The organism is Vibrio sp. RW, assembly GCF_027587105.1.
Taxonomy (GTDB): domain Bacteria; phylum Pseudomonadota; class Gammaproteobacteria; order Enterobacterales; family Vibrionaceae; genus Vibrio; species Vibrio toranzoniae.
Genome location: NZ_JAPPTM010000007.1, coordinates 115,343 through 173,013, shown reverse-complemented (window position 1 = coordinate 173,013; position 57,671 = coordinate 115,343). Strand labels below are relative to the sequence as shown.

The window sequence follows — 57,671 nt, the reverse complement described above, 5'->3', positions numbered from 1 at the left end:
GTCGGACATTAAGATCTTATATTGATTGCCAGCCACGCGCTGAATGGCATTTACGTTATCGACTTCTTGGAAAGCAACCACATCGGCATTTAAAGACTGGAAGTACTGTTCGAGTTTATCGAAATCGGCTTGATCACGTTGGTCAGAAAACTTATTCACAGCCCCGTTGGTTGATAACCATTCGATATTCCAACTGGTGATGGTAAAAGGTTCAGCAAACGCGTGGTTACTGAGTAAGCAACCTAACATTATCCAGTTTTGAAGTCGTTTCATGCCAAATATCCCTAATTTTGTCAGCCAATATAGATGAGCCTTTATCCTACAACACTTACCAAAAATTCAACTCTTTTTAGCAGTTTTTTTATTGTTACATTGTTTCTTTTCGACTTGAGAACTTGCGTAATAATATTGAATTGATCTTAGTCAGCGTTCTCTTTTTATTGATCCAAATCAATACTCAAAGTTGGTGGTTCTCGTTAAATACACCACAATATCTAGTGTTAGTTAAACGACAAATCGCTCTATATAGTGTGTTTGTGGATAAGTCTGTGAATACCTCAAGAGTAAGGAGAAGTGGTGAAATCAATCGTAATCAAGCGTGATGGCTCAAGAGCTCCATTCAGTAGAGATCGCATCCAAGCTGCAGTGGAAGCAGCATCAGACAAAGCCGATAAGGAAATTGCTATTTATGCACTGAATGTGGCATTAGCAGTTGAGTTGAAGCTCGAAGACTACGATGAAGTTCATATCTCTGAAATTCAAACCATGGTCGAGAACGAGCTAATGCAGGGACCTTATAAGTCTCTGGCTCGTGCTTACATTGAATATCGGCATGACCGCGACATCGCACGTGAAAAGCAAAGCGCTTTAACGCGTGAAATCGAAGGTTTGATCGAAGAAAGCAATGTTGATCTGATCAATGAGAATGCCAATAAAGATGGCAAAGTTATCCCAACTCAGCGTGACCTGCTGGCGGGTATCGTGGCTAAACACTATGCGAAAACCCATATTTTGCCGCGTGACATCGTACAAGCTCACGAGTGTGGTGATATTCACTACCACGACCTAGACTACGCTCCGTTCTTCCCAATGTTTAACTGTATGCTTATCGACCTGAAAGGCATGTTAACGCATGGCTTCAAGATGGGTAACGCAGAAATCGACACACCTAAGTCGATTTCTACGGCGACAGCGGTTACAGCGCAGATCATCGCGCAAGTGGCGAGCCACATCTACGGCGGCACTACGATTAACCGTATCGATGAGGTTCTAGAACCTTACGTAATGGCGAGCTACGAGAAGCATTTATCACTAGCGAAAGAGTGGGACATTCATAGCCCAGAAGCTTTTGCTATCTCTCGTACTGAAAAAGAGTGTTACGACGCGTTCCAATCTTTGGAATACGAAGTAAACACACTGCACACCGCTAACGGGCAAACCCCGTTTGTGACGTTTGGCTTTGGGCTAGGCGAAAGCTGGGGTTCAAAACTGATTCAGCAATCTATCTTGAAAAACCGCATCGTAGGTTTGGGTAAGAACCGAAAAACAGCCGTGTTCCCTAAACTGGTGTTTGCAATCAAAGATGGTTTGAACCACCAGAAGCAAGATCCAAATTACGATATTAAACAATTAGCTCTGGAATGTGCGTCTAAGCGTATGTATCCAGACATTCTTAACTACGACAAAGTAGTAGAAGTGACAGGGTCATTTAAAACGCCGATGGGGTGCCGCAGCTTCTTGAATACTTACGAAGAAAATGGTGAGTTGATTCATGAAGGTCGTAACAACTTAGGTGTTGTTAGCTTGAACTTGCCGCGTATTGCGATTAACGCAAAACAAGATATGGCTAAGTTCTACGAACTGCTTGATGAAAAACTGAAACTGGCTCGTCGTGCTCTAGAAACTCGCATCTCTCGTTTAGAAAATGTGAAAGCACGTGTTGCTCCGATCCTATATATGGAAGGTGCATGTGGCGTTCGTTTGAAAGCAGACGACTCTATCGCTGATATCTTCAAGAACGGCCGTGCGTCTGTTTCTCTTGGTTACATTGGTATCCATGAAGCGATGACGGCACTTTACGGCACAGACGTTCACTTGTACGACGACTGCCAAATGCGTGCTAAAGCGCTTGAGCTAGTGGAGTACATGAAACGTGAAGTGGAATCTTGGACAAAAGAGACAGGTTACGCGTTCAGCCTATACGGCACACCAAGTGAAAACCTATGTAGCCGTTTCTGTAGCATCGATACCAAAGAGTTCGGGGTGATCGATGGCGTAACAGACCGTGGCTACTACACAAACAGCTTCCACTTAGATGTACAAAAGAAAGTGAACCCATACGACAAGATCGATTTCGAGATGCCTTATCCTGAAATCTCTAGCGGCGGTTTCATCTGTTACGGTGAATTCCCGAATATGCAGAAGAACATCGAAGCATTAGAAAACGTATGGGATTACAGCTACACACGTGTTCCTTACTACGGCACCAACACGCCGATTGATGAGTGTTACGAATGTGGTTATAACGGTGAGTTCGACTGTACAAGTAAAGGCTTTACGTGTCCTAAGTGTGGCAACCACGACTCAACGAAAGTATCGGTAACACGCCGTGTTTGTGGTTACCTTGGTAGCCCAGATGCACGACCATTTAACTTCGGTAAGCAAGAAGAAGTTAAACGTCGCGTGAAACACCTTTGATCTAACGAAGGATCTTAGCTAGGGTCTGCGATTTTTAGCTAGCTCACTTAGAAGAGCTACGTTTCAAGAAATAAGATTGGTATCGGTACTATGTCGATACCAATTCTTTCTTTTCATCTGTTACAACACTTCACTTCAAACCATTAAGTAATCACGAGTTTTCAATACTGCCTTATGAATTATCATCAATATCACCCAATCGACGTTGTAAACGGCCCAGGAACACGCTGCACCTTGTTTGTGTCGGGTTGTGTGCATCAGTGTCGCGGGTGTTATAACCAATCGACGCAACGATTGGACTCTGGGCATTTGTTCACTCAAGAATTGCAAGACCACATCATTGCTGATCTCAATGATCCGCGAATCAAACGCCGCGGTTTATCGCTTTCTGGTGGTGATCCTTTGCATCCTGCGAATGTGTCTGAAGTGCTTAAGCTAGTTCAGCGTGTGAAAGCCGAATGCGAAGGCAAAGATATCTGGATGTGGACGGGTTACGAACTTGATGAGCTTGATGAAAAGCAGAAGCAAGTATTGGAATACGTTGATACTTTGATTGACGGTCGCTTCGAGCAAGATAAAGCGGATCCAATGCTAGATTGGCGTGGCAGTTCAAACCAAATCATCCATCGATTTACGCTTTAATGAGTTGACGTATTTTTTACACTCGCATCACTGGTACAAATTGCTAACCTCTGGCATTCCACTGAGGTTTTTCATTTTATGTCGCTTCATCTTTATAAGTTGGTGGAATATTGAACTATATAAAGTACGAGATATTAGGATGTATTGGACTCAACTAGGGTTATCTACTAAAAATCAAAACTTTGATGAATTTCTATTTCTTAAATTGTAAATAAAATGATAAGTTGGAGGTCATTACTTGAATTTCAAAGGGTTGTGACTTTCATGTTTTCACATCTACCAAAACCAACTTTAGATCCAATTCTATCTCTTTCTGTTGCTTACCGCGGCGATACTCGTACTGATAAAGTCGACTTAGGCATTGGCGTTTATAAAAACGACCAAGGTGAAACTCCGATCATGAAAGCCGTTTCTATGGCTCAAGATATCGTTGTTGAAACGCAGAAAACCAAAGCTTACGTTGGCCTAGCAGGCTGTGAAGAGTTTAACCAGAGCATGGTTGATCTGCTGCTTAAAGGGACTTCAGCAATGGATCGCGTTGCTGCGATTCAAACACCGGGTGCAAGTGGTGCACTTCGTATGTTGGGTGACTTAATGAAAGTTTCTCAACCAGACACCACAGTTTGGATTTCAAACCCAAGCTACGTTAACCACAAACCGGTGATGGAAGCTGCTGGTTTAAAAGTTCGATACTACAATTATTTCAGTCCTGAAACGAAGCAAGTAGACACTGCAAAAATGTTGGAAGACCTTGCAAAAGCAGGTCCATTAGATGTGGTATTACTGCACGGTTGTTGTCATAACCCAACGGGGGCTGATATCAATTTTGAAGCATGGCAAGAAATTACTAAGTTATCGCAAAAGAATGGCTTCTTACCGTTCGTTGACATTGCCTACCAAGGCTTTGGAGACGGCTTAGAAGAAGATGCGAAAGGTCTTCAACACATGGCTAACAACGTTGAAGAAATGCTGATCACAACATCTTGCTCGAAAAACTTCGGTTTATACCGTGAAAGAACAGGTGCAGCAATCGTTATTGGTAAGAACAGCGAACACGTTGGCAATGCCAAAGGTAAGCTGCTGACACTTGCACGCTCTACTTACACTATGCCACCGGATCACGGTGCGGCTTTGGTGAAAACAATTCTTCAGAATCAAGAGTTAACGAAGGTTTGGAAGCAAGAGTTGAGTGAAATGCAGCAGCGTTTGTTAAATTTGCGCCAAAGTTTATGTGATGAATTGCGAAATACTTATAACACGTCACAATTTGATTTCATTGAAAGCCATAAAGGTATGTTTACTGTACTAGGCTTTAAAGAAACTCAAATGAATCAGTTACGTGAAGAGTATGGCATCTATGGTGTTGGTGATGGGCGCATCAATATTGCAGGTCTTTCTGAATCGCATATTCCTTACGTAGCAAAAGCGATAGCCAACGTATCAAAATAGAAGGTGACTGAATGTATAATTGGAAAGCGATTATAGTCCTAATGTTAAGTGGCGGTCTTTTTGCTTGCTCGACAACTCAAGTACCTGTCGAGCCAGAGCAAAAGCCTCAAGTCGAACAACCTATTGTGGATGATTCTTCAGACGCTGACGCAGCAGAAGGCGAAAAAGTCACAGAACCTACAGAGAAGCCTGAAGAAGTAAAACCAACTGAACCTGAGGTAAAACCTGTGCCTGTTGAAAAGCCGGTAGAAAAGGTTAGAAAAACGAACGATGGTAAACTGATTCTTGGTGCAGAAGAGTGGGTGTTTGTTCCTGGTTTAAAAGAAGCGTTTAAAGCACGTGTCGATACAGGTGCCACAACATCATCAATCAGTGCGGTTGATATTGTCGATTTTGAACGTGACGGCAAAGACTGGGTTAAGTTCAAAATTGAACATGACAACATCACAACCGAAGAAATCAGCTTACCTGTAGAGCGTTGGGTTAAGATCAAGCAGTCAAGCGCTGAGGGTACACAACGACGCGCTGTTGTCGTTGCCGCGATTCAAATTGGTGATCTAAAAGATAAGACGGAATTTACGCTAGCAGATCGAACGCATCTTTCTTTCCCACTTCTGTTGGGTAGAAGCTTCTTTAGAGATATTGCGGTTGTTGATGTAAGCCAAAAATACGTCCAGAAGAAAATAACTAAATAGAATTAAGAGCATGAGTTCGTCCTCAATAGGACGCTTCTGTTGTTTTTAATTAATCGAATCCCTGTTAATGAAATTAATGGGGATTTTTTCTATTTATGGCCTAATAACAGAGGAATTGTATTTAATTTTGCACTGTTCGCCATCCTTTCACCGTTTAACCTCGACAATGTGATCCTGATCTCTATATAATCCGCGCTTCGTTTTATGTTTAACCCATACTTTCGTATTTCTTATATAGGCACGTCTTTCTGCTTAATAATTATGTGTCAGTACACGCTTAGGAATTAGTTCTTTGATATCTACCGCGAACATCACAATGCAATTTGGCGCAGAGCCGCTGTTTGAAAACATCTCTGCTAAATTTGGTAACGGCAACCGCTATGGTTTGATCGGCGCTAATGGCTGCGGCAAATCAACGTTCATGAAAATCCTAAGTGGTGCACTAACGCCAAGTTCGGGCAACGTTTCTATCACTCCAGGAGAAAAGCTGGGGGTTTTGAGCCAAGATCAGTTCGCATTCGAACAATTCAGCGTTATCGACGTTGTAATCATGGGCGACAGAAAGCTGTGGGAAGTAAAACAAGAACGTGACCGTATATACTCTTTACCAGAAATGAGTGAAGACGATGGTATGAAAGTCGCTGAGCTTGAAAGCGAATTTGCAGAAATGGATGGCTACACAGCAGAAAGCCGTGCAGGTGACATCCTGATCCAAGCGGGTATCGAAGAAGAGTTCCATTTCGGCCTGATGCAGCAAGTAGCTCCGGGTTGGAAACTGCGTGTGCTATTGGCACAAGCGCTGTTTGCAAACCCAGATATCTTGCTACTTGATGAACCAACCAACAACTTGGACATTCACACGATCAACTGGCTGGCTGAAGAGCTAAACCAACGTAAATGTACAATGATCATCATCTCGCACGATAGACACTTCCTGAACTCTGTGTGTACGCACATGGCGGACATCGATTACGGTGAACTGCGTATTTACCCAGGTAACTACGAGTACTTCCTAGAAGCATCTGGCTTGATTCGCGAACAACTTCTAGCAAGCAATGCTAAGAAAGCCGCTGAAATCAGCGAGCTTCAAGACTTCGTAAACCGTTTTGGTGCTAACGCATCGAAAGCGAAGCAAGCAAGTTCACGCGCTAAGAAAATGGACAAAATCACGCTTGATGAAGTGAAATCATCGAGCCGTATGAGCCCATCAATTGATTTCGGTGAAGGTAAAAAACTGCACCGTCAAGCGCTTGAACTTCAAGAACTTGGTCACGGCTTCGATGGCGAAACACTGTTTTCTGGTGGTAATTTACTGCTTGAAGCGGGTACGCGCCTTGCGGTTATCGGTGAGAACGGTGTGGGTAAAACCACGCTGCTACGTTGTCTAGTTCAAGAGCTAGAGCAGAACAAAGGTATCGTTAAATGGTCTGAAAATGCTTCTGTAGGTTACTGCCCACAAGACAGCACTAAGGATTTTGATAACGATCTGAGCATCTTCGATTGGATCTCACAATGGCGTACAGTGAAGCACGATGACCTAATGGTACGTGGCATTCTTGGTCGTCTGTTGTTTACGGCTGACGATGCAAATAAGAAAGCTCGTAACTGTTCTGGTGGTGAGAAGAACCGTCTGCTGTTCGGCAAGCTAATGATGCAAGACATCAACGTGCTTGTAATGGATGAACCAACCAACCACATGGACATGGAAGCAATCCAAGCCCTGAACGACGCGTTGAAGGTTTACACTGGCACGCTTATCTTCGTAAGCCATGACCGTGAGTTTGTTTCGTCGCTGGCGACACACATTATCGACGTGAAAGACCAACAATTGGTCAGCTTCCAAGGCACTTATGAAGAGTACCTAGATCATCAAAAAAAGATGTTGATGGTTAATTTATAGAGTAAGTTGCTGGCTGGCTTAGGGTTTTTAATGACTAAAAGCTAGCGAAACTAACAAAAAAAAGCCCCGAACATTAATTTGTTCGGGGCTTTTTGTATTTAATTCGTCCAGCTACTTATTATACCAATCGTAGTAAATAACTGATCACTTACTTACTGTGATTGGTATTACTTAGTGACGAAACCTAGCTTATTCATAAAACCTAGATACGAAATCTAGCTTAGAAACCGAATCGAGCTGACATTAGAATTTGGTGACCGTAAGTGCCGTTGTTTCGCATATCAAGACCAACAGAAAGTTGATCTGTCGAGTGAAAGCGAGCACCAACCCCTACAATTGAACGCGTATCGTCGTTGTCGATCAATTGGCCAAGACGTGCGTTAACCTCAACATTTGCCATTAACCATGCTTTTATACCGATGTTTATTTCAGTTTTAATGTCATTGTTGTCATTACGTTCAATGTTGTGCAACAGCATTTGGCCTGTCACATCAGCAAATTGATTAATCGGACCGTTAAACCCCATACCTACAGCGGCATCCCAATCGCTCTCAAATTCAGAATCGATACGTGCAATGATGTGTGAGTTCTGAGTAAACATTGTTGTGACTTCACCACCGAAAGTACTCGGGCTTGTACCCATGCGTAGCTCGAATGTGTTGTAGTTAAAGTTGTTTGCAGACGCAGAGAATGAACACAGTGCAGCTAACCCCAGAAGGACAGTCTTGTTTGTGCGACCTAGCATGGTGACTCCATATAAATTGTATTTTTCGGCAGTATATACAAAAAAGCCTGCAACATGCAGGCCAATTTATTGAAGCGCGTAATTTAAAGCTAAATAGTTGAGTCTTGAAGCTTACAAAACTTGAATATGATCAACTTCGATCTCTGGTGTTTTGCCACCTTCGTACTCACCAAAGATACGTACTTTGGTATCAGCAGCTAGAGGTTGTGATAGACGGATATCGTCATCCAGCTCTATTTGAATTTCACTCTGTCCGTCAGAGAAGATAAACGTGTTATTTTTTATCTGACGAACAATCCTGCCGTCTACGATCGCGTCCTGCTCTGTGAACATGCTTGTGTCTGCAAGCAGTGTAGCAACAGAAACGGTTTCGATTGGTCCTGTGTAAGCAATAGGGCCTTTGTGTTTATTATTACTGTGGTCACCAGCCATTGCGAAGGCAGGGGCTAAGGTGATGATTGATACAATTGCTAGTACAGTTTTTTTCATGATGAATTCCTTAGTATTGTTTTTGAGTTGAAACGTCTTCTTTAGCTAAGACAATTTCTTGGGAAGAGACGTTTAGCTTCGATAATGCTAGTAAACAACATTAAGGTTGAATCCAGAGTGAGTAAGGTATTCATTTTCCATTCATTTTACTGGGCATCAACTCGACAATGACGCTAATATAGGGGCAGATAAATATTGCCAAACGGCAAGAAATTAAGGATTTAAGTACAAATGCGATCACCATTAAGCGCCCTTATGGTTCAAGGGACAACGTCAGATGCTGGGAAAAGTGTTTTGGTGGCAGGTTTATGCCGTGTATTGGCTAGGAAAGGCATTAAAGTGGCCCCTTTTAAGCCACAAAACATGGCGTTAAACAGTGCCGTGACAAAAGACGGTGGCGAAATTGGTCGCGCGCAAGCAGTTCAGGCGCAAGCTTGTAATATTGAAGCGTCTGTTCACATGAATCCTGTATTGCTGAAACCGAACTCAGACACAGGAGCACAAGTGATTTTGCAAGGCCGTGCGTTAAGCAATATGGAAGCGACCGGTTATCACGATTATAAGAAGGTCGCGATGAATACGGTTATCGATTCATTCGACCGACTTTCTGCAGAATATGAAAGTGTCATGATCGAAGGTGCAGGTAGCCCAGCTGAAATCAATTTGCGTGAAAATGATATCGCCAACATGGGATTTGCTGAGAAAGCAGATATCCCAGTCATTATCGTAGCGGATATCGACCGTGGCGGTGTTTTCGCTCACCTTTACGGCACATTGGCTCTATTATCTGAATCTGAGCAGGCACGAGTGAAAGGTTTCGTGATTAACCGTTTTAGAGGCGACATTGCGCTGCTGCAATCTGGCCTAGATTGGTTAGAAGAGAAAACTGGCAAGCCTGTGATTGGTGTATTGCCGTACTTGCATGGTTTTAACCTTGAAGCAGAAGATGCCATTACCTCCGCTCAAGAGTCTGATGGAGAAGCTAAGCTCAAGGTCGTGGTGCCTGTACTAACTCGAATAAGTAACCATACAGACTTTGACGCGCTGCGACTTAACCCGTCGATTGATTTACGTTACGTAGGCAAAGGCGAACGTCTGAACAACGCGGATTTGATTATCTTACCGGGTACAAAGTCAGTCAGAGCAGATTTGGGCTACCTAAAAGAGCAGGGGTGGGATAGAGATATTCAACGCCACCTCCGTTTAGGTGGCAAGGTTATGGGTATTTGTGGCGGTTACCAGATGCTAGGAAACATTATCCACGACCCAGATGGAGTTGAGGGTAACCCCGGCAGCAGTGAAGGGCTAGGTTACCTTGATATGGACACTACCTTAACGCAGCAGAAAACCTTAACTAACGTGATCGGTACTATGACGCTGGATGGAAAATCAGCACAAGTAAAAGGTTACGAAATTCACGTAGGTAACACTGATGTCAAAGAAACCGTATTACCGGTTCAGTTAGAATCAGGTAGCCTTGATGGTGCTATAAATCAAGACAACTCGATATTTGGTACTTATCTGCACGGCATATTCGATAACAGTGATGCGTTATCGCTTATCTGCGAATGGGCAGGAGCCAATGATGTAACAGCGATTGACCACGAACAGCTTAAAGAGTTGGGTATTAATCGAATCGCTGACGCCATCGAAGAGCACTTAAATCTTGAATTGCTTTGGCCTGAGTTTAAAGCTCGGGTTTGAATGGGAATATCGGTTAATAACTAAAACAAATAATAGATAAGTGAGAATAATGAAAAAGCTAGCTACCCTCATCACCTTAGCGTTAACGACTTCGTTGAGTTCGACTCATCTTTTAGCGGCCGAAAAGCTAAGAGTTTATGCTGCATCGTCTATGACAAACGCGGTTAACCTATTGGTTGATGTGTTTGAGAAAGATCATTCTGTCGATGTTATTCCTGTGTACGCTAGTACTTCTTCATTGGTACGTCAGATTGAAAGAGGGGCGTCTGCAGACATTTTTATCTCGGCAAATGAAAAATGGATGACGTATTTAGTTGACCGAAAATACGCATCTAGTGACAATGTCACTAATCTGTGTGAGAACGAACTTGTGCTGATTTCACCGAAAGGTATGCCGGTATCGTTGGATATCTCACAGGGTGACCAATGGACTAAACTGCTGACGAATGAAAGACTTGCAGTTGGAAATACGATGTCGGTGCCAGCAGGTATCTACGCTAAGGAAGCGTTAGAAGCTCTGGGTGTTTGGGGTAATGTGAGCACTCGATTGGCACCAAGTAACAATGTACGTATGGCATTGGCTTTGGTAGAACGTAATGAAGCTAAACTTGGAATTGTCTATAAAACTGATGCTCTACTTTCTAAAGAAGTGAGTTTAGTCGAGACGTTCCCTGCAGATTTGCATACCCCAATACGTTACCCTGTAGCGAAGTTGAGCGATAAAGTCGTTGCAGAACAGTTCTATACTTTCTTAAAGAGCGAAAAAGCGAAAGATACCTTGAACAGTTTTGGGTTTGAAGTGCGTTAAATGATGTATTTGTCAGAATACGAATACCAAGCCTTAATGCTGAGCTTGAAAGTTGCTGGTTTTGCCATCTTATGGCTGATTCCTATCGGCATTGGTTTAGCGTGGCTGCTTGCTAAGAAACAATTTTTTGGCAAAAGCATAGTCGAGAGCATTGTGCACCTGCCATTGGTGCTGCCGCCTGTGGTCATCGGTTATTTGTTGCTGGTGATGATGGGTAGACAAGGCATTATTGGCTCATGGCTCAATGAGGTGTTTGGTATTGTATTCAGCTTTAGCTGGAAGGGGGCGGCATTGGCGTGCGTTGTTGTCGCGTTGCCATTAATGGTTCGCTCTATCCGACTCAGCCTAGAGACGGTCGATAGTAAACTTGAAGAAGCGGCTGCCACATTGGGCGCGTCGCCGATTCGTGTGTTTTTCACAATCACATTACCTCTGATGCTCCCTGGGATCATTACCGGTACCATGCTCTCTTTTGCGAGAAGCCTTGGTGAGTTTGGCGCGACGATTAGTTTCGTTTCAAATATTCCCGGTGAAACCCAAACTATTCCTTTGGCTATGTACACCTTTATCGAAACGCCTGGTGCGGAGATGGAAGCCGCACGTTTATGTGCCATTTCTATCGTGATAGCGCTTGGTTCATTGATGTTATCTGAGTGGTTAAATAAAAAGTCTGCACAACGATTAGGAGGTAATGCATGAGTGCCTTAATACTCCAATACCAACAACAGCTTGGTGAAACTTTTTTTGATATCAACTTAATGTTACCTAGCCACGGTATCACTGCGATTTTTGGCCGTTCAGGTGCGGGTAAAACCTCGTTAATTAATGCAATTAGTGGTCTTAAACAGCCAGATAGGGGGTTGATCAGCGTATCGGGAACCACCTTATTTGATAGTGACAAGGGCATTAACTTGCCGACACACAAACGCAACGTCGGTTATGTTTTCCAAGAGTCGAGATTGTTTCCACATCTAAAGGTGTCAGCGAACCTCAAATACGGAATGAAGGGCGTTGATAAAGCGCATTTTGAGCAAATCGTTTCACTGTTGTCTTTGGACTCATTGCTTGATCGCTATCCGGCACGTTTGTCTGGTGGTGAGAAGCAACGTGTGGCGATTGGCCGTGCTTTGTTGTCTAAGCCGAGCATTTTGTTGATGGATGAGCCTTTAGCCTCTCTCGACTTGCCTCGTAAGCGTGAAGTGATGCCGTTTTTGGAGAACTTATCCGAAACCGTTCAAATCCCGGTTATCTATGTCACACACAGTCTTAATGAAATATTACGCTTGGCGAACTACTTAGTGATTATCGATCAAGGTAAAGTCATTTCATCGGGCGTAACCGAAGAAGTATGGGCATCTAGAGCTATGCAGCCTTGGCAATCTTTCTCAGAGCAAAGCTCGCTATTTGAAGCAACATTAACGGAACACAATAACGATTATACTCTGTCTCGTCTGACGCTTGGTAAATCGACGTCGTTATGGGTTCAGAAGGTGTCCAGTGAGATTGGTGCCGCGGTGAGATTACAAGTTAGAGCAAATGATGTTTCTATCGCACTACATAAGCCGAAAGGTACTTCGATACGTAATATCCTCCCTGTAACCATTAAAAGCGTAGAGACGCAGCAACAGGGCAATAATAGGCAGAGTGTAGGGGTTAAGTTGGAGTTAGAGTTAGGGTGTTACCTTTGGGCAACAATCACGTTATGGGCTTTAGATGAACTCAATCTAGAAATTGGTCAGCGTGTTTATGCTCAGATCAAGGGTGTTAGTGTCACACAGAGAGATATTGCTGTTACACACTAAATCGTCAATTGAAAGTTTAGATCGTGAACTAGACTTTAGGAGCGTCAGTTAAGCACAGGTTTCTATAGACTAACAACGACAAGAAAAAGTCGCGGGCACAAAAAAGCCGCTCCTTTTAAGCAGTAAGCGGCTTAATCATAAGTAGTACTGTTAGCGATTTACTTAGTAAAAACTTCTTTAAAATCACGCTTCAAGATAGCATCACGACGAGCTTTCTTGATTTGCTTAACCATGTCTTTTACACAGTTGTGTAGGACTTGGTCTAGCAGTTGAGCACGGTACTCTTCTTTTTCTTCGTCAGTCATGTCTTCTGGAAGTTTAAGAGTCGGGAACTCTTCCATCACGTTGACGCCAGCGAACGCTTGGCTTACAGAAATTAGAGCGTGAAACTGCTCAAAGTTGTCTAAAACATTTTGTGCGCTCGCTGGAAGGCTATCCCAAGCTTCACGTACCGCTTCTTCAGACACTTCGTGAATAGAAGTAACCATGAAGTGCATCTCTTTTGGCACTTCATCAAATTCGATAACTTGACGAAGCTCTGGTGAGATAGTGGTTAAATCGATTTCTGGTTGTTCGTTGCTTTTAGCGTCTGACATAATATTTCTCTTTAAAAAGAAAACAATGCTAAAAAGATCTGTAAAAAAGTCAATATAATATAGAGATTAGTGCATGATTTAAGCCCAAAATTGAGCTACTTTGAATATTCAGCACAATATAAAGGTGATGTGATGATAGAAAAGGGAGCTTCGATGCGCATATTACTGGTTGATGACGTTCAACTAGACAGAATGCAGCTTGCTATTCGACTCAAGCAACTGGGCCATATTGTTGAAGCTGTTGGAAGTGGTAAGGAAGCCCTAAATATTTACTCTAATTTTGATCCTGAACTCGTGTTGCTTGATATCACTATGCCTGATATGGACGGTTTTGAGGTTGCAAACGAGGTGCGTCATCAATTCCCCGAGTGGGTTCCCATCATCTTTTTGAGTGGTCACGAAGAGCCTGAAATGATTGCAAAAGCGATTGATGCTGGTGGCGATGATTATCTGATCAAGCCAGTGAACAAAGTTGTTTTGAATTCTAAGTTGATAGCGATGCAGCGTATTGCGCACATGAGGCGTGAGTTAAAGCAGAGCACAGCCAAATTAGAAGAACTGAACATCCTTCTTCAACAGCAAGCCAACGAAGACGGTTTAACCAAATTGTACAACCGTCGATATATGGATACTAAGCTTGAAGAGAGCATCGCGTGGCACGGAAGACGTAATATGCCCATGACCGTGATACTCCTAGATGTAGATTTCTTTAAGTCTTATAACGACAATTACGGCCATATTCAAGGAGATAAGTGTTTGCAAGAACTTGCTAGTACATTAAAGCGTCTCTTTGTTCGAGCTGGAGAATTTGTAGGTCGTTATGGCGGTGAAGAGTTTGTGTTGATTTTGAGTGATACGGATATCAAAGCAGCTAAATTACATGCGGATCGGGTAGAAGAAGCACTTCATGAAATGAATTATACACACAATTACTCAACCGTTTCCGATAGAGTTACAGTGTCACAAGGGGTGCTGTCATTTATTCCCTGTGGTGATGAATCTATTGACTTTGTTTACGAAAAAGTTGATCAAGTGCTTTATCAAGCCAAACAAAGTGGTAGAAATACCTACATACAACGAAACATTTTGGATCTTGTAGTTTAGTTTACCTGCTCGTTAGATATTTGAAATGACACTTCTACTAGTGTTGAAGCTAGAAAGGGATTTAAGGGATAAAAATGCCGCACTCAAAGTCATTTTCTATGATTAATAGATGTTGGACACCGGTCGTACCTGTACTTTGTTTTGTTGTTCCTACCGTTGTTAATGCTGCCACGTCGTTATCTGACCTTTTTCGTAAAGATATCGAGCAGAGCTTTGCGACGAGTGTACTGCTTAACGATACTGATGTTTTCACTTTTGGTATCAATAGCTTTGATCCAAATAAAGTATTTAGTTTAGACAATGATGCTATTGGTTCGAACGATTCCGTAAGTCGCCGAAAAAGTATTACGTCCCTCAGCCTACCATACACATTTGAATTACCAGCTTACATTGAAGATAACCATCAAGAGGTGACTCTTAGTTTGTCTGCATTGCGTGTTGAGAGAGACGTTCGATATGAGTCAACGACAGTAACTGATTTTCAAAAAGAGACCATAGTATCGGGGTATGTTGAGTTCGCTAACGTTTCTCAATTAAATGATTATTGGAGTTTCCATTCAGGGATTGGTAATCATGTTTCTTACTATCGTAACGACTTCGATTATCGTGCTAATCTGCTTAAGCCGCTTGCTGGCCAACTTGACGGGACTTATCTCAATACTGATGCTTGGGCCTATATCATTGAGCCTAAAATCAAGTTGATCTTTGAAGACAAGAACGATTGGGGAAAATACAAACTCAGTACCAGTTGGCGTTACTTTAATGGTGTCGGTTGGGGTGAAGCAAATAACGGTAATATTGGCCACCCAGAAGGTTGGTATATAGCCAATGAAGCGAAGATCTTTTACGACCTAGTACGTTGGGATAAAAACATTACATCTATGTACTCCAGTATCAGGAGAATTGATATCGGAGGTGATACTGTTGCTCCTATGGGAACGACGTCGTATTACGAAGGCAGTGTGGGCTGGCTGCTTAACCCCAACTTATTTAATGAATGGGTCGATAATGTAGGCATTGGCTTTACGATCAATTACGGAAGCAGCTTGAAAGGAGGGAGCTTGATTATCTTCTTCAATCAAGATTAGTCTCCAAACTTATTTTCTCCTGTTCGGTTCTCAATTTATTGATGTTTATTGTTGAAGGCTTTAGCTAACTGTAGATGCGCTTACTTGCCTCCCAGAACTAGCTTTTAACACACAGTTTGTTTCGGCCAGTTTCTTTAGCTTTGTACAGTGCATTATCCGCAAGCTTCAAAACTTCTTCGGGCTGTCTTGTGGTCGTACTATCAGCCAACCCAATACTTACCGTTACATTCACAACATCTGCAGGTTTACTATTCTTACCACGCTTTTTCATACCAACTTCATGGTCATCAGGGCGCTCGTGAGCGTTACGAATAGTGATGTCGTAATTCTGGACCTCAGAAATCAGAGCTTGAAGGTGCTCTTTCACTTGTTCTGTGTACTTGCCTTTAAAAATGATCGTGAACTCTTCACCACCATAGCGATAAGCTTTCGCACCTCCGGTTGTTTCTTTCAATACACGAGCCACTAGTTTCAGCACATCGTCGCCAATATCATGCCCGTAGGTATCATTAAATTTCTTGAAGTGATCGATATCCACCATCGCCATCGAGTACTTACGCCCTAAGTGCTTCATATCCACTTCTAAGGCGTGTCGACCAGGAATGTTAGTCAGTTGGTCATTAAAGGCCATATCGTGGCTTGCTGACATCACATAGATAATGATCAAGGTACCCGATAGTGAAAACATAGTGCTTGAGATGTATTGAACGTCAAAAAAGATAAAGGTACATGACGCGAGCAAAATTGCACTGTAGACCACAACATCAATCGCTCGGTTGTACACCAGAACCAAAATAGATGTCAGGCCGAGTAGACAAAGGCTATATAGCACCAAAACTAAAGGCAGTTTGGAAAAGTCCCTCACGACAAACAAAATGCCTTCGCTCCATGATTCAAAACCTCCGGCATGGAAGTGAGAAACAATCAATTGTGTCCACACCATAAACAACACGAGTACCAAGCCATATAACAGCATGGATTTTGAGTTAACGCCATTATCGGGGAAGGCATAAACGAGTAAGCAAGTCACAGGCAGTAGAGCGGCCAGCAGAGATAGCTCTAACAAAGTGGTCCCGGTATTGAGTGGCGATTGCAAGCGAACTTGGATGATTAAATAAGCGACAAGCATGGTTACAGAAACCATGGCCATTCGACCTTGCTTAAATGTGTGGCACAGCATGACCGCAACGCTCAGTAAAATATATGGGAGGTTGCTAGCAAACCCTATGTTTGAACCCGTCACGAGAATGACGTTGTTCATACCTGCAAGTAATATTGCTAAGAGAAGTAAGGGGAAGCAAAATCGAAACATGCTCGACGTTACGAAAGAAGATGTCATTTATGTGGTGAGCCTAACTATAATGATGATCTTATAATTTAATGTTATACGTAGGATACGGTTAAACAAGCGATTGCCAAGCTTTTTGCCTAAATTAAAGCAAAATATTGCCATAGGGCGCTAATGGCGCCACCATTTTTATATGTATTCGAGTTGCTATTAACCATAGAACGAACTAAATAGTATATATGATAAATTAATTAGTCGTTATAAGTACTTAACAAAATTCAAGTGCTTTTGCCTCAATTGTCATATTAGCTCCGATAACTGATAGAAGCATAGACTGTAATCAAATTCGAGCAAGCTCTATAACAGAGTTAAAGTAAGTTTTGCGATTAGGTTGTTCACTATTTGAAACTAGGTCATAAACAACCGCTACAAATGGAGGTGTAGTATGCAAATTAGTGTTGATGTACATAACTATATGGAAACTTTGGTGGGACACGTTTTGTCTACCGAGGAATATGTGTCTAGCTATACTAACGAACAGTTGGCCGATCTTGCGTGTCTGGCTTTAGGGCAACTTAAGCCGATCTACATTCGCTTCGATATCGATTTTCTTTCAGCACTGCCAGAAGATAAATTAGTGCTCTATAAACGAAACAGTGAGGTCGCGGTAAAAAATGCAGAAAGTATGGTTATTGACGATAGAAGACGTGAGCGTAACGACAATGTGCCCGTTATATTTAGCCAACATAACTTTGATGATGACGTAGAGTTGCAATGGTATGAAAAGCCATTGTTGAATCGTAAACAGTCATGATAGTTTAGTGTGAGTGCGGTCATTTAAGGAGTAAAAATACATGGGTTTCTTCTCTAGATTATTTAGTGGCAAAGAAAAAACCGAACAAAAAGTAGAGATTGAGCCAGTCGAATATAAGGGTTTCAATATCTATCAAGATGCCATTGCTGAATCTGGTCAATACCGTGTTGCTGGGCGAATCGAGAAAGAGATCGAAGGTGAAATTAAAACTCATCGGTTTATTCGCTCTGACGTTGTTTCAAACAAACAAGACGCCAACGAATTAATGCTCAAGAAATCACAGATGTTCATCGACCAAATGGGTAACAATATATTTAGCTAACCAATTAGGGTTAGAATTGATGTTAGTCATCATTTTGAGAGCTTTCAGTGTATATGCTGAAAGCTCTTTTTTGTTTTTGAGAATAAGATCTGCTAACAGGTAGTTGTCACACAGATTACTGATTGAGTGGTTGATCTGCTTTGAGGAAGGGTTTCACTTCTTAAAATAAAGTGCTTAAAACTCCACCAAACTGTTATAAGTAATAACTTTTCTTATTCTTTGAACAAAACGCTTGAAGTATTAGTTGTCGTTAGATACAAACGAATAAGTCATTGTGCCAATAGTCAAGGAATAGCTATGCAAATTGGTGTACCAAGAGAAACACTCGCAGGTGAAACGCGAGTCGCTGCATCGCCGAAATCGGTAGAGCAGCTACTAAAATTAGGGTTTGAAGTTTGTGTTGAATCACAAGCAGGTGCGTTAGCAAGTTTTGAAGATGCAGCTTATGAACAAGCTGGAGCAAAAGTTGTTACTGCAGATGAAGCTTGGAAATCCGATATTATCTTTAAAGTTAACGCTCCGATCGTTGACGAGTCTAAAAACGAAATCGATCTACTTAAAGATGGCGCAACATTGGTCAGCTTTATTTGGCCTGCTCAAAACCCAGAATTAATGGAACAATTGTCCAGTCGTAACATCAACGTGATGGCGATGGATTCTGTTCCACGAATTTCGAGAGCTCAGGCGCTAGATGCGTTGAGTTCTATGGCAAACATCGCCGGTTATCGTGCGGTTGTTGAAGCGGCGCATGAATTCGGCCGATTCTTCACCGGTCAAATTACAGCGGCTGGTAAAGTTCCACCAGCAAAAGTACTGGTTGCTGGTGCGGGTGTTGCTGGCCTTGCCGCTATTGGTGCTGCAGGTAGTTTGGGTGCGATTGTTCGTTCGTTCGATGTTCGTCCAGAAGTAAAAGAGCAAGTAGAGTCTATGGGCGCTGAGTTCTTGGAAGTCGATTTCAAGGAAGATACAAGCGCTGGTGATGGCTACGCAAAAGAGATGTCTGACGCGTTCAATAAGAAAGCTGAAGAACTTTATGCGGCTCAAGCGAAAGACGTCGACATCATTATTACCACCGCTCTTATCCCAGGACGTCCGGCACCTAAACTGATTACCAAAGAGATGGTAGACAGCATGAGTGCAGGTAGCGTGATTGTCGATCTTGCAGCAGCGAATGGCGGTAACTGTGAGTACACGGTTGCGGATCAAGTCATTACAACAGCGAATGGCGTTAAGATTGTTGGTTACACAGACATGGTTGGTCGTCTACCGACTCAGTCTTCTCAACTCTACGCGACTAACCTCGTTAACTTGCTAAAACTGCTTTGCAAAGAGAAAGACGGCAATATCAATATAGACTTTGAAGATGTTGTGCTGCGTGGAGTCACAGTAGTAAAAGAAGGCGAAGTCACTTGGCCAGCGCCACCAATTCAAGTTTCTGCTCAACCACAACAAGCTAAACCAAAAGCAGCGAAACCCGAGCCTAAAGTTGAAGAACCTGTTTCTCCAATTAAGAAAGCGGCGGGTATGGCGGTTGCTGTTGGTGCATTCGCTTGGGTTGCTTCGGTTGCTCCTGCTGCATTTTTATCTCACTTTACCGTTTTTGTTCTCGCTTGCGTGGTGGGTTATTACGTAGTTTGGAATGTAAGCCATTCTCTGCACACACCGTTGATGTCCGTGACTAACGCGATTTCAGGGATCATTGTGGTAGGGGCACTGTTACAAATAGGACAAGGAAGTGGCGTCGTCACGTTCTTATCATTTATTGCCGTATTAATTGCAAGTATCAATATCTTTGGTGGCTTTACCGTGACCAAACGTATGCTTGAAATGTTCCGTAAAGACTAAGGAGTAACAGATGTCTGAAGGATTAGTACAAGCAGCTTATATTGTTGCTGCTGTATTCTTTATCATGAGCTTGGCTGGATTATCGAAACAGGAATCTGCACGTGCAGGTAACTATTACGGTATTACGGGGATGGCAATTGCATTGATCGCGACGATCTTTGGCCCTCACTCTACAGGTATTGTGTGGATAATCATCGCAATGGTGATCGGTGGTGGTATTGGTATCCACTACGCTAAGAAAGTTGAAATGACGGAAATGCCTGAGCTAGTGGCTATTCTGCACAGCTTTGTGGGTATGGCAGCGGTACTTGTGGGTTACAACAGTTACATTGATGCTCCTGAAGCGGCAACACACGCAGAGCATGTGATTCACCTAGTGGAAGTGTTCCTTGGCGTGTTTATCGGTGCGGTTACGTTCACTGGTTCGATTGTTGCGTTTGGTAAGCTTCGTGGCGTTATCTCTTCGTCGGCACTGAATATCCCTCATAAGCATAAGTGGAACCTAGCGGCTATTGTGGTTTCTACATTGTTAATGATCATGTTCGTGAAAGCAGACGGCAGCATGTTCGCACTTATGGTGATGACATTGATCGCGTTTGCATTCGGTTACCACCTAGTGGCATCGATTGGCGGTGCAGATATGCCTGTAGTGGTTTCTATGCTTAACTCGTACTCTGGTTGGGCAGCGGCGGCAGCAGGTTTCATGCTTGCGAACGACTTGCTTATCGTAACCGGTGCACTCGTTGGTTCGTCAGGTGCCATTTTGTCGTACATTATGTGTAAAGCAATGAACCGTTCGTTCATTAGTGTTATCGCTGGTGGCTTTGGCCAAGAAGTCACAGTTTCTGGTGGCGATGAAGAGCAGGGCGAACACCGTGAAACCTCAGCTGAAGATGTGGCTGACATGCTTAAGAACTCTAAGTCAGTCATCATCACTCCGGGATATGGCATGGCAGTAGCCCAAGCTCAATACCCAGTGCATGAAATCACTGAGAAGCTAAGAGCACAAGGTATTAACGTTCGCTTTGGTATCCACCCTGTTGCTGGTAGGTTACCGGGTCACATGAACGTGCTGCTTGCTGAAGCAAAAGTACCTTACGATATCGTTCTTGAAATGGACGAAATCAATGATGACTTTGACGAGACAGATACGGTATTGGTTATTGGTGCGAATGACACTGTAAACCCAGCAGCGCTGGAAGATCCAAACAGCCCAATTGCTGGCATGCCAGTACTTGAAGTTTGGAATGCTCAAAACGTTATCGTGTTCAAGCGTTCGATGAACACAGGTTACGCAGGTGTGCAAAACCCACTGTTCTTTAAAGAGAATACACAGATGCTGTTTGGTGATGCGAAACAGAGCTGTCTAGGAATTCTAGAACACTTATAAAGACCTGTCTGACAAACACTTTTAAAATAAAGGAGCTCATTTGAGCTCCTTTTTTTGATCGGTAAAAGTCATCGTTGACCATTATTCATAAACGATTGGAAAGAAATTACGTAATCGCACACCCGCTTGGATTGCTGGATTATTAAATCAACGCTCTGGTACACCCGTACAATGTATCTATATTATGATGGAATTAATCATTGATATTCGCTGCTTTCACTGCTTTTCATGCGCTTAAAAATTTATCTTTGATAGCGAATGGTATATATTTGTCTGATCTATATGAATTTGCGCTGGTTTGTGATCATCAAAAGAAAATTTACGCTTCTTATTGCTACGTTGTCAGTTTCAGTAAACGCATTTGCTGATTCTTTGCCTGAGCGTATCGATAACTTCACCAAACTTTTTGATCATGAAACGGCAGTTGAATCTTATGACATTCGACTGCTTCAGGCTGATTATCCAACTCGCTTGATCATGCCATCTTCAATGCTGCCGCAAACAGCAGAGTATCCATTAAAAGATATCCAACGCTTATATCAGTTATCAAAAACATGTAGCGGAAAGCTTCCGTTAAGCCCTTTGATCACAGAGCCGTTGGTTTTTACCCGGGCGATGTGTAAAGGCACCAAACTTTCAGACCGCTGGTTTAGCCGTAGTGGCTTGATTCACCCTGGTGGTGGCTCTTATGCGGCACGTTATGTTGAGAAGTACCCGGAAAAGTTCGACTCTTTGAAGCGTTTTATGCATATTCAAGAGCGGCCAAATACTGAAGATGATGAGTTGTTATCTCGTTTACAAAAAATGGACAATGAAGCCATAGCGGCGCTGTTAGCTGGCGCAAGCATGTTTGTTGAGCTTGATGAAATGTGGGTGAAGCGCGGCGACAGATATTATCTGTATGACGAATCTGTGTGGAACGAAAATGCAACGGCTGCTGGATTATCGTTCAGTTTATCTTCAGAAGACAATAGCTGTTTTGTCCAACGCGGTAACGTCTGTTGGGAAATAGAAGATCATTCAGAGCTGCTGCAAATCGCGATGTTTATCTTGGTGATCGCCAACATCATGCTTGTACTCGGTTGGGCCGTATATCGTTGGAATAGCAAGAAGCAAGAGATGAAGAGCCGCATGCTCGTTCTTCAAATTTTAACGCACGAATTAAGAACACCGATTGCGAGTTTATCATTGACAGTTGAAGGGTTCAGACGCGAATTCGAACACTTACCAGAATCGGTTTATGATGAGTTTCGTAGGTTGTGTGAAGATACTCGTCGTTTAAGACAGTTAGCTGAAGCAAGTAAAGACTATTTGCAGTCAGATAATCAACCGCTCGCAACTGAATGGGTACCAAGTGTCGAAGAGTGGCTTCAATACAAAGTTGAAGAAGAATTCGCTCCGGGAATTGAACTCCGTGTGAATAAAGATATTGCCGCAAAAGTGAACGTATATTGGTTAGGGACGTGCATCGATAACCTGATCAGGAATGCTGTTAAATACGGTGTCGCACCAGTGATACTAGAACTGAATACTTCTGACAAGAAGCTGACATTCAAAGTTATAGATAATGGAGACTTGTCCCGCAAAGATTGGGGGCAACTAAGAAAGCCATTCGTTAGTAAGAGTGGACTCGGTTTAGGTCTGACGATAGTGGAATCTATGGTCGGAAAAATGGGCGGTCACATGACGCTTATCGGCCCCCCAACAACATTTATTTTGGAGATACCTTGTGAAACAGACATTGCTTCTCGTTGAAGATGATAAAAATTTAGCTGACGGTCTATTAGTTAGCCTTGAGCAAGCTGGGTATGAATGTTTGCATGCAGAACTGGTCTCTGAAGTTGATGCCTATTGGGAGCAAGCGGATCTAGTGATTCTAGATCGTCAGCTTCCTGATGGTGACTCAGTAGATGCTCTTCCCGGTTGGAAGAAAAAGAAAGATATCCCCGTAATTTTGCTGACAGCACTCGTTACAGTAAAAGACAAAGTAGCGGGTCTCGATTCAGGTGCGAACGACTACTTAACAAAGCCATTTGCAGAAGCAGAGCTGTTTGCTCGTATTCGTGCTCAACTTCGCCTACCAGACGCTGAAGAGCAGGATGAATCAAAAGTAATCGCTCAAAATCTTGTTATCGATAAAGCGACTCGTGAAGTGTTTTTTAACGAGCAAGAAGTCACGTTAACGCGCACAGAGTTTGACCTGTTATTGTTCTTGGCAAGTAACCTTGGCCGCGTATTCACCCGTGACGAGTTGCTTGACCACGTTTGGGGTTACAACCACTTTCCAACAACACGTACAGTCGATACCCATGTTTTGCAACTTAGACAGAAACTGCCGGGTCTAGAAATAGAAACGCTACGTGGCGTTGGTTACAAGATGAAAGCGTAATGAAAAAAGCCTTACTCCCACTATTAATGTTGTCTTGCGTGGTGAATACCGCGCAAGCAACAGATTGGTTTAAAAATAGCGATGCTCTAACTCAAGTGCACAAACATCTATTGGATAATGACTTATCCCTTATGTTTGATTCATTAGTGGAAGTTTGGCAAATCAATGCTTCTCAGTCTCGAGAAGATCACCTAAATGAGCTGTTCGACCAAGCGTTGAATAAAGATTGTGGTAAAACCCTCACAAAAAAGACACTACCCGATTGGGTCAGTTCGGTGGTCGTAAAAAGGCACATTATCCAAAGCCCAGGGCGAGATACATTTCGTGTTGCGATTGAGGTTGAATCTGATAACAACATTCAAGATATCACCTTCGAGAAGTGGGTCGATAAAGTTGTTTCGTCTGATAGTGAATTCACTAAAGAAAGCGAAGTCGTTAACAATGCTTCAGTCAATTTATATCTCAAGCGTTATAACTTAGCGTCTCAACTCGACTCTGGTTTATATCGTTTAAGCGTAAAAGGCGATGGCGGTAATTCTTGGAGCACTTGGGTTATTCTTGGTGAGGTCGCCATGCGTCAGCAAGTTCGCTGGGCATCTAAAGACACGTGGCGCATCGATAAAAAAGAGCTCCTTAACCCTTATTGTCCACTGCCTAAGCTTGAAGTCGGTTTGTACGATTATATCGACGAGCACTATGAACAGGTGTGGGGTAAGAGCTACGAATCTGATTATCCGATGAACCTCACAGGTGAAGAGCTACCCAATGATCGCTATGTTTTGGCCATTTCAATGGTGCATTATCGCTGGCAGGGCGACATAGCGATAGAACAAGCACAAACTATCAGTAAAACTTATGATATTTCTAGCGAAGAAGAGTTAAAGTAATTTAAAATTGAGCCGTTAACTATGTAAGGGATCTAACAAAGATAAACGGCATGAAAAAAACTACTAAACTACTCGCAGCGTCAATTGTATTCGCCAGTCTTCCTCTTTCAGCAGCCAACTACGCCATTGAAGCGCGTGGTGATGCGATGGGTGGTGTTGGTGTTGTTTCTGCAAACTTCCTAACCGCTCCATTTTATAACCCAGCACTGGTTGCAATCTATCGTCGTAACGATGACATGGGCATGATCACGCCAAGCTTTGGTGGTAATTATAATGATCCTAACGATATGAAATCGAATATCGATAGTGTTATTGACGCTTCAAATACTGCTGACTTAGATGCGGCGCTTAATAGACTTGATGGCAACCAAGCTAATGTAGAGCTTGGTGGTGTTGTAGCATTTGCACTTCCTAACCAGTTTGTTGCTGCAAACCTATTTGCTAAAGCTTACACTGAATCTTTTGCGACGCCTGATGTTTACACAACCGGTTCCGATACGGACAAAGTGGAGTTGTCGACCGTTGAAGCGGTTTCAATCGGCGTAGCCGAAGTCGGCCTTTCTCTTGCTAAATACCAAACCTTCATGGGCCAACACATTTCATTTGGTATTACACCTAAAATCCAACGTATATATACATACAACTATGTTGCTTCAGTTAATGATTACGACCTGTCTGACGTAAGAGAAAACAGTGACGGTGAAACAGCTTTCAACATGGATGCTGGTGCACTTTGGTTCTTCGGTCCATTCCGAGTCGGTGTTGCGGCAACCAACTTGATCTCTAGAGATATCGAAACTAAAGATACAACTAGAACGTTAACCAGTAGCACAAGCGGCGCGGCTCACCAAGTCGGTGGTAAATACACTTACCAACTTGAGCCAGTTTATACCGTTGGTGCTGGTATCGTGTCGGACTACTTTACATTAAGCGTTGATTACGATTTGAATGAGACAGAAAAGTTCACCTCATTTGATGATAACGAGCAGATGATTCGTGTGGGTACTGAAGTCGACCTGCTACGTCAGCTTAAGCTAAGGGGAGGGTACTACAAGAACTTGGCTTACTCTGATTCAGAAGGAACAGTCACAGCCGGTATTGGTATCTCGCCACTCAACTTGTTCCAGTTAGATCTAAGTGCTAACTACACGAATGAAAATGCTATGGGTGCTTCAATCAATTTCCTTGCTAGTTACTAACAGTCCTTATATAGTTCTGCTCCTAAACAAAGGAGCAGAGCATGCTAAACGACTTACCAACCCTTTCTCACGAAGAACAACAGAAAGCTGTTGAACGTATCCAAGAAATGATGACTCAAGGCATCAGTACAGCACAAGCTATCAAAATCGTCGCTGAGCAAATTCGTGAAGAAATGAGTAATAAAGAAGAGTAGGGCATAAGCCCTTCTTTTTTACTCACTTAATGCACTATAACTAAATACATTGCCTTCTAATATATTATCTCGTTCATACCAATACTTTATTCATCCTAAATCCTGACCTGTCCAAAACTGTTAAATTCAGCTTATTCAGTTAGTTACATCAGAGCAATCCACTGTAGTGGCTTTTCTTCCTTTCTATTTGTAATTAAACTACATAGAAGTCTGAAAGTAAAACATCTGTCACTTTAGGTGTCAGTATTTATGTCACTATATCTAAGTGGTTAAATCTATGGTGTTTTTTAAGGCTAGTGACGTTGTGACTTCTGTTTTTAGCGGATACGAGTGCATGAATGTTCAGAAGCAGACAAATGAGGATTTCATCTAAGAACAGCGCGAGATAAGTAACGACGGTAATGTTCAAAACCGATACCTCGAGTGACTTACCACTGCTTAGAGCAAGCTTTACTCCCAAATATGTGACTTTAAGAACAAGTGCTTAGGAGAAGCATAGAGACGTAAGAAAGAGCTGTTTATAGAGCGATTCAGTAACGATACGTATCAACCGGAGAATGCCATTGATGACGTTATTACAGATGATGAGAGCGCGCTTAGGGGGGCGAATCGATTAGAACTCTGATGAGACAATAAAGCTTATTTAGTCAGCGGTTAAAAATCTAACGGCTGCTTAAGTGGAGAGTAGATATCGACAGGGTATTGATTGCGTATTAGCAGAGAGTTGAATATGTAACTGCAGTCCAATCTAGCGAACTTTAATCAAACGTAACGACTTGGTTTCGTCTGTTGTCTTTAGCTTGGTAAAGCGCTTTGTCTGCACGTTTGATGGCAGTACGTATCGATTCATGCTGTTTAAGCTGCGTTACTCCGGTCGAAGCCGTTACTTGAAGCGCTTTAGGCCAAGGGCTTTGGTCCATTGTTAGGTAAAAATCATCGATAGATTCGTTACACTGTAGCGCAGTTTGTTCCAGGCAAACGAGTAGAAACTCCTCACCACCCCAGCGATAAAGCAAGTACTACTCACCAAGGCTCTCGTTCGTCGTTGCGACAAACTGAATAAGTACTTTGTCACCGGCTTCATGGCCATGTTGATCATTGATCTGCTTAAAATGGTCTAAATCAAACAACGCAATGTGAATCGTTTTTCCTTGTTGCGCCAGCCATTCGAAATCATAGAAGGTATCTAACGCTTCGGTTCGGTTTCTACATCCGGTCAACGGATCGGTTGTGGCCTTTACCTTTAGCTCTTCAATTTCTTGGGTTAAATAGCGTTGTTGCTCTGCTGCACGCGTTTTGCTTCGCTGTGCGATGTGTAATGCGCAATGCCTTAGACTTGGCGCAATCGGAGATTAGAGCATTAGCATTGATAAAATTGCTAGACCCAGAACTGACGGTTATACAGGAAAGCGCACCATTAGACCAAATTCAAGTTTAAATATTGAACGCAGACCCTTGATTCTGAATGTTATTTGCTCAATAAGTGCGGTTTTTTCGGGGGTGATAATTTAACTGTATATTTATACAGTTAAACTTAAAGTGGCTCGGTTTGTTGTAATAAGAGTAGTGTGTGCGAGTTTTATGGCTTGCTGTGATAACGAGTCACGAGGCCACTTTACTGTTCATCAATTAAAGTGGAGGGTACTTATGTTGCAGTGTCACTTCTTAAGCTCAATTTTATCGAAACACTTTGTTGTCTATGAGAGCGTTCGTACCACTCATTTTGTCTTTCATTCCCAATTACGCGCCATAGTGCGATACCTACTTGAATACTACGCATCTCGATGGATAACGAAGTAATTGCGTTCCTCAATCCGTTAATCATTGCGCTTATTACAGGTGGAGTCTCAAGCCTTGGCGCGATTGCAGCTTTGAAAACGGACATCAACTGGATAAAACGAGTGCAACAGGACCAAGAGCAACGGATACGAAAACTGGAGATACCGAATGAAAGGACACAAGTGCAAAGGCCGCCGACCAAACGACCAACTTAAGAAAGGATACACACTCAAAAATGGGCGAGTGGTGAGGGCGAACACTACACGAAAACGCTACAAAAACGCCGATAAACCACACTAATCAAAAGAGCCATTTTCTTATAAAAGTGGCTCTTTTTGTATCCCCTGTGTAAGAGACTGTACTATCAGCACCTAGTTTTACAGCTAATGATTTAAATCACTGTTATAAATGAGGTTAATGGTTATAATTCATTCCACTAATCAGGCTAGCCAGAAAATCGTCAATTTGAACACGGCGTTTTCCTGTTAGCTTGACTTGTTTTTATTTATCAGTGTATGTGAAGGTTCATATGCTGATCTACCATACTTTTATTATTTATCTGGATCAGAATGGACGCGACAGAACTCGGTATTGTACTAGCGTTAGCTAGTTTGTTTTTAGGATTTATCTTTTGGGTTGTTCCGCGAGAGGTTGTAACCAATCGCTTCAAAAAGTTTAGTGTTCAATCTCATGTTGAAAAGCTACATCTTCGAACTGACTTTAGAATCGCAATTGTCGATGATGAAATAGGCAATTATCCAATACAATACATCAAAGACTTAGGCTTTAACGTTCATGAGTATGAATCAGTTTCATTTACTGATGCGCAAAATTTGATAAATCACGACTTGTTACTTCTCGATGTAAAAGGTGTCGTCAGGGAAGATCTAGATGAAGGTGGTGCTAAGTTAATAAAAATAATAAAAGAGGCTCGCCCTTTAATTCCTGTTGTAGCAGTGTCTTCAGGTTACTTCCATACGGAGTTGAATGACTACTTCCGAATTTCAGATGCTACTGTAAATAAGCCAATTGATGAATTTAAAATTCGAGAGCTATGAACGACTTTTAGCCAAAAGTACGACCTCAAAGGTTTCTGCTTTTGAAAATGCGTCAGATGATTTAAAAAGCTTGTATAAAACAAGCGTAATGTTACTCGATTCTCTTGATACAACTGCTTTGTATTTTAATCCAGAAAGTGCCAAGTTTGGTCGAAAGAAATATGCTGATCTATACAGCATGGTGCATAAAATAAAGTTAGTGTTGAGCCATTCTGTTGCGAATAAAAGTCGTGCCAATGTGGTAATCCGAGGGAGAGTCGAAAATAAGCACAAAGTTTACGAGTCTTTTAAAATTATACCTCTTTCATTGATACAGAATGCTATGAAGTACAAGCGTTCTGGTGATGTTGAGATTCTATTTGATGAAATTGGTGATAGCTTAAAGATGAAAGTGAACTCGGTAGGGCATGAAATTCCTCAGTCCGAAATTGATAGCTTGTTTATTCGTGGATTTAGAACTAAGAAAGCCCGTGAAATGGCCGTTGAAGGCAGTGGTCTGGGATTGTATGTACTTAAAATAGTATCTGATGCTCATGATTTTGAGGTGATTGTTACCAGCACACCAATACAACCTCGTAATAAGGGGCTTTTCTTAAATTCTTTTGAAGTTAAAATCCACTAATGTTTTAAATACACCAAGTGTTTGAGAGTGGTTTTAAGGTCAAGTAACTGCGAGCGTAAATGTTTTTAGCCCATGTGAACATATCTGTTCATGACATTGCTTAGATCTGAGGAACACAAAGAGCAATCCAATAATCTAACCAACAAACACAAATTTAGAGCAAGCTGTAAGTTTGGTTTAAAAAACTCAGTATGAAAACTTACAGACGAACTCGTGTGAGAGAACTTAACTGGTTTAGTGGATAACACAAAACAGAATTCAACGTGTGTAGCCAACAAGAAACATGGTGGCGTGTGTGAAATCTGAAAAAGAAACGACAGCAATGCCCACAAGGTTTACACACAGCGCGGTGAATCATTAGTGCAAGAAGCTGTAATTTAGACAGACGGAGCAAATGTTCTCGTTGATCGGCTTTGTGTAAGCGAATCATGTAGATGTTGGCCACACGTATAATAATTGAGTTAAAAGAGTGTTTAGAGAATGCTGGTGAACTCAATATGCTTGAGGCGCCAGTTGTATTAAGGGGTTAAGAGGAAACGATGATAAGAATAACTTTGGAACATAGTGACATTACAACTTTGCGCTCACGCCTTATGTGCGTATTATGTATATTATGTTAAATTAAGGTTAGCCTTTATAAAGCAGGACTCTTTGTGTGATGCCCTGCTTTTGTATTGTGTATTTAACCATACTGGATATTTACCATAAAATACCTAATATCCAGTGATAATAATCTTCGATTTTAGCCCTGATATTAGTATAGATTAACCGCCAGAGAACTTAACTTTGTAGCCTTTCTTTTCAAGGTGCGCTTTGATCTTGTCACGAGCATCACCTTGAATTTCGATGTTGCCATCTTTTACCGAGCCGCCACAGCCACAAACTTTTTTAAGTTCTGCAGCCATTAGTTTCAATGGAGCATCATCTAGGTCTAAGCCAGTTACGACAGAAACACCTTTGCCTTTACGGCCTTTGGTTTCTTTTTGGATTCGAACAATACCATCGCCTTTAGGACGTTGGACTTTCTCTTCTTCAGGCTTAATACGACCTGTTTCTGTTGAATATACTAGGCTCATAATTTACTTCTTTTGTTGCTCTGCTTTTTGTTTTGCGAGTAAGTAAGCTTCTATATGACGCTGAATTGCAATTTTTCCGCCCTTAATTAGGCGTCCGTTAAACATGCAATACCACGCATTAGGCTCACCGGTGTCATTCTTGATTTGGTAGCCGTTGAAGTTTTCAGTCGAGCCACCAGTTCCTCTCGACTTATTTAACGCTGTGAATTCTTTTGGATCAATAATAGAAGCGGTTTCAATCCACCAATCAATACTCTTCTTAACAGCAGCTAGGTTACCTTGAATAACATTGTTTTTTAACTTCGCACGCCAAACCGTGTGATTAGCATCTATCGATTGAAGATGGACGCTTCGGTAAATTGAATTAGCCATATCTATTGATCATCTTTTTGTTTTCACTATATTAATCATAAGTATACTTTTAATGATATCAAGCATAATATGGTAAAAACACCTGTTAAGGTACGGTAATTTGAGAAAAAAAGTCCCTATTTTATCTGATTCTGTGACAGTTAATTTGTTTGTTGAAAAGTTGAACAGCAATGCGTCAATTGAAATTATAGATGAATTAACAGGATACCAATACTCGCGCAATTCACTTTTAGGCATCTACAGTGACTGGAATCGCTACCACGCGTTTTGTACTAAAAACCGTATCAATACACTTCCAGCTTCTGTTACGGCTATTCGTCGCTTTTTAGAGACTGAATCCAATGACAGAAAATACGCCTCTCTAAAACGTTACACTGCAACGCTTAGTTTGTTGCACATTGTGCTTGGCTTCGCTAACCCTATCAAACACCGACAAGTTCGCTTTACTCTACTCCACTTGCAAGCAAGAATGGCCGGTGATGCTAAACAAACCAACGCCATGACATCTGCACACCTGACTGAATTAAACATATTGCTTTCGCATGACAAGGCCAACTTAAAAGAGGTTCGTGACATTGCCATTTATAATGTGATGTTCGAGTGTGCTTTAAAGCGTTCAGAACTTAAGCTGTTATCAACCACCGATGTTGAGAGAACCGATAGTGATTATCAGATCACGATTAAACATTCTGTATACCAGCTTTCACAAGTCGCGAGTGTCGCACTTGAGCGTTGGCTTTCGTTTGCTGGGTCACAAGAGGACTTGCCTGTGTTCCGTGCAATAGATAAGCATGAAAACATTGGACGTCAACCTTTGGATGATTCGTCTATTTATCGAATCTTGCGCAGAGCAAGCGATTTACTACAACTGGCGGAAAGCCACCATTTCTCAGGCAACTCGATTCGTGTTGGTGCTGCACAAGAGCTTTCTAAACAAGGTCTTAAGGTAAAAGAGATTCAGGATTTTGGTCGTTGGCTCAGCCCTGCCATGCCTGCGCAATATGTGGGGTATACGGGCACAGCGGAGAAGGAGAAAATGAAATTCAAAGCCTTAATACCGTGGCAATAGACTTTTGTCGTCAAGCCAGTAAATTAGTAGCATCGTCGGCGTTAAAAAAATCGGCTTCTAAAAACAATAATGCCTTGGCAGAAAAGCTCAAGGCATTATGTTGTCAGATTCAAATACAGGAAGAACGATTACTAAACTAAGCAAGGCTCGTTCTAACGCAGTTCTCTAAGAACTGACTAAATTTGTGTCCATTATGCTCCACCATTTTAGGGAACATAGAAATTGGAGTCATACCTGGAAAAGTATTTACTTCGTTCAGGTAGATTTCGTTATCTTGGGTTAAGAAGAAATCAATTCGAGATAAGTGACGCAGCTTCATTTGAGTGAAAACTTTGCGCGCACTGTCTGCGATTAATTCACATTGTTCATCAGTCAGGTTACTTGCTTCAACTTCAGTGATTGAGTGGCTGTCTGCACTGTACTTTTCTTCATAAGAGTAAAATGCGCCGTTTGGTGCTATCACCTCGCCCGGCTTACTAATATGCAGCTCACCGTCGATTTGATAGGCAGCGACTTCTAGTTCTCGTGGTACGACTGATTTCTCAACAAGTACTTGATCTGAGAACGTAAATGCTTTGTTGATCGCTTCGCTTAAATCTTCGATTTTGTTGACTTGGTAACAACCAACAGAAGAACCTTGACGCGCAGCCTTCACGAACACTTTTCCCCACTTTTCAAAAGCTTGAGTCGCTTGTGAATGAGCTTGTTCCGTGTTGTCAGATAAGAATAAGTATGGTGTATTTGGAATACCAAGTGCGTCATACCAAAGTTTTGATGTGATTTTGTTGAAGCTGTTGTTGCTTGCTTCAGAGCCACAACCTAGGTATGGAAGTTTAGCCATTTCAAACAGTGACTGAATATCACCCGTTTCACCTGGGAAACCATGAATACACGGCACAATAAAGTCGACTTTTGATTCTATATTGTCGCCACGTAGAGTTTGCTCATTAATATCAAGGTAAACTAATTCACCGGAATCAATACACCAGCCTTCACTCTTAATTTCAACTCTTACAACGTTAAAATCTGCAACGCTATTGAGTTGTTCAAAAAGGTAATTAGCTGAAACTAAAGACACTTCATGCTCTGAAGATCCACCGCCGCAAAGTAGAAGAATGTTTGTGGTGCTCATGGGTAAAATCGATCCTTGAAACTAGGAGTACTGACTTCAATGATAAACAAAAGTCGAGATAGGTACAGTGTTTTGATTGTTAAAATTGCGTTCGAAAGATCGAGCGATTAACTATTAAACAAAATCGATAGTCTTAAAACAAAAGAAGGAGCATTTGCTCCCTCTTTTATGAATCAAAACTCAGTTTAACTTGTTAAGCGTTGGGTATTCAGAGTTCTTGATGTCGTCAATGCTTTTAACGAACGGCTTTAAGTTTTGAAAAGTGGTTGGCAGTTTTGAAATCGCCTTTTTAGCTTCTAAGCGTGTTGCGTAGTCACCGTAAAGTACGGTAAACCACTTAGTACCGTTAACCATTTTGTAGTTTTCCCAAACGGGTTGAGAAGTCGGTGGTAGCATTTTCACGAAAGAGTCGACTTTACTTTGGCTGCCAACAGCAACAACTTGAACCGTATAACCAAAGCGTTGATTCATGTCTTGTTGTTTTTTCGTTGGACCCGTCACGTTTGTAACTGGCTTAACCTTAGCTGGTTGGGTGACAGGTTCTGTTCTGATAACGTTAACAACGTTCTCTTCTACAACGACTGCTTGCTCAGATTGAGATACAACTGGAGCTTCAACTTTGGCAGTTTTGTACTCTTCTTGATAGCTATCTGAAGTCACATCCGTAATGTAGTTTTCAGATACACATGCAGCCAAGAGCAGAGGCAAAGTCGCAATTGCAATTTTTTTCATGGAAAGCTCTATGTCCTTAATAATAATTACTATAAATCATGCCGATACGTCGGTTTAGAATCAAGTTAACTTTGAGATTATACACCATTAGTGGGTGACCTATTTCACAAACTTTATGCAGTGTTTGCTTATTCATCTGAATTCGGTGGATTTGCCATCAACCTATCAGTGAAAAGTAAGTTACGATGAACTTACGTGCATTGCTAGGATATGTCTATGAATCATCTTGATCCCCTACTTAAACCCCGCTCTATCGCTGTTGTCGGCGCTTCGCAACGAGAAATGCGTGCGGGCTATATTGTTATGAATAATTTGTTGCACGGGGATTTTAAAGGTGCGGTGATGCCAGTTACACCGAAATACGATTCAGTGGCTGGCGTACTCTCTTATAAGAAAATTCTATCCCTACCTATCGTTCCAGACCTTGCGATTTTGTGTACGAATGCGAAACGCAACGTCGCCATTTTTGAAGAACTGGCCGAGAAAGGCATCGCGTCAGTAATTGTACTTTCCTCCGATATGCAACAGCTAAGCGATAATGGTGAGACATTTGATGAAAGATGCCTAGCGATTGCCAAAAAACACAATATTCGCGTGCTCGGTTCAAACAGCTTAGGGATTATTGTTCCATGGCTAAACTTAAATGCCTCTTTCTCTCCTGTTACTGCGCTTCCCGGTAAAATCGCGTTTGTTTCCCAGTCCGCAGCAGTCTGTACCACTATTCTTGATTGGGCGAACGACAAACAGATTGGTTTCTCTGCGTTTATCTCAATTGGTAATGGCAGTGATATTGAATTCTCAGAGCTTTTAGATTATCTGAGTACCGATTCTCACACCGAAGCGATCTTGCTTTACATTGACAGCATTACGGATGCAAGACGCTTTATCTCTGCAGCACGTGCAGCGTCGCGTAACCGACGAATCCTAGTATTAAAAGGCGGTCGAACAGCGAAAGGAAGAGCGGCTGCTATGGCACATACTGGTGGTGCAGACACTCTAGACATTATTTACGATTCGGCAATCCGACGCAGTGGCATGCTGAGAGTTAAGAACTTACATGAGTTGTTTGCCGCGGTAGAGACACTGACTCATTCGGTGCCACTGCGTGGTGAGCGTCTCGCTATTGTCACTAATGGTGGAGGCCCTGCGATTATGGCTGTAGACACGCTTTTTGATCGTGGCGGTAAGTTAGCAGAATTATCCGATGAAACACTTGATAGATTAAGCAGAGTTTTGCCAGCGAGTTGGTCCCATAGCAATCCTATAGATATTGTTGGTGATGCCGGCGATCAGCGTTATATCGATACTATCAACATACTGCTTGATGGTGACGAAGCTGATGCCATTCTTATCATGCACAGCCCTTCTGCTGTCGCGCATTCCGCTCAAACAGCGGAACGAATTATTGAAGTGATCAAGAAGCACCCTCGCCACAAACGATTCAATATCTTAACTAATTGGTCTGGCGAATTAACAGCCCGGCCCGCGAGAAAGCTGTTTACTGAAGCGGGAATTCCTACCTATCGAACGCCAGAGAGTTCTGTGGTTGCCTTCATGCACTTGGTCGAGTACCGACGCAACCAGCGTCAGTTAATGGAAACCCCAACGACTGCAGAAAAAGTACACATTGAAGACTTGGCAGATGCGAAGAATTGGATCAAACGCCAACTACTGGATAAAGATACAGTTAGTCTTGATACCCATCAAAACAGCCAATTTTTTAGACACTTCAATTTGGATGTTCTTCCGACTTGGATCGCTTCTGACCCAAGCGAGGCGGTACATATTGCAGAAACGATTGGTTATCCCGTTGCAGTAAAACTCCGTTCACCAGACATCGCACATAAGTCAGATGTACAAGGTGTGATGCTCAATCTGCGAAACAGCAGTGAGGTAGCAAATGCGGCTCAAGCGATTCTCGATCGATCGCAATTGTCGTTCCCTACCGCTCATATTCATGGTTTGTTGATTCAAGGAATGGCCAAGCTCGCCGGTGGTCAAGAGCTGCGCGTGAAAGTAACAACCGATGAAACCTTTGGACCAATTATTCTGCTTGGTCAAGGTGGATCTGAATGGGATGAATCCATTGATGCGGCAGCTGCATTCCCACCGCTTAACATGACACTGGCTCGATACTTGATTATTCGAGCGATAAAGAGTGGCAAGATTCGCCTGCAAAAGTTGCCTAATCCGATCGATATTGAGGGGCTTTCTGAACTATTAGTTCGTATATCTCAAATGGTGGTTAATTGTCCTGAGATACATGATTTGGATATTCATCCAGTGCTTGCCAATGGAGACAAGTTCACTATATTGGACGCCGATATTATTTTGAAAGCGTATGAGGGAGATCCACAAGAAAGACTCGCGATTCGCCCATATCCAGTTGAACTTGAAGAGACAATACAGTTGAGAGACGGTACTGAGGTGCTGCTACGCCCTATCCTTCCGGAAGATGAGCCGCTTCACGCAGACTTTATTAACCGGGTCTCCAAAGAAGATCTTTATAAACGCTTCTTTAGTGATGTCGGTGAATTCAATCACGAGGCATTGGCGAATTTTACTCAGATCGATTTTGATAGAGAAATTGCATTTGTTGTTGTGCGTAAGGAGCAAGGCCTTCCTGCGATCATTGGTGTTTCCAGAGCCTTGATAAACCCAGAGAACACAGACGCTGAGTTTGCAATATTGATACGCTCTGATTTGAAAGGCGCCGGCTTAGGTCGGATTTTGATGACTAAGGTAATCGATTACTGCCGAGCAAAACAGACTAAACAAATGTCTGGCATGACAATGCCAACCAATAGAGGAATGCTGACACTAGCTCGAAAACTCGGTTTTAAGCTAGATATCAGTTTTGAAGATGGTACTGCAGATATGGTGTTACCGCTATTTGAGTGACCATGTCTTTTTAAGATGCTGAATACACCAAGATTTGGCGTCGCCCATTTTATTGCGTCGCCAAGCCATCACGATATCGATAGGTTGTGGCTCAGTCCCTGAAATTTTCTGTAGTACGCCAGACTCGATCAAAGGGTCAGCAACACTACTTGGCAAAGTACCAATACCTAAACCAGTGGTTAACGCTTCTACTTTTGAAGAAAAGCTTGTCACGGTGAGTCGTGGTTGTTTTTCTAAAATATTGATACTTAATGCTGGTTGATCACGGGCTGTATCCGCAATTGCAATTACCCTGTAACTTTCTCTTGCCTTCTGGTCAAATTCACCTGAACGTTTGTGAACGTAGTGTTTTGATGACGCTACCCAAACCATTTCCATTTTACCAATTACGTCACTTTTCATGTCATTTGGAATAGTGTCGATTTTTGGGCAAACCAGTAAATCTGCGCGGCCATCGGTCAGTGATTCCCAACAACCGGCAAGGATTTCTTCTTGTAATCGAACGCGTGTCTTACTGATTTTTCCTAGCTCATCCACGAGTGGGAAGAAATTAGCAACCGGAATAATACCATCAAAGGCTATTGTTAAGTCGAGCTCCCAACCATTTGCAAGAATACTGGCTTCGTTTACTAATTTTTCCGTCGCCCCAAGAATCACTCTGCCTTGTTCTAATATCAATTGCCCCGCTTCCGTGAAGTTTGCACGGTGGCCGGATCGATCAAAAATCATGATGTCTAAGTCTTGCTCTAGCTTTTGAATTTGATAGCTGAGTGATGAAGGGGCTCTATCCATTTCATTTGCCGCAGCGGCGAAACTTCCACGTCGCTCTATGGCATCTAATATGTGTAATGCTTCAAGTGTTATTGGGCTATGCATAGCTTTCCTACTTTACAAATGAGACTTTAGTCACAAAAACAGAAGCATTCGCCACGTGAATGGAACTGTAAAAGTCTTTTTAATACAGATATTTAAGAATATTAATCATGAATCAGTTGATAAAAATAAAAATTAATTAAATGCAAATAATAGTAATTATCATTTAGATCCAATATTATCTTTCGCAAATCAAGATAATACTATGGAATTAAGGTAACTATCAGATGTATAAGCAATCCCTACTCTCTGCTTCAATCGTTTTAGCGCTTTCATCAACCTCAGCCTTTGCTGAAGATTATGCCCTATTTGACGAGGTTGTTGTATCGGCAACTCGTACTGAACAAAGCAAAGCAGATGTTTCAAGCTCTATTGAATCAGTATCTTCGGAAGATATTGATAATCAAATGTCTAACGACATAAAGCAAGCACTTCAGTACACTCCGGGTGTAGAAGCTCAAGGTAGTGGCCGTTTTGGTATTTCGGGCTTCAACATTCGTGGTGTTGAAGGTGACCGCGTTAAATTGATGGTCGATGGTGTTCAACAACCTACTCCATATAATCCAGGTGCATCTGAACAACGTAAATATTCGAATGCGATTGAAGTAGACACATTGAGTGTGATCGAGGTGAATAAAGGTCCTGCTTCTACGCTTTATGGTTCTGACGCTATTGGCGGTGCTGTACTGTTAAGAACAAAGAACCCAGAGGATATGCTTAGAACAGACGGCGATGAAAACCGTTTTGGCATCAAATCTAGTTACACTTCTGCTGATGAACAGTTTAAGAACACCCTTTCTTGGGCTATGCGTAAAGACAAGCTAGAAACTATCGTAATGGCGACATACGCTCAAGGTCATGAAACTGAAACGCATTCGTCAGGAAGTGATATCGAAGGCCCTGACCGTGGTGCCGCTAACCCTGCCGATACCGAACTGAGCAACTTCTTAGCCAAAGCATTTTATAACGTATCGGATTCAAACAAGATCGGCTTAACCGTAGAGCATTATCAGCGTCAATATGATGAAGACGAGTTGAACTACAATGGTTATACGCTGATGCCGGGCTTTGTATACACGGATAACTACAATGAAGACAACAATAAACGCTTCCGTGCAACACTGGATCAGCAGCTTAAACTGAACTCTTCTATTGCAGATTCTTTGGACTGGTCTTTAAGCTACCAAGATTCAAGTACTCTGAATAAAAACTACGATACAACAGGCTTTAACGGCCGTCGACTTCGTGAGCGTGATGCATCAGATGTGAACATGCAAGTCGATACACAGCTTTCTAAGTTGGTGAATATTAGTGGTGCTGACCACGAGTTTACGTATGGTTTCACTTACCTGCAAAATGATTTTGAGTTAGATAACACCGATTATAAGTTTGACCAGGGCACCGTTACTCCAGGTAGTACGGGTATCCCAGATGCGAAAATTACTCAATGGGGTGTGTTTGTTCAGGATCAAGCGTTCTTCATGGAAGATAAGTTGATTGTAACTGGTGGTCTTCGTTACGACTCATTTGTTGCTGACCCATCAACAGATGATGGCTACACGACTGAATATGACAAGAATGAAGATGATGCATTTACTGCCAAATTAGGTTCGGTTTACCACATCAACGATAGCTTGTCTGTATTTGGTCAGATTGGTCAAGGCTTCAAAGCTCCTTCTGTTTATGACCTTTACTACTTCTATAATCAAGGTGCTATCGTAGAGGCAAACCCTAACCTGAAAGCAGAAAGAAGCCTTTCTTATGAGCTAGGTCTGCGTGGTAGCAACCAATATGCTCGCTTCGAATTAAGCACGTTCTACACTGACTACACTGATTTCATCAACGAAACGAAAACAGGTGAGCAAGGTGGTAAAGACGTATTTACGAAAGAAAACTTAGATGAAGTAACTATCTATGGTGCTGAATTCTCGTCAACCATTAATCTTGATACTCTGTTTGATGCACCTTACGGAACTTACACTCGCTTAGCTGTTGCTTATGCAGATGGCGAAGACAAGTCGACGGGTAAATCAATTGATTCAGTTGCACCTCTAACAAGTACAATTGGATTAGGTATTGAACGTGATAACTTCGGTTCAGCTTTGAATGTAAAAATGGTTGCTTCGAAGGATGATTGGAACTCTGACGACAATGTAGATATATCTGGATACACAGTTGTTGATTTGACGGCTTATTACCGCCCGATGACAGATTTAACTCTGCGAGCTGGTCTATTTAACGCTCTAGATAAGAAGTACTGGTTGTACAGCGACATGTCTGGTAGCGCGCACGATTCTCAATTCAATACAGACATTAAGTCTCAACCTGGTCGTAACTGGGGCTTATCTGCAAACTACGAATTCTAATTTGTTACAAACCTAAATTGCAGAAACTAAAAAGCCAGCTTAATGCTGGCTTTTATCTATTTCACTAAAAATTGTATCAAAAAGGAATAAGTGAAATTATGTCTTACTTTTCTGCCATTTCTTTCTTAACCATTACTGTAGCAGCAATGATGAAAGTGATAATTAGGCCTAGTTCCATGATTAACTCCAAGGAAAATTAACATTAAACATATAATTCGCGCGTATACTAACATAACAAATAAAGAATGATACATTTTAACCGAAAAGTTTGTTTTTTATTCTTGTTAGATCAAAAAAGATGCCCTAAAGCATCTTTTTGTATGTTAACTGACCATGAAACTACTCGTTTAGCCCGGGAAACCATCAGGGTTTGTTGACTGCCAGCGCCATGTATCTTCGGTCATTTCATTCAGTGTACGTGTCGCATTCCAACCTAGTTCTTTCTGAGCTTTAGCCGGATCTGCCCAGCATTCTGCGATATCGCCAGGGCGGCGCTCAACCAATTTGTATGGGATTTCTTTACCGCTCGCTTTTTCAAACGCTTTAACCATATCTAGTACGCTTGAACCGTTGCCTGTACCAAGATTGTAGATATGAAGACCATCTTTGCGCCCTACTTTTTCAAGAGCTGCGATGTGTCCATCAGATAGATCCATAACGTGGATATAATCACGAACGCCAGTACCGTCTTTTGTTGGGTAATCGTTACCAAATACCGATAGGAACTCACGTCGGCCTACTGCAACTTGAGAGACAAATGGCATTAGGTTGTTTGGGATACCTTGCGGGTCTTCCCCTAACTCGCCACTTGGATGTGAACCTACTGGGTTAAAGTAACGCAGCAGTGTAATGCTCCAATCTGGGTTTGCTTTTTGAAAGTCAGTTAAGCACTCTTCAACCATTAGCTTACTGCGGCCGTATGGGTTAGTCGCGCTTGTTGGGAAGTCTTCTGTAATTGGCACACTAGCAGGATCGCCGTAGACCGTTGCTGATGAACTGAATACTAAGGTTTTTACATTAGCTTCGCGCATAGCATCAACAAGAACTAAAGTGCCGTTCACATTGTTGTCGTAGTATTCAAGAGGCTTAGCAACCGATTCGCCTACTGCTTTTAGGCCTGCAAAATGGATAACCGCTTCGATATTGTTCTGCTTTATCGCTTCAGTCAAAAGTGCTTTATCGCGAATATCGCCTTCAATGAAATTAGGGCGAACGCCAGATACTTTCTCGATGCGATCAAGAACGCTTGGCTTGCTATTGTACAAGTTATCGAAAAGTACAGGCGTCATTCCTGCGTTAATCATCTGGATACTTGTATGGCTGCCAATGTAGCCCATGCCACCTGTGACTAAAACATTCATGCTTAGTAGACCTTTTTATTAGAAATATTCAACTTATAGCCTATGATACCGCAATTTAGAGCGGAGCCACAAACCTCGATCTCTTTGATGTTCATAAGAGAACACAAACTGACCGTTCTTATGTGTTTTGTTCGATAGCTTACTCCCCGTAGATCACGGTTACTTCCCCCTCGCCGCGATTAAAACGCTTTTATCTCGAACAAAATTTAACCACGAAAGGTCAACACGCCTTAGTGACCAGACATTTTTTATTGAAGTTTTAACATTGTATTAATGAGGTGTTAATGGGTTGGGAGTGTTAAAATTTTGAGTTAGATCACTGTTTAATTGTGCTATTTATACGAACGTCTTTAAGGTCGACAGCTCCTAACTACCACAACTTAAAGGATTACATAAGTGCCAACGAAGATTTTGCTTAATTGTGACATGGGAGAAAGTTTCGGCAATTGGAAAATGGGTGATGATGAATCGGTTATGGAATGGGTCGATATGGCAAATATCGCTTGTGGCTTTCATGCATCGGATCCACACGTAATGTCCAAAACCATCAAACTTGCTCAGCACTACCATACTCAAATCGGTGCTCACCCAGGATACCAAGATTTAGTTGGATTTGGACGTCGTTCCATTCCACATACTATGGATGAGATCAGTGAGTTAGTGTGTTACCAAGTTGGAGCCTTACAAGCCCTTTGCCGCTACCATCATACCTCGGTTGGGTATGTGAAACCTCATGGTGCCCTTTATAACGATATGATGGCAAACACTGATGTTTTTAATGCAGTCGCTCAAGCGGTGGCTGAATTTAATATCCCTCTCATGATTCTTTCTTCGTCTGACAACCAACAATATTTAGACATCGCTGATGATCATGACTTACCACTTTTGTTCGAGGCATTTGCAGACCGAGCTTACTTGAACAACGGGCAGTTAGCACCTCGCACACAAAAAGGCTCGGTGTACGTGAATCAAGACGATATCTATAACCAAGTCATGCAAATCATTAACTATGGATCCGTCACAACTATTGAGGGGGAACGACTGCCTATTGAAGCTGATACCATCTGTGTACACGGAGATAACCCTCAATCTATCGCATTAATCAGAAGAATCCGACAAGACCTCAACGCTTTTAATTAATATCAATGCTTTCAATTTATACCAGTGTGACTTGAACGAATTTCTACTCGTTGGCTAAGAACAACTTACAAGCTGATACTGCTCTAAACATGGAAGTTGGAATAAATGTATGGAAAGGAAATGACGAAAAATCAGATTGAATTCAATATAGACCCCGTTGCTGAATGCAGTGTTCTCGTTACGCTAATACCTTTAAACCCTCACTCTAGTGCTATCGATGCGCAGTATATAGCGCACTTTTCTGATGTTATTCGCCAGAATCTAACGCCCGTGTTGATGAATGTGACACCGGCCTACCACACCATATTAGTTGATTATCTACCTTATCGAATTTCAGAACAGCAGTTGATAACACAGCTAAGCTCACTATTAACTCAGGCCTTATCCTCATTTTCAAATACCACCGATACGGCGACGAATATTATTGAGCTTCCCGCTTATTATTCACCTGAAACAGCACTCGATTTAGGTAGATATCAAGAGAAAGGCTTATCTCTGGACGATATCATCCAATATCATACCTCAGAGACATACAATGTCAGTGCGATAGGATTCATTCCCGGTTTTGCTTTTATGTCGGATGTGGTTAGTGAACTGGCTTTACCTCGTCACTCAACACCACGTTTAAGCGTTCCTAAAGGCAGCATCGCGATTGCAGACTCCAAAACCGCGGTTTACCCATCGGATTCACCAGGCGGTTGGAATATTATTGGCAACTGTCCATTATCGCTGTTTGAACACAGCCAGTTAAAACATGCAGAGGTTACACAACGACCGCTTTCTCTGCTTGATGTTGGTGATATTGTCCGCTTCAAAGCGATCTCTAAACAAGAATTTGTTGAACTTAGTGGGGGTAACACATTTGGCTAAATCACTAGATAAACCAACCCTTACAGTCATCAAGCCAGGCCCATTAAGTTTGATTCAAGATTTCGGACGGTTTGGTGTTGCTCATCTAGGGTTAACGCAAGGTGGCCCTGTTGACGATTACTCTTATAGTTGGGCCAATTACCTGCTAGGAAATACCGTTAACCAAGCTGCGTTAGAAATAACCCTTGGGCAATGTGTTTTAAAAGTTGACTTCGATTGCGAGATGGCAATTTGCGGGGGGGATTTACAAGCAACACTTGACGGTAGCCCGCTGGATAATTGGAGCTCTTTTCAAGCTTTTAAAGGACAAGTTCTTTCATTTGGATTGCCTAAGAATGGGTTGCGAGCGTATTTGGCGATTAAAGGTGGCTTCAACGTTCCCAATACTCTTAATAGCAGCTCAACTGTGACGCGAGAAAAAATTGGAGGTCTCACGCAAGACGGACAACCTTGCCAAAAAGGCCAAAAGATAAGTTTTACTCAACATGACCTCTCTACCCCTTTTAAGGCTCTGAGCGTCACCTTTCGTTACAAACCCGATTACAATTTGCCAGTCAATTTACGCGTGATTGAAGGCTATCAAAACGAGCTATTCACAGAGTCAGCAAAAGAGACCTTCTACAACACTCAATACATCGTTGACCAAAACTCGAATCGAATGGGTTATCGACTTAATGGCGACGTGGTTACTTCTCCAGATATTTCTTTACTGTCGGAAGGCATTGCACTTGGGGCGATTCAAATCCCACAAGACGGGCAACCTATCGTGTTACTCAATGACAGACAAACTATTGGTGGTTATCCGAAGATTGGCTGCGTTGCAAGAATCGACTTACCGCGTTTAGCACAAGCTAAACCTGGCCATGAGATATCTTTTAGTAAAGGCGAACGATTGGGATTACAAGATTTGTGGTGTCAGTGGGCGAAGTTTTTTGGTTATTGATACACATCTTTGGATGGATACTCCTCTATTAAGATAACCAAATAGGACGTTAAATTGAAAAATCCAGCTTACTGTAAATAGTAAGCTGGATTGTGTTTTTTGAGATCTTGTATTAGGAAAGGTATTAAGCGAATTAGAGCGTTGTTTAACAGTGTTCTTGTCCTGATACCTTAGCAAGTGCGTCTGGATAACCTCGCTCCTTGGTCAAGCCTATCGCCCTGTTCTCAATATCATTCACATTGAGTGACATTGTCACGGAGTGGGTATCTTCAATCGATACGGCTTCAGTAATATCAAACCATTGCTCAGCAACTTTTTGCGCGGCCTCTAATGTTGAAGAGGCTTTAACCACTTCAAGTCGAGCATAACGATCACCACAAAATGAAACATCTGACGCCCTAAGGCTAGGGTCGGTTCCTGGTATTTGTTGTGCACCGAACAAAGGTTTACCGCCAACCTGCGCAGAGCTGAAACTTGGAATGAATTGAGACATATGGTTAATTGCCGCGCGAGTTCTCAATTCAAGTTGCTCTTCACTCCAACCTGATACGATTTTCTTTAACAGCTTAGACGGCAACAGCGGTTGTGATGAGTCTGTAGAAGAGGAAACCAACCCTCCCTCAAACAGAGTAATCCCTTCTGTCATACCGTGGAGTTGAAACACGCCGTCAGCATACGGCGTTAATTGAGCCATGCCTTGCGGTGTGCCTCTCGGGCCATGGAAGATAACCTCGGGCCACTCTTCTTTACATTCTTGTGAGTAAGGCCACTCTGTGACGTAGGCGGCTTTAAATTCAACAAGCCTTTGCTGCTTAGAACCGACAAAGTCATCAACAATACCGGTCTCGAAACCACTCGCATTAATCAAATAGTCGGTTGTTAAAATATGGCTTTGATTTTCATGGTCTGTATAAGTCAAAGACCAACCTTGCTCTATCGCTTCAACGGATTCTAAGCGACTGTTGGTTAATACTGTGCAATTAGGCTGCTGGCCTAAAGATAGTTGAGCGGTCGCAGAGAGTCGAAATACACTCCATCCATACTCTTGAACCATGGCGACAGGATATTTGAGCGTGTCTAAATCAGTATGTTTAGCAAAAGGAATACACCAATCATCGAGTGACATTGGTTTTAGTGGCTGAGTTCTTTCAGCTATCTCTAACAGGTCTTCTTTGTTGTAGAGCTTGTAGTACTCTTCAGGGTCACCAAGTACTTGGTTGCTTTTATCTTGTTTAACAAGCTCAGCATAAGCATCCTTAATTACCTTGAGGCGAGGAAGAAGATCCATTGGTTCCCCTCCATCACTATGCGGAACAGCAATGACTGTCGGTCGAATATTGATCGTGTGAGGAAATAGGCGGACGGTATCAATTGACTGTATGAGCAATTGAAGACATTGCTCTACAGAAATATCTCGATACAAATTGCCACCAGCGTGTAAATGGCAAATTGGCGGGCCATTAACCAAACTCGGCCCTTTTTCCAAAATAGTGACGTTAAAGCCCAACTCACTAAAGTGAATAGCGCTTGTTGTCCCCGCAATACCACCACCAACAATGGTAATAGAAGCTTGATTTTTATCCGTTTTGTTGTGGTTCATCGTGTTCTGTAGAATAAGATTAACTGACGCTATTCTACTTTTGTTCTGCGATGAATTAAAACACATTTTTATCAAGGTCTTAGCTTTGTGTTAATTAATATCTATGTAAAAAATATAAATAACCTCTTGACTCAATAACCCCAGATAGAGTTGGAAAGGTTATTCTAACAGCCAGATTTGCCCTAAGTGACGCCACATAAAGGCTGTCTCAGCACTCTTAAAACACAGGCACTAACTTATCCCTAAAGTTATCCACCGTTTTTGTGGATAACTGTTGATAACGTTCTTGCTAAGTTGCGCAAACCCTTTGTTTACAGGGACTAACCGTTGTTCATTAAATCGGCATAATTGCACAATTAGTTTTAAAAAATGCTGAAAACCAATGATTTTAAAGTGTGTAATTTCTTTATCATGGTACTCGTCAGTTAAATAAAAAAACCAAATGATGGTTTCTATAACTCGCTTGCGACTAAAGTATAAACATTCATAATTAGTCCATTTAACGCGTTGTGTCAGTGGCAAGCTGTATATCTAGCTGAAGTCCTTACTTGCCGGAGATAATAAACGTTTAATCAAACTGTTAACTACAGCGGCTAGCATTATAAAGGTCAGCACAGGTAAAGCAGCCCACAACGTGGGGTGAAACGAGGGGGTCAGTTCGAAGCCAAAGCTCATCACTCCCGCTACGCTGAGCTCTGAACCGAACGCCGCGATAGAACCCGCCACTAATGCCATTAATCCATACTCACACCAAATCGTATTCAGAATCCGTTTCTTACTCGCGCCTAACGTGCGATACAAACGAATTTCTTGCTGCCTTTGAGATAAGCTCAATCGTAACAGTGTGAAGATGAGTAACAGCCCAGCAACCACGCCAAGCGCAGCAAGCACAGTGATTGACCAAACAATCTGTTTAAGCAGTTCTTGGATTTTGCTGCCCATCTTACGAATATCCATCAAACTCACTGTTGGGTGATTTCGAGATAATTCATTGAGCATTTGATTGTGTTTATCTTCGAGTCTAAAGCTCACCAACCAAGTTGACGGAATCGAGCTCAATACATCTGGAGTAAATATGAAATAAAAGTTTGGCTTCATTTCACGCCACTCAACTTTTCGTATGCTATTAACCTGGGCTGCAACATTTTGGCTGTTTATCGTAAATGTGAGTTCATCACCAATTTGTAAGCCAAGCTCTTTTGCAACATCAGATTCAACAGACACGCCCTGCTCTTGTGTCCAGCTTCCTTCGAGTACTTCATTGTACTCAGGCAAGCTATCGCCCCAAGTGAAGTTGATTTCACGTCGAAGAGCATCGGTCTTGTCTGACGTATTACTGTATTCAGCCGCTTCTACCTTGTTGATCGTGGTGAGCCGACCTCGAATAATTGGAAACGCTTGGGTTCGTTCTACTTGATTCGAATCAATGGTCGCTAGATAGTTCTCTTTCTCATAATCAGCAATGTTAAGCGCGAAAGCATTGGGCGCATTTTCTGGTAACGTTTGTTGCCAATCTGACAGCAAATCACTTCTTACCAACCATATAATGGACAACAGCATCAACGAAAGAGCTAACGAGCCAAACTGAATACCTGTTGCTAGCGGAGTTCGATTGATTCGGCTTAACGCTAAGCGCATTGATGTTGAAGTTGGTAGCTTGCCAAACAGGCGTAGAACAGCCGTGCTTACAATAGCTAACACTATGAACAGACACGCAATACCGGCTAAGACAATCCATACCAACAGATTGTCGCCATACATCAACATCATAGGAATAATAGGTACAAGCAACAATGCGAACTTTTTGTAGCTGTCGTGTGCCTTGTGGCTTGATTGGATAACACTAATAGCCGATGTGTTGACCAAGCCGATTAATGGTATACCCAATGCAGGCACCCCTATCAGAATGCTTGATAGAATAGCTAACACCGCGGGCTCGATGCCATAGCTCGGAAGTGGCGATGGCAATAAGTCACCCAGTGGGATTCGAAGCAAAAACTCTAAACCGATACCAATCGCAATACCTAACACGGCGCCAATCACGACTAATAGAGATACCTGAACCGAAAGCCATTTAATGATCCACGGCTTGCTCGCCCCCAAACTTTTTAGCATCGCGATGGTTTTACGACGACTCGCCACATAGTGCTGGCAAGTGAGTACTAAAGTTGTTGCTGCCATGATCACGACGATGGCCACGGTGAGTGACAGGTATTGCGTTGTACTTTCAAACATCTCGTTGGTACGGCTTGCTGAATCTTGCGTGCGCCAGCGATCACTTGGTGTTAGCTCGATACTGTCTTGTGCAGCTTTTAGTTTGTCATCATCACCGTTCAAAAACAGTCTGAAACTCACACGGCTTCCCGGTTGAATGGCACCCGTCGCATCGATATCACTTCTGTGTATCAATACCGCAGGCATTTGCTGAAATGGGTTAAAGCTCAAGCCCGGTTCTTGAGTGATGCGACCTGTTATTGTTAAATCCGCATCACCAATCGTGACATTGTCACCAATTTCAATTTCTAACTGAGCAAATATACGTTCATCCAGCCAAAGCTCACCCGGTTCAACATGATGACGAGACGCATTATTAGCGCCCTCCAGTATCATTTCACCGCGCAATGGATAGTTACTCTCAACCGCTTTCACCGTCACCAACTGCATTGAGTTATCACTGAATGCCATGGTGGAAAAACGGGTTAGTTCAGAACTTTCCAACTGCTCAACCTGAGTGAGATCGAGTAAAGGTTGTGGGATTGGATTTGCTGAGATAAACACACTGTCCGCTGTTAGAGCATCTTTACCTTGTTTAACAATGACTTGCTCCATACGCTCTGCCAACGCTGACAACGCGAATACACAAGCAATAATTAACGTCAAAGCGATCGATACTGGCCAAAGTTGACCATGTCGAATTTCTTCGATGCTCCATGAAAATAATCGCTTGTTCAGTCCATTTGGTGAATTCAATTTAGACTTCCTCTATCTGACCGACATGCATTTTGAGAGTTCGCTGGCAACGTTGTGCAAGCTTAGGGTCGTGTGTTACTAAGATCAGTGTTGTGCCGTGTGATGAGTTTAGTTCAAACAACAATTCAATAATTTTGGCTGCTGTTTGTTGGTCTAGGTTGCCCGTTGGTTCATCTGCAAATAGGATCTTAGGCTTAATCATGAACGCGCGGGCCAAAGCGACCCTCTGTTGCTCACCACCAGATAGCTGAGACGGTAAATGATCAAGCCTGTCTTTCAAGCCTACTGATTCAAGCAGAGCAGTCGCACGTTCGATGTCTTCGTCTTCTCCCTTTAGCAAACACGGAAGCGTGACATTTTGCAGTGCAGAAAGGCTTGGAATTAATAAGAAGCTTTGAAAGACAAACCCTACGGATTCACTGCGGATCTTAGCCCTTGCTTCATCATCAAGTCGCGAGAGTGGCTGCCCCAATAAACTGATCTCACCTTCCGTTGGTACATCAAGACCTGCGAGTAACGTCATTAAGGTTGATTTACCTGCACCAGACGTTCCAACAATAGCGACAGTTTCGCCTTCACGAATATCGATATCAACATGCTCTAAGATTGTTAAATGTTCTTGTTTAGTAGACACTGTCTTAGAAACAGCTTCTGCTTTTATGATGGATGTATGCATGACTCGACTAATTTCCTTTTTATTCTTTATTTTTCTTTCAACCGCGTGTCTAGCCCAAAATAGTGAGCTAGTAAGAAATCCTACGTTAACTCCAAAAGCGACTCTATTGATCCTCGGCGATAGCTTGAGTGCTGGTTACAACATGGACATCAAACAGAGTTGGCCAAGTTTGTTACCAGAGGCGCTAGCGAAGCACAATAAAGAGGTTACCGTGGTTAACGGAAGTATTTCTGGTGACACAACTGGCAACGGCTTAGCTCGTCTACCACAACTTCTTGAAGAGCATGCTCCTGACAGTGTTCTCATTGAACTAGGAGCGAATGATGGGCTTCGCGGTTTTCCACCTAAGTTGATGTCTGCAAATTTAGACCAAATCATTGAACAAATAAAAGCCGCAGGTGCCAAACCTATTATTATGCAAATTAGAATCCCGCCTAATTACGGTAAGCGTTACAACCAGCAATTTGAATACGTGTTTGCGTCTATTGCCGATCAAAAAAAGGTACCACTTCTTCCGTTTTTTCTGGAACATATCATTCTTAAACCAGAGTGGATGATGAACGATGGACTCCATCCAAAACCAGAGGCTCAACCTTGGATTGCGGAATTCGTCGCCGGAGAATTATATCAGTATCTTTAGGTTTTAATGGTCTAGCTCAATAAATTTTACACAGTTTTACGTTAACCTGAGTGCATATCATTGTAAACTGCAAGGTTATTTATGCTGATCGAACCTATTATCAAGGGTGTGGTAGCCAAAAACGCGCACCCATTAGGCTGCCAAGAAGCCGTAAAGCAACAAATTAAGTTTGTTAAGAGTGCTGCTCAAATTAAAGACGGTCCTAAACGAGTACTGATCATCGGTGCTTCCTCTGGCTTCGGCCTTGCCGCTCGTATCGCCCTTACCTTTGGCGGTGCAAAAGCTGACACCATCGGCGTTTCATTCGAGCGTGGCCCTAATGAAAAATCGCTAGGGACTGCCGGTTGGTACAATAACATCTACTTCAAGAAAGAGGCTGAACGAGAGCAACATACCGCTATCAACATCGTTGGCGACGCCTTTTCCCAAGAGACACGCTCGCAAGTTGTCGAAGCCATCGAAACCTACTTCGAAGGTGAAGTTGACCTGATTATCTACAGCTTAGCAACTGCCGTCAGACCTAAACCGGATTCCGAGGAGTTTTGGCGATCTGCTATTAAACCAATCGGAGAAAGCGTCACCGGAGCAACGATCTCACTTGAACACGATAGCTGGGTAACCAACACTCTTGAAGCGGCGACGGAAGAAGAAGCACAAAGTACACTCAAAGTCATGGGCGGAGAAGATTGGGAAAGCTGGATAGACGAGCTAATCAACGCGGAATCTATCGCTCCAGGGTGTAAAACGATTGCGTTTTCTTATGTTGGTCCAGAAGTAACTCACCCTATTTACTTAGATGGCACTTTAGGCCGCGCCAAGATAGACCTTCATCAAACAAGCCATGCGCTCAACCTTGAATTAGCGAACTTTGGTGGTAATGCTTATGCTACGGTCTGTAAAGCTCTGGTCACTAAGGCCAGCGTATTTATTCCTGGGTTAAGCCCTTACCTGCTCGCTTTGTATAAAGTAATGAAAGACAAAGGGACACATGAAGGATGTATTCAACAAATGCAACGCTTGTTTAGCTCTAAACTGTATGGCCAAGAAAAGATACCGCTTGATGGTGAGCGCTTAATTCGAATGGATGACTTGGAACTTGATGCAGAGACTCAATCTCATGTAACAGAAATTCTTAAAAGCATGGATGAAAACAACTTTCAAACGTTGGGCGACTATCAAGGATTCAAACAAGAGTTTTTGCAGTTAAATGGTTTTGCCCAACAATCGGTAGACTATAGTCAGCAACTTAACACCTCTGATTTCATAAAATTAGTGCCTTAAGATAAAATCATCTTAATACTGAGACACGTATTCACATTCGAGAACCTCTGCTTAATTGCAGAGGTTTTTTTCTATAACTTTTCTTATACTTATTAAATGATATATTTATAGGTTTTTTGGTTTCATTGTGGTTAACACAGGATGTGTTGATGCATTTAGCATAATTGACTCGGAGTCATATGAAGAAAATACAAACTCTCGATCTAGATATTCCAGACGACATGAAGTCTGGCTGGCAGAACATCGTTGACCTTTTGGCAGAACTGACTCAAACGCCAGCAGCACTGATCATGCGCGTTCATGCCAATTCTATAGAAGTATTTTCAACCAGTAACAGCCAAAACAATCCCTACACTAAAGGGGATTCAGAAACCTTAGGGAGTGGGCTTTATTGCGAAAGCGTGATGGAGTCTCAGCAACAGTTGATTGTGCCCAATGCTTTAAGTGACCCTCAATGGGAAAATAACCCAGATATAGAGCTTGGTTTAGTCTCATACTGCGGCATCCCATTACTTTGGCCTAATGGTGAACTCTTTGGCACCATTTGTATTTTGGACTCTAAAGAGAATCACTATACTCCTACCTATATCAAGCTATTAGAAAGCTTTCGCACTTCGATAGAGTCTCAGCTCAAAACCTTATTTCAGCATGCTAAGCTTACCCAAGTGAACCGCGAGTTAAAGAACCGCGTGTACAGTCGAACTAAAGATCTCGCCAGTCTTAATTATTCATTAAACCAAGAAATTGATAAACGAAGAGCCGCCGAACAAAAAATAAACTTCCAAAAAAACCACGATCTTGGAACCGGTTTTTTGAACCGAAATGCATTCGAGTCTCGTTTAAATCAAAAGTTACTGTCACAGCGAAGGTTAACTGGTTGTTCGTTTGCTGTAATTCATATTGGATTTACTAATGGCAGGCGTATACAAGCACGTTATGGCTATAGCGCCTTAGATCAAGTACTTGTCGAGTATCGAAAACGAATCAACAACATTGACGATATTGAGGTATTAACGGCGCGCCCTACTTCTGTCGAGCTCGTTCTTGCTTTTAGCGTTAAGGATGTACACCACCGCCTTGAAGAACTCTGCCAAACTTTAGTTAAGGTCGGCCATTCAGAATTCTTGATCGAAAATGACAAAGTTCATTTGCATGCATTTATTGGGATTGCGATTACTGATAAAGAAGATCATGCAGAAAGCATTCTCCAAAAATCCTCAGAAGCGATGCTCGCCTGTAAAGATTCCGGACAAAAGTTCGCTTATTACTCTCAGTCTCACACAGAAGAACAAAGCCACATCAATAAGATAGAAGGATATTTATTACAAGCCGTTCGTAATGATGACCTCATGCTCTATTTTCAACCTAAGGTCTGCCCTTTGACTCATCGTTGGTTAGGTGCTGAAGCCTTACTACGTTGGCGCCATCCGATTTTAGGTGATATCTCCAACGAGACCTTGATACATATGGCAGAGCAAAACGGTTTGATTTTTGAAGTAGGAAGCTTTGTTTTACGTAATGCGATTGAAAAAGCCAAAGAGTGGTCTGAATACGTCGATGATTTCAAGATGGCAGTTAATGTCTCTGCGGTACAACTTAAGAACGCACATTTTGCGGAACAAGTTGTCCATTTATTAGAAACCTACCACCTTAAGCCTAGCTTCCTGGAGCTCGAAGTTACCGAGAGTGGACTTATTGCAGATGAAGTTGTTGCTAAAAACACTTTAGAACTGTTACACGACATTGGTGTTACCTTGTCACTAGATGATTTTGGTACAGGCTACGCCTCTTTCAGTTACCTTAAAAAATTCCCATTTGACTCAATTAAAATTGATAAGAGCTTCATAGATCAGATGCTGCATTCAAATGAAGACTCTGAAATTGTTCGTTCTATTGTTCAAATTGCTAAGAAGTTAGACTTAAAAGTGATTATTGAAGGCATAGAATCCGAAGTTCAGGAACAATTTATTATTGATGAAGGCTGTGATGTGGGCCAAGGTTACCTCTATGGTAAACCGATGCCGAGTAAAGAATTTGAACACAGCTTAATCAATCAAAACTATTTAGGGACAACTCGATACGCTTAAAGCGCGAAAGAGTAGTTAGTTTTCAATTTAGGTCTACTTTCTCTTTACTCTATAGGTGGTGATTTTTATAATCGCCGCCTTTCTGTTTTTATCTTTCCCCTTATATAGGCATTCCTCGTTATGGATCAGTTGACTGCAAAGCTTAAAAAGCTCGAAAAACAAAACTACCGTGCATATCAACAAATTAAAGGTCAATACGACTTTGCTGATTTTGAATTACACATCGACCACATTCAAGGTGACCCGTACGCGTCAGCTTCTCGTTTTCGCGCAACGCGCGCGTGGTCATTAACTGGGTTAGATTGGCTTAAAGAAAAGTCTTACGAATACCAAGTAGCAGCTCGTGACTTTATTGCACGTAGCTTCTCTGAGTTCGCTAAACAAGAATCTTCCATATCTATCGCTCTGACGGGTCAAACGGTTTTAGACAGCACATCGGTTGTGTTTACTGAGCACGGTATTGAACTTCGTTTCCGTATCAACCTACCTGCTGATGGACGTAGCATTCTTGCTAAGAAAGCGCTCAACATCATCACTTTCTACTTACCGAAGTTTATTCGCCGTGCAACGCTTGAGCGTGAACTGAACATTGACGCGATGATCGAACATTGTGAAACGATTGAAGACCAAGAAGCGCTACGTGCTCAATTAAACGAAAATAATCTAGCGTCATTCGTTGCTAACGGCAGTGTGCTACCACGTATCGCGGGTAACTGTGATCTTCCAATGAAAGATGCAGTTCCTTTTACAGCGCCAGAATCATTGAGCGTAACACTAAACACGCCAAACCAAGGTGATGTGACTGGCCTAGGCATTCCTAAAGGCATCACATTGATCGTTGGCGGTGGTTTCCACGGTAAATCGACGCTATTGAACGCTGTTGAACGTTCTATCTACAATCATATTCCTGGTGATGGTCGCGAGGGTATTGTGACTGCCATTGATACGATGAAGATTCGTGCGGAAGATGGCCGATGTGTACACAGCTTGAACTTGTCAAACTACATCAACCATTTACCAATGAAGAAAGACACGTGTGATTTTAGTACTCAAGATGCGTCTGGCTCTACGTCTCAAGCGGCTTGGTTACAAGAGTCAATTGAAGCCGGTGTACAAACTCTACTTATCGATGAAGATACGTCAGCGACCAACTTCATGATTCGTGATGAGCGTATGCAGGCTTTAGTCTCTAAAGGGGACGAGCCAATCACACCGCTTGTTGATCGTATCGGCCAACTACGTGAAGAGATGGATATCTCAACCATCGTGGTAATGGGTGGTTCTGGTGATTACCTAGACGTAGCAAACACTGTAATTCAAATGCACGACTACCAAGCGGTAGACGTGACTGAAAAAGCAAAAGATGTGATTGCTCAGCACCCTACTCAACGTACTAATGAATGTGAAACGGCTTTAGAGATGTTTGTACCGCGTTCATTGAACCGCGTATCACTGATGAACATTCTTATGGACGGCAAGTTCCGTGTTAGCGCGAAAGGCAAAGAATCACTGCGCTTTGGTAAAGAGTTCGCAGACCTTTCTGCATTAGAGCAACTTGAGTCAACATCAGAGGTCAATGCGATCGGTTGGGCTTGGTTTCAGTTTGCACAAACGCCAGGTTGGTCAAATAATCCAGCGAAAGAGTTCAACACTATTTTAGAAAACGAATGGCACGCTAACATGCCAAAGTACGGTGATTTAGCAAAACCAAGAACGTTGGACATTATGGCTGCTTTGAACCGTATGCGTAAGTCTCAGTTCAAACCTACTAACTAGATTGTCTACCAGATAGCACTGTTTCAACTTACGGCTCTCATTAATGAGGGCCGTTTTTTATATGGTGCCTCCTTCCTTGCAATACCAACTCTATAACGATTAATACATCAATAACGCTATTTTTTACGTGGTTAACAACCGACTTATTAAGTGTGACTTAAGCCAATATGTTTCAATTAACTATAGTTATCCCTGACAATCCAAATAATGACACAGCTTTTACAATGCCCTAGTGGTATTCAGATAAAGTTCAGCCTTGGAAAGTGTAACTAAATGTAACAGGTCGAGATATTGATGAACCACAAAGGCGTAAGAATTCGTGACCATAAAAGCGAAATAAATTTGTTTCGAAACCGAGTTATCGTCGCATTTATTGGGATTTTTATTTTCACCTTCGTCTTAGTTGGAAACCTATATAGGCTCCAAGTAGAAAACTTCGAAAGCTACCAAACCCGAGCGGATGGTAATAGAATCAAAGTACTGCCTATCGCGCCTACTCGTGGGCTGATATATGATCGTAATGGCGTGTTATTGGCGGAAAATCAACTCGTCTTTGATTTGACCATGATTCCAGAGCAAACTGATGACGTTGACTTAATGCTCGAAAAACTCCACCAACTCATCCCGCGTGACTCTGAACAGATTACTCGTTTCAAAAAACGTTATCACAACACACGTCGTTTTAAATCTGTGACTATATTGGAGAACCTAACTGAAAAAGAGATTGCGAAGTTTTCCGTTCATCAATATCAATTCCCCGGCCTGTCTATCGATACCAGTTTGAAACGATTCTATCCAAATGGTGAGGTTCTTACTCATATCTTAGGATATGTGGCGCACATCAATGATAGCGATCTTAGAAAGTTGGGAGAACAAGGTATAGAAGCGAACTATCAAGCGACGACCGTCATCGGTAAGCTTGGCGTTGAGCGATATTACGAAGACATACTTCATGGCACCAAAGGTTATCAAGAGGTCGAAGTCAATAGCCGTGGCCGTGTTGTGAGAACGATTCAATATGTGCCTCCAGTTGCCGGCAAAGACATTGTTTTAAATATTGATATCGAACTACAAAAATACGTTTTCAACCAACTGAACCATCGTACCGGTAGTGCAGTGATTCTCGATCCAAAAGACAATAGCGTATTGGCGATGGCATCTAGCCCTAGCTATGATCCGAATCTCTTTGTCGATGGCATTTCTAGTAAAGACTACCAAGCCTTATTAAACGATCCATCCCGCCCACTGGTGAATAGAACAACCTTAGGTGTGTACCCGCCCGCTTCGACCGTCAAACCCTTTATGGCCGTTGCTGGCTTACAAGAACATGTTATTTCGGAAAACACCGTGCGTAACGACCATGGTATATGGCGAATCCCCGGCTCCAAATCAAACTCGAAAGCTTGGCGAGACTGGAAACGTTGGGGACACGGACCTGTTAATGTGACGCGAGCGATTGAAGAATCTGTAGATTCGTTCTTCTATCAAACGGCCTTTGATTTAGGTATCGACCGCATTTCTACTTGGATGAACCGTTTTGGTTTTGGTAAACCTACAGGCATCGATATCTATGAAGAAAGTAACGCCAATATGCCGACTCGTGATTGGAAGATGATGCGTTATCACACGCCTTGGTATCAAGGTGATACCGTGCCGATTGGTATTGGGCAAGGTTATTGGACTTCTACTCCACTGCAACTAGCTAAAGCCACATCTGTGTTAGTGAATCACGGTAAGGTGATGCCTCCACACATTCTAAGAGCAACGTTAGATCATGGTGAAGACTTTGATACGCAAACGCCTGTTGTGCCAAAACAGATGGCATCGATTGAAGAAGTACCCGATGAGGTTTGGGACGTACCAATTAATGCAATGAGACTGGTAAACAATGGCAGTCGAGGCAGTGGTCGAAGAGCCTTCAAGGGCGCTGAGTATGTAAGCGGTGGTAAATCAGGAACGGCACAGGTTTTCGACTTGGCAAAGGATCAGGTCTATAACTCGAAGAAGCTAGCACGTCACCTACTCGACCACGCGCTTTATACCGCGTTTGCACCTTATGATAACCCTGAATATGTTGCGACAGTGGTTATCGAGCATGGTAACGGTGGTTCAAAAGTGGGGGCGCCATACATTCGTAAGGTACTCGATTACGCATTTGAGCATAAAAGTGGCGAAAGAAAAGATCACTCGTAGTGAAAACAAAGCCCCCATTGGTATCACTCACAATGGGGGCTTTCTATTAGAGGTAACCACGCAAGCGCTTCAATTACGAACTTCGTAGTACGTGCCATGCTTCACAC

At 42.4% G+C, this 57,671-nt stretch carries 49 protein-coding genes and 1 pseudogene (2 of these 50 running past the window's edge); 34 read left to right on the top strand and 16 right to left on the bottom strand.

Annotation, left to right across the window (positions count from 1 at the left end; translation table 11 throughout):
* Window positions 1–273, bottom strand: partial view of an endonuclease/exonuclease/phosphatase family protein gene (locus OCT63_RS08730; RefSeq protein WP_269983584.1) — the 5' end (the start) only. It extends 603 nt beyond the left edge of the window; only the first 273 of its 876 coding nucleotides appear in the window; the start codon lies at window positions 271–273; its stop codon lies off the left edge, out of view.
* A 303-nt stretch (window positions 274–576) separates the two neighbouring features.
* Here OCT63_RS08730 and nrdD point away from each other — a divergent pair, with 303 nt between their 5' ends.
* From nrdD to OCT63_RS08705, 5 genes are all read left to right on the top strand, one after another.
* Window positions 577–2,697 carry an anaerobic ribonucleoside-triphosphate reductase gene (gene nrdD / locus OCT63_RS08725; RefSeq protein WP_269983583.1) on the top strand — a complete coding sequence of 707 codons (2,121 nt, stop codon included), beginning with the start codon at window positions 577–579 and terminating at the stop codon, window positions 2,695–2,697.
* Window positions 2,698–2,871: 174 nt separating this feature from the next.
* Window positions 2,872–3,339, top strand: a complete 468-nt coding sequence (nrdG, locus tag OCT63_RS08720; RefSeq protein ID WP_136980727.1) for an anaerobic ribonucleoside-triphosphate reductase-activating protein — start codon at window positions 2,872–2,874, stop codon at window positions 3,337–3,339.
* A gap of 264 nt (window positions 3,340–3,603) precedes the next feature.
* Window positions 3,604–4,788, top strand: coding sequence for an amino acid aminotransferase (locus OCT63_RS08715; protein WP_269983582.1), 1,185 nt, complete (start codon window positions 3,604–3,606; stop codon window positions 4,786–4,788).
* Between the two features lie 11 nt (window positions 4,789–4,799).
* Complete coding sequence (locus OCT63_RS08710; RefSeq protein WP_269983581.1) at window positions 4,800–5,483, top strand: putative ATP-dependent zinc protease; 684 nt, start codon at window positions 4,800–4,802, stop codon at window positions 5,481–5,483.
* 292 nt (window positions 5,484–5,775) lie between these two features.
* Window positions 5,776–7,383, top strand: a complete 1,608-nt coding sequence (locus OCT63_RS08705; protein WP_269983580.1) for an ABC-F family ATPase — start codon at window positions 5,776–5,778, stop codon at window positions 7,381–7,383.
* Between the two features lie 220 nt (window positions 7,384–7,603).
* On the opposite strand, the gene OCT63_RS08700 is transcribed toward OCT63_RS08705, so the two are convergent.
* Together OCT63_RS08700 and OCT63_RS08695 are read right to left on the bottom strand one after the other, a co-directional pair.
* A complete protein-coding gene (locus OCT63_RS08700) occupies window positions 7,604–8,128 on the bottom strand; it encodes a hypothetical protein (protein ID WP_161684418.1) in 525 nt (174 codons plus the stop codon).
* Between the two features lie 111 nt (window positions 8,129–8,239).
* Complete coding sequence (locus OCT63_RS08695) at window positions 8,240–8,617, bottom strand: YgiW/YdeI family stress tolerance OB fold protein (protein WP_269983579.1); 378 nt, start codon at window positions 8,615–8,617, stop codon at window positions 8,240–8,242.
* A gap of 231 nt (window positions 8,618–8,848) precedes the next feature.
* On the opposite strand from OCT63_RS08695, the gene OCT63_RS08690 reads away from it, so the two are divergent.
* Genes OCT63_RS08690 through modC form a run of 4 tightly spaced genes read left to right on the top strand, consistent with a single transcriptional unit; the run spans window position 8,849 to window position 12,931 of the window.
* A complete protein-coding gene (locus OCT63_RS08690; RefSeq protein WP_269983578.1) occupies window positions 8,849–10,321 on the top strand; it encodes a cobyric acid synthase in 1,473 nt (490 codons plus the stop codon).
* Between the two features lie 49 nt (window positions 10,322–10,370).
* Window positions 10,371–11,129 carry a molybdate ABC transporter substrate-binding protein gene (gene modA, locus OCT63_RS08685; protein ID WP_269983577.1) on the top strand — a complete coding sequence of 253 codons (759 nt, stop codon included), beginning with the start codon at window positions 10,371–10,373 and terminating at the stop codon, window positions 11,127–11,129.
* Complete coding sequence (gene modB / locus OCT63_RS08680) at window positions 11,130–11,828, top strand: molybdate ABC transporter permease subunit (protein ID WP_269983576.1); 699 nt, start codon at window positions 11,130–11,132, stop codon at window positions 11,826–11,828. It abuts the gene before it with no gap.
* Window positions 11,825–12,931, top strand: a complete 1,107-nt coding sequence (modC, locus tag OCT63_RS08675) for a molybdenum ABC transporter ATP-binding protein ModC (protein WP_269983575.1) — start codon at window positions 11,825–11,827, stop codon at window positions 12,929–12,931. The genes modB and modC overlap by 4 nt, the downstream gene beginning before the upstream one ends.
* Window positions 12,932–13,089: 158 nt before the next feature.
* On the opposite strand, the gene OCT63_RS08670 is transcribed toward modC, so the two are convergent.
* Window positions 13,090–13,527 carry a DUF3069 domain-containing protein gene (locus OCT63_RS08670; RefSeq protein WP_017058272.1) on the bottom strand — a complete coding sequence of 146 codons (438 nt, stop codon included), beginning with the start codon at window positions 13,525–13,527 and terminating at the stop codon, window positions 13,090–13,092.
* Between the two features lie 132 nt (window positions 13,528–13,659).
* Here OCT63_RS08670 and OCT63_RS08665 point away from each other — a divergent pair, with 132 nt between their 5' ends.
* Together OCT63_RS08665 and OCT63_RS08660 are read left to right on the top strand one after the other, a co-directional pair.
* Window positions 13,660–14,631 (top strand): GGDEF domain-containing response regulator, encoded by a 972-nt coding sequence (locus tag OCT63_RS08665; protein WP_269983617.1) that lies wholly within the window; start codon window positions 13,660–13,662, stop codon window positions 14,629–14,631.
* Between the two features lie 74 nt (window positions 14,632–14,705).
* Window positions 14,706–15,719: a Solitary outer membrane autotransporter beta-barrel domain gene (locus tag OCT63_RS08660; protein ID WP_060466742.1), complete on the top strand. Its 1,014-nt coding sequence runs from the start codon at window positions 14,706–14,708 to the stop codon at window positions 15,717–15,719.
* A gap of 97 nt (window positions 15,720–15,816) precedes the next feature.
* Here OCT63_RS08660 and OCT63_RS08655 read toward each other — a convergent pair whose 3' ends face one another.
* Window positions 15,817–17,058: a GGDEF domain-containing protein gene (locus OCT63_RS08655; protein WP_161754926.1), complete on the bottom strand. Its 1,242-nt coding sequence runs from the start codon at window positions 17,056–17,058 to the stop codon at window positions 15,817–15,819.
* 394 nt (window positions 17,059–17,452) lie between these two features.
* Between OCT63_RS08655 and OCT63_RS08650 the strand changes: the two genes are divergently transcribed.
* The 9 genes from OCT63_RS08650 to OCT63_RS08610 all read left to right on the top strand — a co-directional run bounded on the left by OCT63_RS08650 (window position 17,453) and on the right by OCT63_RS08610 (window position 26,047).
* Window positions 17,453–17,821, top strand: coding sequence for a late competence development ComFB family protein (locus tag OCT63_RS08650; protein ID WP_060466744.1), 369 nt, complete (start codon window positions 17,453–17,455; stop codon window positions 17,819–17,821).
* 40 nt (window positions 17,822–17,861) lie between these two features.
* Window positions 17,862–18,143 carry an HlyU family transcriptional regulator gene (locus tag OCT63_RS08645; RefSeq protein ID WP_060466745.1) on the top strand — a complete coding sequence of 94 codons (282 nt, stop codon included), beginning with the start codon at window positions 17,862–17,864 and terminating at the stop codon, window positions 18,141–18,143.
* 297 nt (window positions 18,144–18,440) lie between these two features.
* Window positions 18,441–19,988 carry a Re/Si-specific NAD(P)(+) transhydrogenase subunit alpha gene (gene pntA / locus OCT63_RS08640; protein ID WP_060466746.1) on the top strand — a complete coding sequence of 516 codons (1,548 nt, stop codon included), beginning with the start codon at window positions 18,441–18,443 and terminating at the stop codon, window positions 19,986–19,988.
* Between the two features lie 10 nt (window positions 19,989–19,998).
* The gene (pntB, locus tag OCT63_RS08635) at window positions 19,999–21,378 is read left to right on the top strand and encodes a Re/Si-specific NAD(P)(+) transhydrogenase subunit beta (RefSeq protein ID WP_161673578.1); all 1,380 of its coding nucleotides are present in this window, start codon (window positions 19,999–20,001) and stop codon (window positions 21,376–21,378) included.
* Window positions 21,379–21,660: 282 nt separating this feature from the next.
* Window positions 21,661–23,133, top strand: a complete 1,473-nt coding sequence (vxrA, locus tag OCT63_RS08630; protein WP_161684406.1) for a sensor histidine kinase VxrA — start codon at window positions 21,661–21,663, stop codon at window positions 23,131–23,133.
* A complete protein-coding gene (vxrB, locus tag OCT63_RS08625) occupies window positions 23,108–23,767 on the top strand; it encodes a response regulator transcription factor VxrB (protein ID WP_017058282.1) in 660 nt (219 codons plus the stop codon). Before vxrA ends, vxrB begins: the two co-directional genes overlap by 26 nt.
* Window positions 23,767–24,654 carry a DUF2861 family protein gene (locus tag OCT63_RS08620; RefSeq protein WP_161673573.1) on the top strand — a complete coding sequence of 296 codons (888 nt, stop codon included), beginning with the start codon at window positions 23,767–23,769 and terminating at the stop codon, window positions 24,652–24,654. Before vxrB ends, OCT63_RS08620 begins: the two co-directional genes overlap by 1 nt.
* Before the next feature lie 50 nt (window positions 24,655–24,704).
* Window positions 24,705–25,853, top strand: a complete 1,149-nt coding sequence (locus OCT63_RS08615; protein ID WP_161684404.1) for a conjugal transfer protein TraF — start codon at window positions 24,705–24,707, stop codon at window positions 25,851–25,853.
* Window positions 25,854–25,894: 41 nt separating this feature from the next.
* Entirely contained in the window at window positions 25,895–26,047 is a 153-nt protein-coding gene (locus OCT63_RS08610) for a YoaH family protein (RefSeq protein ID WP_004731009.1), read from the top strand.
* Window positions 26,048–26,805: 758 nt separating this feature from the next.
* Here the strand turns inward: OCT63_RS08610 and OCT63_RS08605 are convergent.
* Window positions 26,806–27,372 (bottom strand): annotated as a pseudogene (locus OCT63_RS08605) (GGDEF domain-containing protein); the annotation flags it as partial.
* Between the two features lie 459 nt (window positions 27,373–27,831).
* Here OCT63_RS08605 and OCT63_RS08600 point away from each other — a divergent pair.
* The 3 genes from OCT63_RS08600 (at window position 27,832) to OCT63_RS08590 (ending at window position 29,506) form a co-directional block, all read left to right on the top strand.
* Window positions 27,832–28,041, top strand: a complete 210-nt coding sequence (locus tag OCT63_RS08600) for a hypothetical protein (RefSeq protein WP_060466751.1) — start codon at window positions 27,832–27,834, stop codon at window positions 28,039–28,041.
* A gap of 354 nt (window positions 28,042–28,395) precedes the next feature.
* Window positions 28,396–28,884 carry a hypothetical protein gene (locus OCT63_RS08595; protein WP_161684402.1) on the top strand — a complete coding sequence of 163 codons (489 nt, stop codon included), beginning with the start codon at window positions 28,396–28,398 and terminating at the stop codon, window positions 28,882–28,884.
* Window positions 28,859–29,506, top strand: coding sequence for an ATP-binding protein (locus OCT63_RS08590; RefSeq protein WP_269983574.1), 648 nt, complete (start codon window positions 28,859–28,861; stop codon window positions 29,504–29,506). Before OCT63_RS08595 ends, OCT63_RS08590 begins: the two co-directional genes overlap by 26 nt.
* A 764-nt stretch (window positions 29,507–30,270) precedes the next feature.
* On the opposite strand, the gene yciH is transcribed toward OCT63_RS08590, so the two are convergent.
* Together yciH and OCT63_RS08580 are read right to left on the bottom strand one after the other, a co-directional pair.
* Window positions 30,271–30,582 carry a stress response translation initiation inhibitor YciH gene (gene yciH / locus OCT63_RS08585; protein WP_050649524.1) on the bottom strand — a complete coding sequence of 104 codons (312 nt, stop codon included), beginning with the start codon at window positions 30,580–30,582 and terminating at the stop codon, window positions 30,271–30,273.
* A 3-nt stretch (window positions 30,583–30,585) separates the two neighbouring features.
* Window positions 30,586–30,954, bottom strand: a complete 369-nt coding sequence (locus OCT63_RS08580) for a DUF3319 domain-containing protein (protein ID WP_017058288.1) — start codon at window positions 30,952–30,954, stop codon at window positions 30,586–30,588.
* 100 nt (window positions 30,955–31,054) lie between these two features.
* Here OCT63_RS08580 and OCT63_RS08575 point away from each other — a divergent pair, with 100 nt between their 5' ends.
* The gene (locus OCT63_RS08575) at window positions 31,055–32,023 is read left to right on the top strand and encodes a tyrosine-type recombinase/integrase (protein WP_161684398.1); all 969 of its coding nucleotides are present in this window, start codon (window positions 31,055–31,057) and stop codon (window positions 32,021–32,023) included.
* Between the two features lie 136 nt (window positions 32,024–32,159).
* Here OCT63_RS08575 and OCT63_RS08570 read toward each other — a convergent pair whose 3' ends face one another.
* Both OCT63_RS08570 and OCT63_RS08565 read right to left on the bottom strand, forming a co-directional pair.
* On the bottom strand, window positions 32,160–33,155 hold the full coding sequence (locus tag OCT63_RS08570; RefSeq protein WP_161684396.1) for a D-alanine--D-alanine ligase: 996 nt from the start codon (window positions 33,153–33,155) through the stop codon (window positions 32,160–32,162).
* A gap of 180 nt (window positions 33,156–33,335) precedes the next feature.
* Window positions 33,336–33,887, bottom strand: a complete 552-nt coding sequence (locus OCT63_RS08565) for an SPOR domain-containing protein (protein WP_161684394.1) — start codon at window positions 33,885–33,887, stop codon at window positions 33,336–33,338.
* Between the two features lie 216 nt (window positions 33,888–34,103).
* Between OCT63_RS08565 and OCT63_RS08560 the strand changes: the two genes are divergently transcribed.
* Window positions 34,104–36,788, top strand: a complete 2,685-nt coding sequence (locus OCT63_RS08560) for a bifunctional acetate--CoA ligase family protein/GNAT family N-acetyltransferase (protein ID WP_161684392.1) — start codon at window positions 34,104–34,106, stop codon at window positions 36,786–36,788.
* Here OCT63_RS08560 and OCT63_RS08555 read toward each other — a convergent pair.
* The gene (locus OCT63_RS08555; protein ID WP_161684390.1) at window positions 36,777–37,664 is read right to left on the bottom strand and encodes a LysR family transcriptional regulator; all 888 of its coding nucleotides are present in this window, start codon (window positions 37,662–37,664) and stop codon (window positions 36,777–36,779) included. The two genes, OCT63_RS08560 and OCT63_RS08555, sit on opposite strands and share 12 nt — an antisense overlap.
* Before the next feature lie 224 nt (window positions 37,665–37,888).
* Between OCT63_RS08555 and OCT63_RS08550 the strand changes: the two genes are divergently transcribed.
* Window positions 37,889–40,027, top strand: a complete 2,139-nt coding sequence (locus OCT63_RS08550; protein WP_161674223.1) for a TonB-dependent hemoglobin/transferrin/lactoferrin family receptor — start codon at window positions 37,889–37,891, stop codon at window positions 40,025–40,027.
* Window positions 40,028–40,374: 347 nt separating this feature from the next.
* Here the strand turns inward: OCT63_RS08550 and galE are convergent, their stop codons facing one another.
* The gene (gene galE, locus OCT63_RS08545; protein ID WP_161684388.1) at window positions 40,375–41,388 is read right to left on the bottom strand and encodes a UDP-glucose 4-epimerase GalE; all 1,014 of its coding nucleotides are present in this window, start codon (window positions 41,386–41,388) and stop codon (window positions 40,375–40,377) included.
* A gap of 396 nt (window positions 41,389–41,784) precedes the next feature.
* Here galE and OCT63_RS08540 point away from each other — a divergent pair, with 396 nt between their 5' ends.
* From OCT63_RS08540 to OCT63_RS08530, 3 genes are all read left to right on the top strand, one after another.
* Window positions 41,785–42,528: a 5-oxoprolinase subunit PxpA gene (locus OCT63_RS08540; protein ID WP_161678313.1), complete on the top strand. Its 744-nt coding sequence runs from the start codon at window positions 41,785–41,787 to the stop codon at window positions 42,526–42,528.
* A 120-nt stretch (window positions 42,529–42,648) separates the two neighbouring features.
* Window positions 42,649–43,398, top strand: a complete 750-nt coding sequence (locus OCT63_RS08535) for a 5-oxoprolinase subunit B family protein (RefSeq protein WP_161678314.1) — start codon at window positions 42,649–42,651, stop codon at window positions 43,396–43,398.
* Complete coding sequence (locus tag OCT63_RS08530) at window positions 43,391–44,341, top strand: biotin-dependent carboxyltransferase family protein (RefSeq protein WP_161684385.1); 951 nt, start codon at window positions 43,391–43,393, stop codon at window positions 44,339–44,341. Before OCT63_RS08535 ends, OCT63_RS08530 begins: the two co-directional genes overlap by 8 nt.
* A gap of 145 nt (window positions 44,342–44,486) precedes the next feature.
* On the opposite strand, the gene OCT63_RS08525 is transcribed toward OCT63_RS08530, so the two are convergent.
* From OCT63_RS08525 to OCT63_RS08515, 3 genes are all read right to left on the bottom strand, one after another.
* Window positions 44,487–45,941, bottom strand: a complete 1,455-nt coding sequence (locus tag OCT63_RS08525; RefSeq protein ID WP_161684383.1) for an FAD-dependent oxidoreductase — start codon at window positions 45,939–45,941, stop codon at window positions 44,487–44,489.
* Between the two features lie 531 nt (window positions 45,942–46,472).
* Window positions 46,473–48,911: an ABC transporter permease gene (locus tag OCT63_RS08520; RefSeq protein WP_161684381.1), complete on the bottom strand. Its 2,439-nt coding sequence runs from the start codon at window positions 48,909–48,911 to the stop codon at window positions 46,473–46,475.
* 1 nt (window position 48,912) lies between these two features.
* A complete protein-coding gene (locus tag OCT63_RS08515) occupies window positions 48,913–49,587 on the bottom strand; it encodes an ABC transporter ATP-binding protein (RefSeq protein ID WP_161684379.1) in 675 nt (224 codons plus the stop codon).
* On the opposite strand from OCT63_RS08515, the gene OCT63_RS08510 reads away from it, so the two are divergent.
* The 5 genes from OCT63_RS08510 (at window position 49,586) to mrdA (ending at window position 57,564) form a co-directional block, all read left to right on the top strand.
* Complete coding sequence (locus tag OCT63_RS08510) at window positions 49,586–50,227, top strand: arylesterase (RefSeq protein WP_161684377.1); 642 nt, start codon at window positions 49,586–49,588, stop codon at window positions 50,225–50,227. The two genes, OCT63_RS08515 and OCT63_RS08510, sit on opposite strands and share 2 nt — an antisense overlap.
* Window positions 50,228–50,308: 81 nt before the next feature.
* The gene (fabV, locus tag OCT63_RS08505) at window positions 50,309–51,508 is read left to right on the top strand and encodes an enoyl-ACP reductase FabV (protein ID WP_161684375.1); all 1,200 of its coding nucleotides are present in this window, start codon (window positions 50,309–50,311) and stop codon (window positions 51,506–51,508) included.
* 179 nt (window positions 51,509–51,687) lie between these two features.
* Window positions 51,688–53,595, top strand: coding sequence for a sensor domain-containing phosphodiesterase (locus tag OCT63_RS08500; RefSeq protein WP_060466770.1), 1,908 nt, complete (start codon window positions 51,688–51,690; stop codon window positions 53,593–53,595).
* A gap of 120 nt (window positions 53,596–53,715) precedes the next feature.
* Window positions 53,716–55,371, top strand: coding sequence for an ABC-ATPase domain-containing protein (locus tag OCT63_RS08495; RefSeq protein WP_161684373.1), 1,656 nt, complete (start codon window positions 53,716–53,718; stop codon window positions 55,369–55,371).
* Window positions 55,372–55,665: 294 nt separating this feature from the next.
* Window positions 55,666–57,564 (top strand): penicillin-binding protein 2, encoded by a 1,899-nt coding sequence (mrdA, locus tag OCT63_RS08490; protein WP_161684371.1) that lies wholly within the window; start codon window positions 55,666–55,668, stop codon window positions 57,562–57,564.
* 73 nt (window positions 57,565–57,637) lie between these two features.
* Here the strand turns inward: mrdA and OCT63_RS08485 are convergent, their stop codons facing one another.
* On the bottom strand, window positions 57,638–57,671 hold the 3' end of the coding sequence (locus tag OCT63_RS08485) for a DNA-J related domain-containing protein (RefSeq protein WP_161684369.1). It continues 605 nt past the right edge of the window; 34 of the gene's 639 nt are visible here — the last part of the coding sequence; its start codon lies off the right edge, out of view; it ends in the stop codon at window positions 57,638–57,640.

Coding starts and splice junctions, on each gene's coding strand:
- nrdG (WP_136980727.1), top strand. CDS start 2,872: ATGAATTATCATCAATATCACCCAATCGACGTTGTAAACGGCCCAGGA.
- OCT63_RS08715 (WP_269983582.1), top strand. CDS start 3,604: ATGTTTTCACATCTACCAAAACCAACTTTAGATCCAATTCTATCTCTT.
- OCT63_RS08710 (WP_269983581.1), top strand. CDS start 4,800: ATGTATAATTGGAAAGCGATTATAGTCCTAATGTTAAGTGGCGGTCTT.
- OCT63_RS08700 (WP_161684418.1), bottom strand. CDS start 8,128: ATGCTAGGTCGCACAAACAAGACTGTCCTTCTGGGGTTAGCTGCACTG.
- OCT63_RS08695 (WP_269983579.1), bottom strand. CDS start 8,617: ATGAAAAAAACTGTACTAGCAATTGTATCAATCATCACCTTAGCCCCT.
- OCT63_RS08690 (WP_269983578.1), top strand. CDS start 8,849: ATGCGATCACCATTAAGCGCCCTTATGGTTCAAGGGACAACGTCAGAT.
- modA (WP_269983577.1), top strand. CDS start 10,371: ATGAAAAAGCTAGCTACCCTCATCACCTTAGCGTTAACGACTTCGTTG.
- modB (WP_269983576.1), top strand. CDS start 11,130: ATGATGTATTTGTCAGAATACGAATACCAAGCCTTAATGCTGAGCTTG.
- modC (WP_269983575.1), top strand. CDS start 11,825: ATGAGTGCCTTAATACTCCAATACCAACAACAGCTTGGTGAAACTTTT.
- OCT63_RS08670 (WP_017058272.1), bottom strand. CDS start 13,527: ATGTCAGACGCTAAAAGCAACGAACAACCAGAAATCGATTTAACCACT.
- OCT63_RS08665 (WP_269983617.1), top strand. CDS start 13,660: ATGATAGAAAAGGGAGCTTCGATGCGCATATTACTGGTTGATGACGTT.
- OCT63_RS08660 (WP_060466742.1), top strand. CDS start 14,706: ATGCCGCACTCAAAGTCATTTTCTATGATTAATAGATGTTGGACACCG.
- OCT63_RS08655 (WP_161754926.1), bottom strand. CDS start 17,058: ATGACATCTTCTTTCGTAACGTCGAGCATGTTTCGATTTTGCTTCCCC.
- OCT63_RS08650 (WP_060466744.1), top strand. CDS start 17,453: ATGCAAATTAGTGTTGATGTACATAACTATATGGAAACTTTGGTGGGA.
- OCT63_RS08645 (WP_060466745.1), top strand. CDS start 17,862: ATGGGTTTCTTCTCTAGATTATTTAGTGGCAAAGAAAAAACCGAACAA.
- pntA (WP_060466746.1), top strand. CDS start 18,441: ATGCAAATTGGTGTACCAAGAGAAACACTCGCAGGTGAAACGCGAGTC.
- pntB (WP_161673578.1), top strand. CDS start 19,999: ATGTCTGAAGGATTAGTACAAGCAGCTTATATTGTTGCTGCTGTATTC.
- vxrA (WP_161684406.1), top strand. CDS start 21,661: ATGAATTTGCGCTGGTTTGTGATCATCAAAAGAAAATTTACGCTTCTT.
- OCT63_RS08620 (WP_161673573.1), top strand. CDS start 23,767: ATGAAAAAAGCCTTACTCCCACTATTAATGTTGTCTTGCGTGGTGAAT.
- OCT63_RS08615 (WP_161684404.1), top strand. CDS start 24,705: ATGAAAAAAACTACTAAACTACTCGCAGCGTCAATTGTATTCGCCAGT.
- OCT63_RS08610 (WP_004731009.1), top strand. CDS start 25,895: ATGCTAAACGACTTACCAACCCTTTCTCACGAAGAACAACAGAAAGCT.
- OCT63_RS08600 (WP_060466751.1), top strand. CDS start 27,832: ATGGATAACGAAGTAATTGCGTTCCTCAATCCGTTAATCATTGCGCTT.
- OCT63_RS08595 (WP_161684402.1), top strand. CDS start 28,396: ATGGACGCGACAGAACTCGGTATTGTACTAGCGTTAGCTAGTTTGTTT.
- OCT63_RS08590 (WP_269983574.1), top strand. CDS start 28,859: ATGAATTTAAAATTCGAGAGCTATGAACGACTTTTAGCCAAAAGTACG.
- yciH (WP_050649524.1), bottom strand. CDS start 30,582: ATGAGCCTAGTATATTCAACAGAAACAGGTCGTATTAAGCCTGAAGAA.
- OCT63_RS08580 (WP_017058288.1), bottom strand. CDS start 30,954: ATGGCTAATTCAATTTACCGAAGCGTCCATCTTCAATCGATAGATGCT.
- OCT63_RS08570 (WP_161684396.1), bottom strand. CDS start 33,155: ATGAGCACCACAAACATTCTTCTACTTTGCGGCGGTGGATCTTCAGAG.
- OCT63_RS08565 (WP_161684394.1), bottom strand. CDS start 33,887: ATGAAAAAAATTGCAATTGCGACTTTGCCTCTGCTCTTGGCTGCATGT.
- OCT63_RS08560 (WP_161684392.1), top strand. CDS start 34,104: ATGAATCATCTTGATCCCCTACTTAAACCCCGCTCTATCGCTGTTGTC.
- OCT63_RS08555 (WP_161684390.1), bottom strand. CDS start 37,664: ATGCATAGCCCAATAACACTTGAAGCATTACACATATTAGATGCCATA.
- OCT63_RS08550 (WP_161674223.1), top strand. CDS start 37,889: ATGTATAAGCAATCCCTACTCTCTGCTTCAATCGTTTTAGCGCTTTCA.
- galE (WP_161684388.1), bottom strand. CDS start 41,388: ATGAATGTTTTAGTCACAGGTGGCATGGGCTACATTGGCAGCCATACA.
- OCT63_RS08535 (WP_161678314.1), top strand. CDS start 42,649: ATGACGAAAAATCAGATTGAATTCAATATAGACCCCGTTGCTGAATGC.
- OCT63_RS08525 (WP_161684383.1), bottom strand. CDS start 45,941: ATGAACCACAACAAAACGGATAAAAATCAAGCTTCTATTACCATTGTT.
- OCT63_RS08510 (WP_161684377.1), top strand. CDS start 49,586: ATGACTCGACTAATTTCCTTTTTATTCTTTATTTTTCTTTCAACCGCG.
- OCT63_RS08515 (WP_161684379.1), bottom strand. CDS start 49,587: ATGCATACATCCATCATAAAAGCAGAAGCTGTTTCTAAGACAGTGTCT.
- fabV (WP_161684375.1), top strand. CDS start 50,309: ATGCTGATCGAACCTATTATCAAGGGTGTGGTAGCCAAAAACGCGCAC.
- OCT63_RS08500 (WP_060466770.1), top strand. CDS start 51,688: ATGAAGAAAATACAAACTCTCGATCTAGATATTCCAGACGACATGAAG.
- OCT63_RS08495 (WP_161684373.1), top strand. CDS start 53,716: ATGGATCAGTTGACTGCAAAGCTTAAAAAGCTCGAAAAACAAAACTAC.
- mrdA (WP_161684371.1), top strand. CDS start 55,666: ATGAACCACAAAGGCGTAAGAATTCGTGACCATAAAAGCGAAATAAAT.